General features: G+C 44.1%; 51 protein-coding genes, 1 pseudogene and 1 CRISPR repeat array (2 of these 53 only partly in view). Of the genes and pseudogenes, 24 read left to right on the top strand and 28 right to left on the bottom strand.

Annotated features, from left to right (window positions below; genetic code table 11):
* The 4 genes in view from BN102_RS07955 to BN102_RS10755 are tightly spaced (at most 12 nt apart) and all read left to right on the top strand, a layout consistent with a single transcriptional unit that may run on beyond the window.
* Positions 1 to 73: the 3' portion of a hypothetical protein gene (locus BN102_RS07955; protein ID WP_019208595.1), read on the top strand. The gene continues 362 nt to the left of window position 1, outside the view; 73 of the gene's 435 nt are visible here — the last part of the coding sequence; its start codon lies beyond the left edge, outside the window; the stop codon is at positions 71 to 73.
* A 3-nt stretch (positions 74 to 76) separates the two neighbouring features.
* Complete coding sequence (locus BN102_RS07950) at positions 77 to 901, top strand: metal ABC transporter permease (protein ID WP_036787747.1); 825 nt, start codon at positions 77 to 79, stop codon at positions 899 to 901.
* A gap of 12 nt (positions 902 to 913) precedes the next feature.
* Positions 914 to 1,339 carry a tRNA (adenosine(37)-N6)-threonylcarbamoyltransferase complex ATPase subunit type 1 TsaE gene (gene tsaE, locus BN102_RS07945; RefSeq protein WP_019208593.1) on the top strand — a complete coding sequence of 142 codons (426 nt, stop codon included), beginning with the start codon at positions 914 to 916 and terminating at the stop codon, positions 1,337 to 1,339.
* Positions 1,339 to 1,557, top strand: coding sequence for an immunity 17 family protein (locus BN102_RS10755; protein WP_198006555.1), 219 nt, complete (start codon positions 1,339 to 1,341; stop codon positions 1,555 to 1,557). The genes tsaE and BN102_RS10755 overlap by 1 nt, the downstream gene beginning before the upstream one ends.
* A 74-nt stretch (positions 1,558 to 1,631) precedes the next feature.
* On the opposite strand, the gene BN102_RS07940 is transcribed toward BN102_RS10755, so the two are convergent.
* The 3 genes from BN102_RS07940 to dnaE form a co-directional block, all read right to left on the bottom strand.
* Positions 1,632 to 1,964, bottom strand: a complete 333-nt coding sequence (locus BN102_RS07940; RefSeq protein ID WP_019208591.1) for a hypothetical protein — start codon at positions 1,962 to 1,964, stop codon at positions 1,632 to 1,634.
* Between the two features lie 24 nt (positions 1,965 to 1,988).
* Positions 1,989 to 2,303, bottom strand: coding sequence for a thioredoxin (gene trxA, locus BN102_RS07935; RefSeq protein WP_019208590.1), 315 nt, complete (start codon positions 2,301 to 2,303; stop codon positions 1,989 to 1,991).
* 86 nt (positions 2,304 to 2,389) lie between these two features.
* Positions 2,390 to 6,187 carry a DNA polymerase III subunit alpha gene (gene dnaE, locus BN102_RS07930; protein WP_021311680.1) on the bottom strand — a complete coding sequence of 1,266 codons (3,798 nt, stop codon included), beginning with the start codon at positions 6,185 to 6,187 and terminating at the stop codon, positions 2,390 to 2,392.
* Between the two features lie 267 nt (positions 6,188 to 6,454).
* Between dnaE and BN102_RS07925 the strand changes: the two genes are divergently transcribed.
* From BN102_RS07925 to BN102_RS07915, 3 genes are read left to right on the top strand one after another with little or no spacing between them, the layout of a single operon-like run.
* Positions 6,455 to 7,141 carry a phosphatidylserine decarboxylase family protein gene (locus BN102_RS07925; protein WP_035456304.1) on the top strand — a complete coding sequence of 229 codons (687 nt, stop codon included), beginning with the start codon at positions 6,455 to 6,457 and terminating at the stop codon, positions 7,139 to 7,141.
* A 9-nt stretch (positions 7,142 to 7,150) separates the two neighbouring features.
* Positions 7,151 to 7,867: a CDP-alcohol phosphatidyltransferase family protein gene (locus tag BN102_RS07920; RefSeq protein ID WP_021311679.1), complete on the top strand. Its 717-nt coding sequence runs from the start codon at positions 7,151 to 7,153 to the stop codon at positions 7,865 to 7,867.
* Positions 7,868 to 7,879: 12 nt separating this feature from the next.
* Positions 7,880 to 8,107 carry a hypothetical protein gene (locus BN102_RS07915; RefSeq protein ID WP_021311681.1) on the top strand — a complete coding sequence of 76 codons (228 nt, stop codon included), beginning with the start codon at positions 7,880 to 7,882 and terminating at the stop codon, positions 8,105 to 8,107.
* A 2-nt stretch (positions 8,108 to 8,109) separates the two neighbouring features.
* Here the strand turns inward: BN102_RS07915 and BN102_RS07910 are convergent, their stop codons facing one another.
* On the bottom strand, positions 8,110 to 8,544 hold the full coding sequence (locus tag BN102_RS07910) for a nucleoside deaminase (RefSeq protein WP_019208585.1): 435 nt from the start codon (positions 8,542 to 8,544) through the stop codon (positions 8,110 to 8,112).
* 88 nt (positions 8,545 to 8,632) lie between these two features.
* On the opposite strand from BN102_RS07910, the gene BN102_RS07905 reads away from it, so the two are divergent.
* The 3 genes from BN102_RS07905 to BN102_RS07895 are packed head-to-tail and all read left to right on the top strand — an operon-like array spanning position 8,633 to position 11,109.
* On the top strand, positions 8,633 to 8,998 hold the full coding sequence (locus BN102_RS07905; RefSeq protein WP_019208584.1) for a YraN family protein: 366 nt from the start codon (positions 8,633 to 8,635) through the stop codon (positions 8,996 to 8,998).
* On the top strand, positions 8,999 to 9,757 hold the full coding sequence (locus tag BN102_RS07900; protein ID WP_019208583.1) for a biotin--[acetyl-CoA-carboxylase] ligase: 759 nt from the start codon (positions 8,999 to 9,001) through the stop codon (positions 9,755 to 9,757).
* 56 nt (positions 9,758 to 9,813) lie between these two features.
* The gene (locus tag BN102_RS07895; RefSeq protein WP_036787744.1) at positions 9,814 to 11,109 is read left to right on the top strand and encodes an MATE family efflux transporter; all 1,296 of its coding nucleotides are present in this window, start codon (positions 9,814 to 9,816) and stop codon (positions 11,107 to 11,109) included.
* Between the two features lie 70 nt (positions 11,110 to 11,179).
* Here the strand turns inward: BN102_RS07895 and dinB are convergent, their stop codons facing one another.
* Positions 11,180 to 12,277, bottom strand: a complete 1,098-nt coding sequence (gene dinB / locus BN102_RS07890; protein WP_019208581.1) for a DNA polymerase IV — start codon at positions 12,275 to 12,277, stop codon at positions 11,180 to 11,182.
* Positions 12,278 to 12,377: 100 nt separating this feature from the next.
* Here dinB and BN102_RS07885 point away from each other — a divergent pair, with 100 nt between their 5' ends.
* The 8 genes from BN102_RS07885 to BN102_RS10575 all read left to right on the top strand — a co-directional run bounded on the left by BN102_RS07885 (position 12,378) and on the right by BN102_RS10575 (position 23,453).
* The gene (locus BN102_RS07885) at positions 12,378 to 13,169 is read left to right on the top strand and encodes a tRNA threonylcarbamoyladenosine dehydratase (protein ID WP_019208580.1); all 792 of its coding nucleotides are present in this window, start codon (positions 12,378 to 12,380) and stop codon (positions 13,167 to 13,169) included.
* Positions 13,170 to 13,175: 6 nt separating this feature from the next.
* Positions 13,176 to 14,462 carry a histidine-type phosphatase gene (locus BN102_RS07880; RefSeq protein WP_019208579.1) on the top strand — a complete coding sequence of 429 codons (1,287 nt, stop codon included), beginning with the start codon at positions 13,176 to 13,178 and terminating at the stop codon, positions 14,460 to 14,462.
* Positions 14,463 to 14,613: 151 nt separating this feature from the next.
* Positions 14,614 to 16,239: an L-glutamate gamma-semialdehyde dehydrogenase gene (gene pruA, locus BN102_RS07875; protein WP_036787629.1), complete on the top strand. Its 1,626-nt coding sequence runs from the start codon at positions 14,614 to 14,616 to the stop codon at positions 16,237 to 16,239.
* Positions 16,240 to 16,250: 11 nt separating this feature from the next.
* Positions 16,251 to 17,123: a M90 metallopeptidase family protein gene (locus BN102_RS07870; protein ID WP_021311716.1), complete on the top strand. Its 873-nt coding sequence runs from the start codon at positions 16,251 to 16,253 to the stop codon at positions 17,121 to 17,123.
* A gap of 84 nt (positions 17,124 to 17,207) precedes the next feature.
* Entirely contained in the window at positions 17,208 to 19,607 is a 2,400-nt protein-coding gene (gene hypD / locus BN102_RS07865) for a trans-4-hydroxy-L-proline dehydratase (protein ID WP_021311729.1), read from the top strand.
* Between the two features lie 8 nt (positions 19,608 to 19,615).
* A complete protein-coding gene (locus BN102_RS07860) occupies positions 19,616 to 20,524 on the top strand; it encodes a glycyl-radical enzyme activating protein (RefSeq protein ID WP_036787741.1) in 909 nt (302 codons plus the stop codon).
* Between the two features lie 696 nt (positions 20,525 to 21,220).
* A complete protein-coding gene (locus tag BN102_RS07850; RefSeq protein ID WP_019208572.1) occupies positions 21,221 to 21,775 on the top strand; it encodes a helix-turn-helix domain-containing protein in 555 nt (184 codons plus the stop codon).
* A 4-nt stretch (positions 21,776 to 21,779) separates the two neighbouring features.
* The gene (locus tag BN102_RS10575) at positions 21,780 to 23,453 is read left to right on the top strand and encodes an AMP-binding protein (RefSeq protein ID WP_051007720.1); all 1,674 of its coding nucleotides are present in this window, start codon (positions 21,780 to 21,782) and stop codon (positions 23,451 to 23,453) included.
* A 57-nt stretch (positions 23,454 to 23,510) separates the two neighbouring features.
* Positions 23,511 to 26,972: direct repeats of the CRISPR family, unit length 29 nt; unit sequence ATTTCAATTCTACTAAGTACGATTAAAAG.
* Between the two features lie 209 nt (positions 26,973 to 27,181).
* Here the strand turns inward: BN102_RS10575 and cas2 are convergent.
* The 17 genes from cas2 to BN102_RS07755 form a co-directional block, all read right to left on the bottom strand.
* A complete protein-coding gene (gene cas2 / locus BN102_RS07835; protein ID WP_019208571.1) occupies positions 27,182 to 27,445 on the bottom strand; it encodes a CRISPR-associated endonuclease Cas2 in 264 nt (87 codons plus the stop codon).
* Complete coding sequence (gene cas1b, locus BN102_RS07830; RefSeq protein ID WP_019208570.1) at positions 27,445 to 28,461, bottom strand: type I-B CRISPR-associated endonuclease Cas1b; 1,017 nt, start codon at positions 28,459 to 28,461, stop codon at positions 27,445 to 27,447. Before cas1b ends, cas2 begins: the two co-directional genes overlap by 1 nt.
* On the bottom strand, positions 28,458 to 29,405 hold the full coding sequence (locus BN102_RS07825) for a DUF6602 domain-containing protein (protein WP_019208569.1): 948 nt from the start codon (positions 29,403 to 29,405) through the stop codon (positions 28,458 to 28,460). The genes cas1b and BN102_RS07825 overlap by 4 nt, the downstream gene beginning before the upstream one ends.
* The gene (gene csm5 / locus BN102_RS07820; RefSeq protein WP_019208568.1) at positions 29,402 to 31,039 is read right to left on the bottom strand and encodes a type III-A CRISPR-associated RAMP protein Csm5; all 1,638 of its coding nucleotides are present in this window, start codon (positions 31,037 to 31,039) and stop codon (positions 29,402 to 29,404) included. Before csm5 ends, BN102_RS07825 begins: the two co-directional genes overlap by 4 nt.
* Complete coding sequence (csm4, locus tag BN102_RS07815) at positions 31,020 to 32,033, bottom strand: type III-A CRISPR-associated RAMP protein Csm4 (protein WP_019208567.1); 1,014 nt, start codon at positions 32,031 to 32,033, stop codon at positions 31,020 to 31,022. Before csm4 ends, csm5 begins: the two co-directional genes overlap by 20 nt.
* Complete coding sequence (csm3, locus tag BN102_RS07810; RefSeq protein ID WP_019208566.1) at positions 32,030 to 32,731, bottom strand: type III-A CRISPR-associated RAMP protein Csm3; 702 nt, start codon at positions 32,729 to 32,731, stop codon at positions 32,030 to 32,032. The genes csm4 and csm3 overlap by 4 nt, the downstream gene beginning before the upstream one ends.
* Positions 32,728 to 33,153: a type III-A CRISPR-associated protein Csm2 gene (gene csm2 / locus BN102_RS07805; protein WP_019208565.1), complete on the bottom strand. Its 426-nt coding sequence runs from the start codon at positions 33,151 to 33,153 to the stop codon at positions 32,728 to 32,730. Before csm2 ends, csm3 begins: the two co-directional genes overlap by 4 nt.
* The gene (cas10, locus tag BN102_RS07800; protein ID WP_019208564.1) at positions 33,134 to 34,729 is read right to left on the bottom strand and encodes a type III-A CRISPR-associated protein Cas10/Csm1; all 1,596 of its coding nucleotides are present in this window, start codon (positions 34,727 to 34,729) and stop codon (positions 33,134 to 33,136) included. The genes csm2 and cas10 overlap by 20 nt, the downstream gene beginning before the upstream one ends.
* Before the next feature lie 46 nt (positions 34,730 to 34,775).
* Positions 34,776 to 35,306 (bottom strand): CRISPR-associated protein Cas4, encoded by a 531-nt coding sequence (gene cas4, locus BN102_RS07795; protein WP_019208563.1) that lies wholly within the window; start codon positions 35,304 to 35,306, stop codon positions 34,776 to 34,778.
* Positions 35,306 to 38,086, bottom strand: a complete 2,781-nt coding sequence (locus tag BN102_RS07790) for a CRISPR-associated helicase/endonuclease Cas3 (protein WP_019208562.1) — start codon at positions 38,084 to 38,086, stop codon at positions 35,306 to 35,308. Before BN102_RS07790 ends, cas4 begins: the two co-directional genes overlap by 1 nt.
* Entirely contained in the window at positions 38,070 to 38,843 is a 774-nt protein-coding gene (gene cas5b / locus BN102_RS07785; RefSeq protein WP_019208561.1) for a type I-B CRISPR-associated protein Cas5b, read from the bottom strand. Before cas5b ends, BN102_RS07790 begins: the two co-directional genes overlap by 17 nt.
* A gap of 35 nt (positions 38,844 to 38,878) precedes the next feature.
* A complete protein-coding gene (locus BN102_RS07780; protein ID WP_019208560.1) occupies positions 38,879 to 39,793 on the bottom strand; it encodes a type I CRISPR-associated protein Cas7 in 915 nt (304 codons plus the stop codon).
* Between the two features lie 11 nt (positions 39,794 to 39,804).
* Complete coding sequence (locus BN102_RS07775) at positions 39,805 to 41,742, bottom strand: hypothetical protein (RefSeq protein ID WP_019208559.1); 1,938 nt, start codon at positions 41,740 to 41,742, stop codon at positions 39,805 to 39,807.
* Positions 41,743 to 41,757: 15 nt separating this feature from the next.
* Complete coding sequence (locus tag BN102_RS07770; protein ID WP_019208558.1) at positions 41,758 to 42,408, bottom strand: plasmid pRiA4b ORF-3 family protein; 651 nt, start codon at positions 42,406 to 42,408, stop codon at positions 41,758 to 41,760.
* Positions 42,409 to 42,424: 16 nt separating this feature from the next.
* Positions 42,425 to 43,219, bottom strand: coding sequence for a CRISPR-associated endoribonuclease Cas6 (gene cas6, locus BN102_RS07765; protein ID WP_019208557.1), 795 nt, complete (start codon positions 43,217 to 43,219; stop codon positions 42,425 to 42,427).
* 264 nt (positions 43,220 to 43,483) lie between these two features.
* Positions 43,484 to 45,670, bottom strand: a complete 2,187-nt coding sequence (locus BN102_RS07760) for a GH92 family glycosyl hydrolase (RefSeq protein WP_019208556.1) — start codon at positions 45,668 to 45,670, stop codon at positions 43,484 to 43,486.
* A gap of 10 nt (positions 45,671 to 45,680) precedes the next feature.
* Positions 45,681 to 46,472 (bottom strand): Cof-type HAD-IIB family hydrolase, encoded by a 792-nt coding sequence (locus BN102_RS07755; RefSeq protein ID WP_019208555.1) that lies wholly within the window; start codon positions 46,470 to 46,472, stop codon positions 45,681 to 45,683.
* Between the two features lie 60 nt (positions 46,473 to 46,532).
* On the opposite strand from BN102_RS07755, the gene BN102_RS07750 reads away from it, so the two are divergent.
* Complete coding sequence (locus BN102_RS07750; RefSeq protein ID WP_019208554.1) at positions 46,533 to 47,498, top strand: Rossmann-fold NAD(P)-binding domain-containing protein; 966 nt, start codon at positions 46,533 to 46,535, stop codon at positions 47,496 to 47,498.
* Positions 47,499 to 47,731: 233 nt separating this feature from the next.
* Complete coding sequence (gene trxA / locus BN102_RS07745) at positions 47,732 to 48,202, top strand: thioredoxin (RefSeq protein ID WP_019208553.1); 471 nt, start codon at positions 47,732 to 47,734, stop codon at positions 48,200 to 48,202.
* Positions 48,203 to 48,320: 118 nt separating this feature from the next.
* On the opposite strand, the gene BN102_RS07740 is transcribed toward trxA (BN102_RS07745), so the two are convergent.
* Positions 48,321 to 49,223, bottom strand: a complete 903-nt coding sequence (locus BN102_RS07740) for a homoserine O-succinyltransferase (protein ID WP_019208552.1) — start codon at positions 49,221 to 49,223, stop codon at positions 48,321 to 48,323.
* A 354-nt stretch (positions 49,224 to 49,577) separates the two neighbouring features.
* Between BN102_RS07740 and BN102_RS07735 the strand changes: the two genes are divergently transcribed.
* Genes BN102_RS07735 through BN102_RS07720 form a run of 4 tightly spaced genes read left to right on the top strand, consistent with a single transcriptional unit; the run spans position 49,578 to position 51,860 of the window.
* The gene (locus tag BN102_RS07735; protein WP_021311722.1) at positions 49,578 to 50,504 is read left to right on the top strand and encodes a CsgG/HfaB family protein; all 927 of its coding nucleotides are present in this window, start codon (positions 49,578 to 49,580) and stop codon (positions 50,502 to 50,504) included.
* Entirely contained in the window at positions 50,501 to 50,836 is a 336-nt protein-coding gene (locus BN102_RS07730) for a hypothetical protein (RefSeq protein WP_019208550.1), read from the top strand. The genes BN102_RS07735 and BN102_RS07730 overlap by 4 nt, the downstream gene beginning before the upstream one ends.
* A complete protein-coding gene (locus tag BN102_RS07725) occupies positions 50,836 to 51,180 on the top strand; it encodes a DUF4810 domain-containing protein (protein WP_019208549.1) in 345 nt (114 codons plus the stop codon). Before BN102_RS07730 ends, BN102_RS07725 begins: the two co-directional genes overlap by 1 nt.
* On the top strand, positions 51,177 to 51,860 hold the full coding sequence (locus BN102_RS07720; RefSeq protein ID WP_019208548.1) for a GNA1162 family protein: 684 nt from the start codon (positions 51,177 to 51,179) through the stop codon (positions 51,858 to 51,860). The genes BN102_RS07725 and BN102_RS07720 overlap by 4 nt, the downstream gene beginning before the upstream one ends.
* Before the next feature lie 23 nt (positions 51,861 to 51,883).
* On the opposite strand, the gene BN102_RS07715 is transcribed toward BN102_RS07720, so the two are convergent.
* The 5 genes and pseudogenes from BN102_RS07715 to BN102_RS07700 form a co-directional block, all read right to left on the bottom strand.
* On the bottom strand, positions 51,884 to 52,516 hold the full coding sequence (locus BN102_RS07715) for a thiamine diphosphokinase (protein ID WP_021311715.1): 633 nt from the start codon (positions 52,514 to 52,516) through the stop codon (positions 51,884 to 51,886).
* The gene (pnuC, locus tag BN102_RS07710) at positions 52,513 to 53,115 is read right to left on the bottom strand and encodes a nicotinamide riboside transporter PnuC (RefSeq protein ID WP_019208546.1); all 603 of its coding nucleotides are present in this window, start codon (positions 53,113 to 53,115) and stop codon (positions 52,513 to 52,515) included. The genes BN102_RS07715 and pnuC overlap by 4 nt, the downstream gene beginning before the upstream one ends.
* 11 nt (positions 53,116 to 53,126) lie before the next feature.
* Positions 53,127 to 55,388 carry a TonB-dependent receptor gene (locus tag BN102_RS07705; protein WP_019208545.1) on the bottom strand — a complete coding sequence of 754 codons (2,262 nt, stop codon included), beginning with the start codon at positions 55,386 to 55,388 and terminating at the stop codon, positions 53,127 to 53,129.
* Positions 55,389 to 55,617: 229 nt separating this feature from the next.
* A pseudogene (locus BN102_RS11300) lies at positions 55,618 to 55,825 on the bottom strand (ISAon1 family transposase N-terminal region protein); the annotation flags it as partial.
* 259 nt (positions 55,826 to 56,084) lie between these two features.
* Positions 56,085 to 57,671, bottom strand: partial view of an acyl-CoA dehydrogenase family protein gene (locus BN102_RS07700; RefSeq protein WP_019208544.1) — the 3' portion only. It continues 120 nt past the right edge of the window; the window shows 1,587 of its 1,707 coding nt (coding positions 121-1,707); its start codon lies beyond the right edge, outside the window; it ends in the stop codon at positions 56,085 to 56,087.

Here is a 57,671-nt window from a genome sequence, read left to right as displayed (position 1 = left end):
CAGGGGTATCCATGTGCCTGACCAGCTGAAAGACGAATTTTATCTGCTGATAAACGACCAAACGAGACGCTGAATGATGGATATGTTCGAATTGCTTCGCTATACGTTTTTCCAACATGCTCTGATCGGCTGTCTGTTGACCAGCATCTCATGTGGGATCATTGGCACTTATATCGTGACGAGGCGCCTGGTCTTCATCAGCGGGGGTATCACCCACGCCTCTTTTGGCGGTATTGGTATTGGACTTTACGCCGGCATCCCGCCGATCTTGGGGGCTGCCGTATTCGCTGTTTTTTCAGCCTTTGGCGTAACGTGGCTGAGCAAACGGCAAGATATGCGGGAAGATTCGGCCATCGCCGTGCTCTGGGCATTCGGGATGGCCGTTGGCATCATCTTTAGTTACTTGACGCCGGGTTTCACCCCCGACCTGTCGACCTATTTATTCGGCAATATCCTGACCATCACGTCTGCGGATATTCTCATTCTGGCCGTTCTTTCTTGTGGATTGATACTTTTCTTCGCCTTGTTCCTCCACCCTATCCTTACGATTGCGTTCGACCGTCAGTTCGCGCGCACTCAACATTTGCCCGTGATCCTGTTCGAATATCTGCTGATGCTGTTTATCGCCCTGACCATCGTGGCCTGCTTGCGGATGGTGGGCATCGTGTTAGCCATCTCGCTGCTGACAGTTCCGCAGATTACCTCCAACCTCTTCACGCATCGATTCAGGCAACTCATCGGCATATCAGTCGTTATCGGATTCTTTAGCTGCACGGGTGGCCTGCTCATCGCTTACTACCTGCAGGTGCCCTCGGGGGCGACCATTATCTTTTTTTCGATTTTAATCTATGCGTTTTGCAGAACGGGGAAAAGCATTTATATTTGTGCGAAATCGAAGTAAACAATATACATCATGAAAATCGACATACCATCTTTGGATATGGTCCGCGAGAGCGCGCGACAATTCGTCGCCGCCATGGGAGAGCGTACGGTCTTTGCTTTCTACGGAAAAATGGGAGCAGGCAAGACGACTTTCATCAAAGCCATTTGCGAAGAGTTAGGCGTGGCCGACGTCATCAATTCGCCGACCTTCGCTATCGTGAACGAATATTGCTCGGAGACTACGGCCGAACTGATCTATCACTTCGATTTCTACCGTATCAAAAAATTGGAAGAGGTGTACGACATGGGGTATGAGGATTATTTATACAGCGGAGCCCGCTGTTTTATCGAATGGCCAGAATTGATAGACGATCTCCTGCCAGGAGATGCAGTCCGTGTGGAAATTACGGAAGAGCCTGACGGCAGTCGATCGGTTCAGATGGGAGATCCGAGCTGATGGGAATGCATTATGTCCTCCAAGGTCTTTTTGTAGTGGTAGGGGCAATCGCCGTCCTCGCAGCTGTTTTTAACTGGGAATGGTTTTTCTCTGCGCATAACTCGCAATATGTCGTTCGGCATGCAGGGCGGCAACGAGCACGCCTACTCTACGGACTCTTAGGGTTTGTCTTTATCGCCGTAGGCGTCGTCTTTTTCATCGCCGTACGAAAGATGTAAATGTTCACGGGAAATAGAAAGAGAGATTCCTTCGCTCACCAAGCAAATCGGCTCTCTCTCCTCCCAATTTAGACTTATTCTTCGCTCTTCTCTGCGTACTCGGCTTCGCCCTGTACCACGAAGAAAACATCGTCGGCCTCATAAGGTCCCATACCGTCTTTCTCGGCTGCTGCAAGGATATACGCTACGATAGCATCCTGATCAATAGCAATGTAACCGTCTTTATCCGGTTTCTGATCCAAAATGCCGCTATTAGCATAGTAATCGGTGATCACGTCCACTATATAGTACAAATCTTCTTCTGAGAATTTATTTTTTAAATCCTGAGGAAGGTAGTCCTTAATGTATTCGATGGTTTTTACATCGTCTTCCGCATCCTCTAGCAAAAAATCGTTGTCCTGTGCCATGTTCAGAAACAGTTAAATCGTACGTTAAAGCAATGCTTTGAATTTCTCTTCGAAAGTTGCCTTAGGGGCTGCACCGACCATCTTGTCGACTACATTTCCGTTTTTGACGAATAAAACGGTAGGAATGTTACGAATACTGAATTTGAGTGTCAGGTTATCGTTTTCGTCCACGTTGCACTTGCCTACGGTAATCCGGTTGGCATATTGTTCGGCCAGGGCTTCGATGTCCGGTCCGATTTTTTTACAGGGGCCACACCAGGGAGCCCAGAAGTCAATCACTACAGGTTTGTCACCTTTCAAGATTTCCTCAAAATTGTTATCGTTAATCTCTAATGCCATCACTCTTTATATTTAATGTTATACGATTCTCTTTGGTTTTTACAAAAATAGTGCCATTCATCTTTACTGCAAAATTATTTTCTCGCTTATGAGATTTCTTCTTCCACCTCTGCTACTTCTGCATGTATCTCTTCGTTCTTCGTAAGCCGTTTCATCTTTTCTGCTTTCGTCAGGCTGTCGTTAATCTGATAGTCGATGTTGGGGCGACCGTCTAAGAAATCTATCAGCTCCTTCCGTACCGATATTCTGGCTTTCTTCGAAACCATCGTCACCTGTGCGATACGGTCGTTGTCGAAGATGGAAAAACAAAGTTCCGTAGGTCCCGGATTCTGTTCGGTCTGTTCCGAAAACTCTGCAATAAAATCTTTATCGATGACCGATAAGGGTAACTGAACCGTCAGTTTTTGAATGAGATTATCCTTCACGTCAGGCAAGAGTTCGATCGTGTTTATGACGATCTCGTACAGATCCTTCTGCCACTTTCTTGGCTGGCAACGTCCGCGCATGAAGAGGAACATTCCTTTGGCAAAATAGTTTTTCTTGTCGATCCAGTCGCGATCGAAGAATACGAACTCGTACGAACCGCTGTAATCTTCTACCTTTGCTCTTCCCATCGGATTGCCTTTTCGGGTCGTCATTTCCTTAACGTCCGTAACGATTCCGCCCACTGTGATATCTTTGTCGTAAAAAGGCGTCAAATCGTTCAATTCGTTCAAACGAACGTTACAAACGTTGTCGAGGATGATCGAGAACTCGTCCAGCGGATGAGCCGAGAGATAAATGCCGACCAGTTCCCGTTCCTTATTTAGTCGCTCCAGATCCGACCAGACCGGAGCTTGAGGAATTTCCGGCGTAGCGATATCTACCCCTCCTATATCTCCGAACAACGAGTTCTGGGAGGCGGATTTATCCATTTGGTATTTCGTTCCATAACGGACTAAAACATCGCTGAAAGGTTCTCCCTTCGTGTTTTTTTCAAAAAAAACTTCCCGGCAAATCTCGCCGAAGCTGTCGAAAGCACCTGCTAAAGCCAAGCTCTCGATCGTCTTCTTATTGCAAGCGGAAAGATTTACCCGTTGAATGAAATCGAAGATATCCTTGTACGCGCCGTTTTTCTTCCGTTCCGTGATGATGGATGCTACCGCCGCCTCGCCTACGCCTTTAATCGCACCGAGTCCGAAACGGATTTCTCCTTTTTGATTTACGCTGAACTTCAGCCGACTCTCGTTCACATCCGGACCTAATGTCGGGATACCCAGTGATTTGCATTCGTCCATTAGTTTCGTGATTTCCTTGATGTCGTTCTTTCTGCGGCTCATGATCGCAGCCATAAATTCGGCGGGATAATGTGCCTTTAGATAAGCCGTCTGATAGGCTACCCACGAATAGCAGGTGGCATGACTCTTGTTGAATGCGTAAGAAGCGAATTTCTTCCAATCTTCCCAGATCTTGTTGAGAGCCTCGTACGGATGTCCGTTCTTCTTGCCACCTTCGTAGAAGAGTTTCTCCAACTCGTTCATCTGGTCGATTTTTTTCTTGCCCATGGCCTTGCGCAGCGTATCGCTCTGTCCTCGCGTAAAATTGGCCAACTGACGGCTTAGCAACATGACCTGTTCCTGATACACCGTGATGCCGTACGTATCTTTCAGATAATGCTCCATACAGGGAATATCGTACTTTATCAGGGAAGGATTTCGCTTACGGGCGATAAAATCAGGGATATAATCCATCGGTCCCGGTCGATATAGGGCGTTCATGGCGATCAGATCTTCGAAGACCGTGGGGTGCAACTCGCGCAGGTACTTCTGCATGCCGGGCGATTCGAACTGGAAGGTGCCGATCGTCCTGCCTTCCTGATAAAGTTTATAAGTTAACGGATCATCGATCGGGACGGTATCGACATCTATCTCCACTCCTCTCGTATCACGAATATTTTGTACGGCTTCTTTCAACTCCGAGAGCGTTTTCAATCCCAAGAAGTCCATTTTGATTAATCCGGTAGACTCTATCACGTGTCCGTCGTATTGCGTACAGTTTGTCTTTTGTCCGGGGAAATCTGGGTCGTCCGCCGTAGATAGTGGCACCCAATCGCTAATCGGGTCCCGGCAAATAATGAAGCCGCAAGCATGGATACCTGTCCCGCGAATAGTGCCCTCCAACATCTTGGCATATTCGATGGTATTCCTCAACCTTTCATTCTGTGACACTTCGGCCTCCTGCAGAGCGGGTACGCACTTGATCGCATTCGTCAGATTCATTTTCAACCCGTCCGGCAGCCTGTCGGGAATTTCCTTACACAGGCGGTTCGATTCTTCCAACGGCAATTTCTCCACTCGGGCGACATCTCTGATCGAATTCTTGGTTGCCATGCTACTATAGGTAATGATGTGTGCGCAGTTCTCATGGCCGTATTTATCGGCCACCCAGTTGAGCACTTTCCCGCGGCCTTCGTCATCGAAATCGGTATCGATATCCGGCAAAGAGATACGGTCGGGATTCAAGAATCGTTCGAACAGAAGGTCGTACTTGGTTGGCTCTATTCGGGTTATTCCCAAACAATAGGCCACCACCGAGCCTGCGGCGGAGCCCCGTCCGGGTCCTACCATTACTCCCAGTTCGGTGCGGGCTGCATTGATAAAATCCTGCACGATGAGGAAGTATCCCGGAAACCCCATCGTCTTCATGATGTGCAGTTCAAATTTAATTCGGTCTATTATATCCTGCGGCACGGGATCACCGTAAAACTTTTTCGCTCCGTCATAAGCCAGCTTCGCCAGATATTCCGCTTCGAATTTAATGCGGTAGAGCTTGTCATATCCTCCCAAGTGAGCAATTTTCTTCGTGCCCTCTTCCGGATCCATTTGGTTTTCTCCGTTTTCATCGCTCGTAAACTCGTCATAGAGTTGCCGATCGGTGTACTTTTTACGGATATCTTCCTCTGTTCCAAACTCTTCGGGAATGGGGAAAAAAGGCATGATGGGATCCATATCGATATCATACGTTTCTACCTTATCCAGCACCTCTAAGGTGTTAGCGAGAGCTTCGGGCATATCGTTGAAAATCTCGTACATCTCCTCCCTCGTCTTGAACCATTCCTGCTTGCTGTAAAGCAGGCGGTTCGGATCATCCAAATCCTTTCCGGTTGACAGGCACAACAGATGGTCGTGAGCCTCCGCATTTTCCTGATCGACGAAATGACAATCGTTGGTACATACTAATTTGATCCCGTATTCTTTCGCCAGTTTAATCAATTCCTTATTCACTCTCTGTTGCAAGGGAAAAGTCTCTCGATTAGCCCGTATATGAGGGTCTTTCACCTCGTGACGCTGAAGTTCCAGATAATAATCTTCGCCGAACAAACGGCGGTGCCACGCTATCGCTTCGCGGGCGCCTTCCATGTCGCCATTTAAAATCTTCGAGGGAACTTCTCCCGCAATACAGGCCGAACAAACGATCAAGCCTTCGTGGAACATTTCCAGATCATGCCGATCCGTACGCGGGCGATAATAATACCCATCCACCCATGAACGAGACACCAGTTTGATAAGATTCTTATAACCTTGTGGGTTCTTCGCCAATACGATCAAATGATAACCGCTGTTATCGCCGTTTTCCTTGAGCTTGTCTTCCTTGCGATGCCGGGCGACGTACATTTCACAACCGAAGATGGGTTTGAAAGGCGCTTTTCCTTCTTTCTTCAGTTGGGCATTTACTTTATTACAATAGTCGAAGAATTCTTTAATCCCGAACATGTCGCCATGATCGGTGACGGCCATGCCTCTCATTCCGTTTGCCACAGCTTTATTTACCAAACGCGATATAGATGCCTGCCCATCGAGTATAGAGTACTGGGTGTGGACATGTAAATGAACAAAATCTTGCATAATTTCCGTTAAGATAACTATCCAAAGGTAAGTCTCTTTGCGTTAACCTGCAAAAAGTTGCCGAAGAAGTTATGAACAATCTGCATGGACAACGGAAAAATCATTCGGATGCTTATTTACCTCCTTTTTTATTTGCACATTGACTAAAATAACTTTATTTTTGTCCGGTAAAATAAGTCGAAAACAGACTGCATGCAGGGTTGTATCGAACGTTTTTACTTGCACAATGGATTGCTTTATTTTTTTGGACGACTTTTGATCATCCCGATGAATCGCATAAATAGATTAAAAAAAATAAGATTGCACAGAGAGGGTACCGGAGCGCTCGTTATCAGCGCCATCTTTCTTGTGATCCTGAATTCGTTGGTATTTCATCTGTTCGCTACTAAAATACCTTTTTATATATTGGCTGTAGGCAGCGTAATTGTCTACGGGTTGATGATTAACTTTTTCCAGTGTCCCGTCCGGCTTTTTGAGGAGGACACGGAAAAGACGGTCGTAGCCCCTGCCGATGGTAGGGTAGTGGTTATTCAGGAAGTAGAAGAGACGGAATACCTTCACGAGCGCAGGATCATGATTTCCATTTTCATGAGCCTGTTCAACGTCCATGCGAACTGGTATCCGGTGGACGGCATCGTCAGAAAAGTCGACCATCAAGACGGTCGATTCCGTAAGGCGTACCTCCCCAAAGCCAGTACGGAGAACGAACGCTCCGCCATTCTGATAGAGACTCCCGAAGGCGTGACCATTTTGGCGCGCCAAATTGCCGGTGCTGTCGCCCGGCGGATCGTCACCTATGCCAACGAAGGAGAAAACTGTTTCATCGACGAACACATGGGATTTATCAAATTCGGTTCCCGTGTCGATGTATATTTGCCGTTAAATACCGAGGTATGCGTTAAAATCGGGCAAACCACGATGGGCAACCAGACCGTGATCGCTCGACTAAAATAGACGATCGCCATGGCTAACTTCCTAGTTCGAAACATCCCTAACGCCGTTACCTGTTGCAATCTGTTCGCCGGTTGTATCGCAGCGGTAATGGCTTTTCAAAGGAATTACGAAGGAGCGCTCGGGTTCATCTTTGTTGGAGCTACTTTCGACTTCTTCGACGGCATGTTGGCACGGATGCTTCGTGTCTCCGATCCGATGGGCAAGCAATTGGATTCTTTGGCCGACGATATTACCTTCGGGTTCGCTCCCGCCGCGATGGTCTTTTCGCTCTTCCAAGAGGTACATTATCCGGATTTCATGTCGTCGTGGACCGATTTCTTTCCGTATACGGCATTCCTGATCGCCGTATGTTCCGCGTTACGCTTAGGCAAGTTCAACATCGATCCCCGGCAATCGGATACGTTTATCGGTCTGCCGACGCCTGCTAATGCCTTATTCTGGGGGTCTTTGGCAGTGGGCGCACATCCTTTTCTGACTTCTCCGACATTCAATGCCGTCTATCTTTTTATGATGGTAGTGCTCATGTCGTCGTTGCTGGTGGCGGAAGTTCCTATGTTCTCGCTGAAATTTCATCATGTAGGATGGCGAGATAATCAAATCCGCTTTTTATTTCTTTCCGTTTGTATCCCTTTGCTTATTTGGGGGGGGCTTAGCGGTTTATCCGCCATCGTCGTGTGGTATATCCTGCTCTCTTTCTTCAGCAGGAAGAAAACGCAAAAGCTCTGAAACCATACAGCTATGCAGATTCTACTCTTTTTCTTCTTGTTAGTTTTGATGTCGATCCTCATCGGATTGTATCTCATCGGAAAAGTGATCCGTGGCGTAACGGGGTTGTTTAAATCATCGAAAAAGCAGTCATTTCATGCGGATGACAATAAAGAAAATCCCTCTGACTACGCTCATCGCGGTGGAAAAATCTTCGGCGACGAAGAAGGGGAATACGTCGACTTCGAGGACACCGAATAGATCTATCGCCGTTTTCGAAAGAAATCGGTCATCAGTTGAGCGCAATCATCCGCCATCACGCCGCTCCGCACTTCTGTCTTGGGATGCAATGCGTAGGGAGCGAAACGCCTGTACCCGCGTTTTTTCTCGTCGGCTCCGAAAACCAGTCGCGCCATTTGCGCCCATCCTATCGCTCCCGCGCACATTACACAGGGCTCTACCGTCACGTAAATCGTACACTCGTTCAGATACTTTCCGTTCAAAGTATTTGCCGCCGCCGTAATGGCCTGCATCTCGGCATGGGCCGTCACATCGTTCAGCGTTTCTGTCAGGTTGCGTCCTCTTCCTACCACCTGATTCCTGCAAACCACCACCGCTCCTACCGGTACTTCTCCCGCTTCTGCGGCCAGCCGGGCTTCCTGCAAAGCCTGTTTCATAAAAAATGCATCGTCTGCCATAAGCGTTTCTTCTATTTTGCACAAATTTAATTTTCGTTCTTTATATGTGCAACAAATTGCGTACATTTGCTTTCAGAAAAAAAGAGCGATGGCCGAACACAATATCTTAGGAAAAACAGGCGAGGAGGCTGCCGTTCGCTATCTGCTGAGCAAGAACTACCTTATCCGTCATCGTAACTGGCATAGCGGTAAAAGAGACTTGGATATCATCGCAGAAAAAGCGGGCGAGCTTGTCATAGTGGAAGTAAAGACCCGTACCGACGACCTTTTCGGGAATCCCGAAGAGGCGGTGGACGAGAAAAAGATTCGCCATATCATCGAATCGACGGATGCGTATATTCAAATGTACGAGATTGACAAGCCCGTACGTTTTGATGTCATCTCGGTAACGGGGGAAAAACCTCCGTTTCGCATCGAACATATACCCGAAGCATTCTATCCACCCCTTTGGTAGATGGATAAAATAAAAGACATGAATAAGCTCTCGTTCCCGCTCATACATTTTCAAGAGATCGGTTCTACAAACAGTTATCTCAGTGCGCTTTGCGAAGAACAAGAGGTGGCCAACTTCACAGTCATCCTTGCCCAATTCCAGTCGAACGGACGCGGGCAGCGGGGTAACGCGTGGGAATCTGCTCCCCAAAAGAATCTCACTTTCAGTTACTTGTTGCATCCTGACTTTATAGACGCTCCGCATCAGTTCCTGCTTTCCGAAATGGCATCGCTTGCCGTAAAAGATACGCTGAATCTTTACACCGACGACATCACGATTAAATGGCCGAACGACATCTACTGGAGAGAGATGAAAATCGGTGGCATGCTGATCGAAAACAGACTGACAGGCATGCGCATCGATCGAAGCATCCATGGCATAGGAATCAATATCAACCAGGAAGAATTTCGGAGCACTGCTCCCAATCCTGTTTCGCTGAAACAGATTACCGGTAAGGAGTACGTCCTCATGCATCTGCTCGAACAATTTATGGAAAAGTTAAGGGATTCCTACGAGCGACTCCGAAGAGGAGAAACAGCGCTCGTCGACCGACGTTACCGGGATTCACTCTTCCGCAAGGACGGCCTGCATGCGTACGAAGACGCTTCGGGAATTTTCAAGGCAAGGATCGCGGATGTGGAATCCGACGGACGGCTTGTCTTGGTAGACGAGCGAGGCAGCGAAAGAAAGTATATGTTTAAAGAAGTGGCGTATCGATGATAGTCCTTCCTTGCCGGAAAAGGTGCGCCTGCCTGTTCAACGATGAAATAGAAAGTATGGATAAAACGAATCGCCGGATTCTTCAGATAGCGCTTCCCTCTATCGTCTCCAATATTACCATACCGCTGCTCGGTTTGGTGGATATCACGATTGTCGGACACATGGGGGCTGCCTCCTACATCGGCGCCATTGCTGTAGGAGGGATGCTTTTCAATATCCTTTACTGGATATTCGGATTTCTCCGCATGGGGACCAGCGGGATGGTAGCCCAGGCCTTCGGCAGAAAGGATCGGAAAGAACTCATCTGCCTGTTGCTGCGTTCCGTCACGGTGGGTTTATCCATTGCCCTGTTTCTCGTGTTGATGCAGATTCCTGTCGGCAAGGCAGCTTTCGCTTTCATCGATATGCCTCCCGAAGTCCGACCCGATGCCCAATTATACTTTCGCATCGGCATCTGGGGAGCGCCTGCGGTATTGGGTTTGTACAGTTTCAACGGCTGGTTCGTCGGCATGCAAAACACCCGTATCTCCCTGTTTATCGCCATCACGCAAAACATTGTCAATATTGCCGCTAGCCTTTTCTTGGTTTACGTATGGCAAATGAAAATGGAAGGCGTGGCTGCGGGGACTGTCGTGGCGCAGTATGTCGGGTTCCTAACGGCCTATATGTGCTGGCGAAGGAAATATCGTTGTTTGCGCCGGACCATCTCTTACAACGGGCTCTTCGAACGTCGGGAAATGATTAAATTCTTCCGGGTGAATCGAGACATTTTCTTTCGCACCGTCTGTTTGGTGATCATTACGGTATACTTCACCGCTGCCGGTGCTGTCCAGGGAGAAACAATCTTAGCGGTCAACACGCTGTTAATGCAACTCTTCCTGCTCTTTTCCTATATCATGGACGGTTTTGCCTATGCCGGCGAAGCACTGACAGGACGGTTTATCGGAGCGAAAGATCAAGAGGCGTTGGCCCTCACCGTCAAGCGGCTGTTTTTATGGGGAGTCGGACTTTCCGCCCTCTTCACCCTCGTGTATGCGACAGTCGGCATGCCCTTTCTGCATGTACTTACTGACGAGGATAGTATCGTTTGGGCAGCAAAGAGGTATTATTTTTGGATCCTAACCATCCCTTTTGCCGGATTTCTCGCCTTTCTTTTCGACGGCATCTTTATCGGCGCCATTGCCACCAGGATGATGCTCCGTGCGATGTTCATCGCTTCCGTCAGCTTTTTTATACTCTACTTCAGTTTGAGGGGACTTTGGGGAAATCACGCTTTGTGGTTTTCCTTTGTCGTTTATTTGCTGCTTAGAGGAATTTTACAAGGATGGTTAGGCCGGAGAATTATTGCCTGAACAGACCCCTCGTCGTGACTTGAAAGCGAATGGAGGCGCAGTTCAGTCGCGCGGCGGGGAGAGGACTTTTTCAGAATGCCCTGTCCTTGAAGTGGAAGGAAAGCTGTTCCCATTGATCGTGTCTCTCTGCATCGGTCTCTTCTTTGGGGTTGGAGACCGTCAGGCCGATCAACCGGATAGGGTGTTGCGCGTAGTCGACCTCTTTCAGCAGCTGTTTAGCCAGCGGGAGGATTTGTTCCAGCGTTTGCAGCTCCTTCTCCTGCGTGATGCTGCGGGTAATCTGTTCGAAATCGTGGAACTTGATTTTCAACGTCAGTGTGTTGCCTTTGAAACAATGTCGTTTCAGTCGTTCGACCAGTTCCGTCGTCGTATGGTACAGTTCGATGATAACGGACGAGGCGGCGGCGATATCTTTCTCCAGGGTATGTTCCGTACCGATGGACTTGCGGATGCGGACTCTTTCGACGGGTCGCTCGTCCACCCCTCTTGCGAAGTCGAAATAGATCTGCCCCATCTTGCCGAACTGCCGTATCAGCAGCTCGAGCGGGCATCGTTGCAGGTCTTTCCCCGTGTGGATGCCGAGCAGGTGCATCTTTTGCGCCGTTTTGGGACCGACGCCCCAGAACTGTTCGATGCGCAGTTTGCCGATGAATTCTAAGGCTTGTAGGGGGTGTATGGTGCACAATCCGTCGGGTTTGCGGAACTCCGAGGCAATCTTGGCGAGGAATTTATTGTACGATATGCCGGCGGAAGCGTGCAGGTGCAGTTCTTCCCAGATGGCTTGCTTGATCTGACGCGCGATGTCGACGGCCAGTTCGATGTACTTTTTGTTGTCCGTCACGTCTAAGAACGCTTCGTCGATGGAGAGCGGCTCGATGAGGTCGGTATAGCGGAGGAAAATCTCGTGAATTTGCTGGGAGATTTCCTTGTACACCTCTATTCGGCCGTGTACGAAGATCAGCTGCGGGCATAGCCTTTTCGCCCGCAGGGACGACATGGCCGAGCGGACGCCGAACTTCCGCGCTTCGTAACTGGCCGTCGCCACCACGCCTCGCACCTCTTCGTTTCCTACGGCGATGGGTTTCCCTCGCAGCTCGGGACGGTCGCGCTGTTCGATGGAAGCGTAGAACGCATCCATGTCGATGTGTATGATTTTTCGTAACTTCATATTCTCTTCCCGTGCAAAATTATAAAAAAGCTTCCGTGCCGGCAATATTCTCCGAAAAACCATTACTTTTGTATGGATTTCTATTGACGACGATGAGCTTATGGAAATTGAAAAAGACAGATTGCGCAGAACGGAACTCCTGGTCGGAGAACGGGTGATGGAGCGCGCCGCTGCGGCCAAAGTCATCCTCTTTGGAGTGGGCGGGGTGGGTAGCTGGTGTGCGGAGAGCCTCGTCCGTTCCGGCATCGGCCGGCTGACAATGGTGGATTTCGATCGCATCGACGTTACGAACCTTAACCGGCAGGTGATGGCTACCTCCCGAACGATAGGGCAGGTGAAGGTGGATGCGTTGAAAGAACGCCTGTGGGAGATCGATCCGAACGTAGCCGTCACGGCCGTGCGGCAGACCTACACGGCGGATACGGCGGCTCTTTTCCGATTGGACGATTATGATTATATCATCGATGCGATCGACAGTTTGCAGGACAAGGCCTTGCTTATCCGAGAGGCGACCGCAACTGTAGCGACGTTTTTCTCATCAATGGGAGCGGGGCGAAAGATTGATCCGAAGCGCGTCCGCGTCGCCGAGTTCTGGAAGGTACAGGGATGTCCGTTGGGCGCATCGTTACGACGGAAATTCCGGCGCGATAAGTTTTTCCCGAAAAAGAAATTCTTTTGTGTGTACAGCGATGAACTGTTGTCGAACAGCGGGGAGAACCGAGGCGATGAACTCGATGCTTCGCCTCGCTCGGCCGCCCGCATCAATGGGACGCTAGCGCACATTACGGCGATCTTCGGCTTTACGCTGGCGGGTTTGGTGATGGAGGATCTCTATCGAAAAGAACATGCGTCGCGAAGTATGGAAAACGAAGTGAATAATAACTCTAATTAGTTTATCATGAAAAAGATTTGTGTATTTCTTTGGTGTCTGACGGCGGCGCTTGTTCTGCAGGCCCAGACCGCCTACGAAGCCATTCGCGCCGATCGGCATTTATCAGCTAATAATTATTGCGCTTATCCTGCGCCCATTGCGGCGCTCACCCCCGCGCCAGCCGGCTACGAGCCTTTTTATATCAGTTCGTACAATCGACACGGTTCGCGTTACCTCATCGATCCGAACGATTACCTTTTTCCCAGACGGACGTTGACGACGGCCGATTCCTTAGGGCTGTTGACTGAGCGAGGCAGAGAGGTGAAGGATATCGTGATCAAAATGAGTGAGATGGCGGAGAAACGGCTGGGCGAGCTCACTCCCTTGGGTGCCCGTCAACACCGCGGAATCGCCGAACGGATGGTACGCAACTTCCCGCAGGTGTTCGAGGGAGATGCTTCGGTCGACGCCCGTTCCACCATCGTAATTCGTTGCATCCTTTCCATGGCGAACGAATGCCTCCAGCTGCGTACTCTGAATCCTAATCTTCAAATCACGATGGATGGCAGCGTACACGATATGTTCTACCTCAACCATGACGGCAAGCGTTTCAGCACGCTGTACAAGGAAAAAGAAGGTCGCAAGGCAGGCGAGGAATTCGCCAAGACTCATCTGCATCCCGAACGGCTGATGAAAGTCTTGTTCAAGAGCGACGATTACGTCGCGCATCATGTCAACACCAAGCGCCTGATGCAAACCCTGTTCGATATAGCGGCCAATATGCAGAGCCACGATACGGATATGGAACTGTATTCGCTCTTTACCGATCGGGAATGCTACGACCTCTGGCAGTGCAGCAACGTATATTGGTATCTGGCTGACGGCAATTCGCCGTTGACGGACGGCTGGATGCCTTATCGCCAGGCGGAGCTCTTGCGCGACGTGCTCGACAAGGCCGACGCTTTTCTGCAGACGGGTCGACACGGGGCGATGCTGCGTTTCGGACACGAGTCGTGCCTCTTGCCTTTCGTTTGTCTGTTAGAGTTGGACGATTACGGTAAGGCCTATTCCGATATGGAAACATTGGCCGACCATTGGCATTCGTACGAGATCTTCCCCATGGCCTCCAACGTACAGTTCGTATTCTACCGAAAAGCGAACGATAGCGATGTGCTGGTGAAAGTTTTGCTCAATGAACGCGAGGTGCAGCTTCCCGTCGATACCGATCGTGCTCCGTACTATCCTTGGGCGGAGGTCGCGAAGTATTATCGCCATAAGTTGACTCGTTACGATCGCAGCGAATGGAGTAAATGACCTGTCGGTCTTATCGTTTTCGACTCGCGGTTTGCTTTCGAATGCATCGTGAATTAACAAAAATTATAGATGTGCCGTTACTATATCGGATAAAAAATGATAATTTTGGAAATGATAAGCGAAAATAAAATCATCCCCAAAATAAACGAATATGAAAAATTCAGTAATTACTTTTCCTCTCCCGGCGAACGAACCGGTGAAAACTTATCTCGTAGGTTCTCCGGAACGAGCAGCATTGGAAGAAGAACTCGAACGCCAGCGTAACATGGTGGTCGATATTCCTATTGTCATCGGCGGTAAAGAAATCCGTACGGGCGAGATAGGTCAGGTGGTTTGTCCGCACGATCACCAACACGTGTTGGCTACCTATCATAAAGTGACAGAAAAGGAAGTGAAAATGGCGATCGAATCGGCGATGGAAGCGCGTAAACAGTGGATGAATACCGATTGGACTACCCGTGCGGCCATCGTACTGAAGATGGCCGAGCTCCTGGCTACCAAATATCGCTATATCCTGAATGCGGCGACGATGTTAGGGCAAAGCAAGAATATCTATCAGGCCGAGATCGATTCCGCTTGCGAGACTATCGACTTTTTCCGTTACAACGTGCACTATGCCTCAAAGATTTACTCCATGCAGCCGAAAAACGGCAGCGGAAATCTGAATCATACGGAATACCGTCCGCTCGAGGGGTTCGTGCTCGCTGTCACTCCGTTTAATTTTACCTCTATAGCTTCGAATCTGTGTATGACTCCCGTGCTGATGGGCGACGTGATGGTTTGGAAACCGTCGACCACCGCCTTGCTGAGCAATTATCATCTCATGCAGCTTTACAAAGAGGCAGGCCTCCCCGAGGGTGTTATCAATTTCCTGCCGGGTAGCGGGGCATTGATCGGTCGAGTCTGCATGCAGTCCAAACACTTTGCCGGCATTCATTTTACCGGCTCGACGGCTACGTTCAAATCGTTGTGGAAAGAAGCTTGCTCGAATCTGGATCGGTATATCTCCTATCCTCGTCTGGTAGGCGAGACGGGAGGCAAGGACTTTATCTTCGTGCATCCGACGGCCGATGAGAAAGCGGTGGCTACGGCTGCATTCTGCGGCGCTTTCGAATATCAAGGACAGAAATGCTCCGCCGCTTCCCGGATGTATATCCCCAAGAGCTTGTGGCCGGCTGTATTGAAAAATATGAAAGCCATGGCCGCCGAAGTGAAGATGGGCGATGTGCGGGATCCTTTCAACTATATCAATGCCGTGATCGACGAGACCTCGTTCGATAAGATTGCCTCATACATCAATTATGCGAAGGAATCGAAAGATGCGAAAATCGTGCTGGGAGGCCGCTGTGATAAAACGGTCGGTTACTTTGTAGAACCGACGATCATCGAAACGTCGGATCCGCATTTCAAGTCGATGGAAGAGGAAATCTTCGGGCCCGTCATCACGGTTTATCCGTACGACGACGACAAGATGGAGGAAACGGTAACGCTTTGCGACGAAACATCTCCCTACGGTCTGACCGGCTCCGTATTCGCCCAAGACCGCTTGGCGGCAGAGCGGATCGCCGACAGTCTGTGCTATGCAGCGGGAAACTTCTACATCAACGATAAGCCAACCGGCGCCGTGGTCGGCATGCAACCGTTCGGCGGCGCCCGCGCTTCCGGTACGAACGATAAGGCCGGTGGTGAGTTTAATCTCATCCGGTGGACCGTCCCGAGAGTGATTAAAGAAACGCTGGTATCTCCGACGGATTATCGGTATTCCTATCTGAAATAAAACGCCGGATCATGAAGTACACATACTCTGTTCTATTCGCCGTTCTAACGTTCGCTTCGTGCCAGAAAGTGCAACAAGAAGCGGCATCTGAAAAGCCGACTGAGGAAGTGCAAGAGGAAATGCTCCTCGTGCCCGAATGCGTCGTGTCCGCTCCTCCGGATTCGCTGAAATTAGATCCCTTCTACAAAAAGTATGTGGACGTCAACGGGATCGCCTTGGTTTCATCGTGGAGAGTTCCTGATTCTTGTTTCGTGGCGGCTCACAGAACCCTCTACGCGATGACCGGTTTGCTGGCTCCCGAGATCATGGATGCCATGCGGAAAGTACATGCGCGTGTTGCTATCATGGCGCGTTACGAAGGTACCACCGATCTGCCGGAACACCATTATCTGGTCAACGATACGGCACTGAACTGGGACTTGCGTGCAAGAGGGCTGGGAGGGACTATCGAAGAACCGTTGACCAGCTGTGCGGAAGAGAATATTTTGGCTTATCAGATCGACAAATACCATGCGGAGGATATCCTCGTCCATGAGTTCGCCCATTCCATCCATCTGATCGGTATTCTGCAGGTTCATCCGGAGATCAACGATCGCCTTCAGGAACTGTTGGATAACGCCAGAACGAAAGGGTTGTGGAAGAATACGTATGCCGAGACCGACAAGGAAGAGTACTTCGCCGAAGGCGTGCAGGACTGGTTTAACGTGAATGCAGAAATGCCTTATTCCGACGGCAAACACAATTGGGTGAACACGCGAGAGGAATTGAAAAATTATGATCCAGATCTCTATAACCTACTCGCAACGTATTTCCCCGCGACGAATCTGCAGATAAGCAAACATCCCAAGATCGATCGCTATCATCGTCCAGTCGGGAAGCAATAACTGCTTACGAGAAGTGAAAGATGTTCCGTTTGCTACCCAAGTTCTGGCTGGGCGGCGGTAATGCTAAAAAACAACCATTTGAATATGAACTTTTCGATAAAATATCCGGAAAATGACGGAGGGATGAATGGACGTATCAAACGCTTGCGCCGGCAGAGCATGGATACTCCCGCTACCTTGTCGATCGAACGGGCGCTTATTGAGACCAATTTCTACAAAAAAAATTATGGTACGCTGCCCATTGCCGTGTTGCGTGCGAAAAACTTCTATGAGATTTGTAAGAAGAAAACGATCTATATCGGCCAGGACGAACTGATCGTGGGAGAACGGGGACCGAAGCCGAAGGCCGTACCGACATTCCCGGAATTGACCTGCCATTCCGTCGAGGATCTCGAAATACTGAACGCTCGCGAACTCCAAAGTTACCGTATCAGCAAGGAAGATATCGAGACGTACGAAAAGGTGGTCATCCCCTATTGGAAAGGCAAGACCCAGCGCGAACGTATCTTCAATCATGTTTCCAAGGCCTGGGAAGAGGCTTATCGCGCGGGTGTGTTCACGGAGTTTATGGAACAACGTGCCGCAGGTCATACGGCGATGGACGGCAAGATGTATCGTATCGGATTATTGGAACTGAAGGAACGCATCGCCGAGAGAATTGCTAGTTTGGATTATATCTGCGATCCGCAGGCTACCGATAAAGAACAGGAGCTGGAGGCTATGTCCATCTCGTGCGATGCGGCTATACTGTTCGCCGAGCGGCATGCGAAGCTGGCCGAGGAGATGGTTGCAAAGGAGGTCGATTCGGAGCGGAAGGCGGAACTGCTGAGGATTGCCGATGTCTGTCGTCGGGTGCCGGCTCATGCTCCGCGTGATTTGTGGGAAGCCATTCAAATGTATTGGTTCGTCCATTTGGGGACGGTGACCGAATTGAACGGCTGGGACAGCATGAACCCCGGTCATATCGATCAACATCTCTATCCGTTCTACCGAAAAGGAATCGAAGATGGGACATTGACCCGCGACAAGGCGAAGGAGTTGATTTCCTGCCTCTGGATCAAGTTCAACAACCAGCCAGCCCCTCCGAAAGTGGGGGTTACCGCACTCGAGTCCGGGACTTACAATGATTTTACCAATATTAATATCGGCGGTATCGACCGCTACGGTAACAGTGCCGTCAACGAAGTGTCCTATCTTATCCTTGAGGTGCAGGAGGAATTGCACGAGCTTCAGCCGGGCCTGAGTATCCATATCGCTCCCTGCACGCCGAACGATTTTCTTATCGCCGGGATAAAGGTTATCCGCGAAGGGAACGGTTATCCTTCGATCTTCAATCCGGAGGCCTATGTGAAGGAATTGACGCGTCAGGGCAAGTCGTTGGAAGACGCTCGCGAGGGCGGTTGTTCGGGATGTATCGAGGTGGGCGCCTTCGGCAAGGAAGCCTACCTGTTAACGGGTTATTTGAATACTCCCAAAATCTTGGAGATCACGTTGAACAACGGCACGGATCCGGAAACCGGCAAGCGACTCGGCTTGGAGACGGGAGATCCGCGCAACTTCAAAACGTACGAAGAACTCTACGAGGCCTGGTGCAAACAAATGAACTATTTCGTGAACTTGAAACTCTCGGTCAATAACTACATCGAGCGGATGTTCTCTCTGTACGCTCCCGCGCCCTTCCTCAGCCTGTTCATCGACGACTGCATTGAAAACGGGATGGATTATTACAGCGGCGGGGCGCGTTACAATACGACCTACATTCAATGTACTGGATTGGGAACGATTACCGACTGTCTGGCAACGTTGAAAAAACATGTCTTCGAAGAGCATAAGTACACGATGAACAAGATCCTGAAGGCTTGTGCCGACAACTTTGAAGGCGAAGAGAAGATGCGGCAGTATATCCGTAACCGTACACCTTTCTTTGGAAACGATGACGAGTACGCCGATACGATCGCCGTGAAGGTGTACGACGATTTGGTCGCGACCATCGAAGGCAGGCCGAACACGCGCGGAGGGAAGACGTATCTGAACATGTTGAGTACGACTTGTCACAACTATTTTGGTTCGGTCTGCGGTGCTACCCCCAACGGACGTCTCGCTCACTTTGCGATTAGTGACGGCACATCGCCTTCGCATGGCTCCGACTCTCGCGGACCTACTGCTGTCGTCAAGTCGCTGGGAAAATTGGATCAGTCGAAAAGCGGGGGGACGCTGCTGAATATCCGTTTTACTCCCGCCCTCTTGAAGAGAGAGGAAGACTTGATGAAATTGGCCAGCTTGATCCGTACCTATTTCAAATTCGGCGGGCACCATATTCAGTTCAATATCGTCGATACGGAAACGCTGCGTGACGCGCAAAAACATCCGGATGAGTATAAGGATCTGTTGGTGCGTGTAGCTGGATACTCCGATTACTTTAACGATATGACGGCGCAACTTCAGAACGAGATCATTGCTCGTACGCAGAACGAAGAATGGTAAGCCGCGCTATGGCCTTAATCTTTGATATTAAGCGATATGCAATCCATGACGGTCCTGGCATCAGGACCACCATTTTCATCAAAGGTTGTCCGTTGAGATGTATCTGGTGTCATAATCCGGAAAGTTGGAGCAGTGAGGCACAGAAGCTTTATAGGCAGTCGAAATGCATCGGCTGTGGCACTTGCATGCAGGTTTGTCCAATGCACGCCCTTCGACTGACGCCGGAAGGTATCCGGCCGGTGGAAGGAAAATGTCTCAGTTGCGGCCTGTGTACGGAGGAATGTCCGACCAAGGCCTTGGAGATGTGCGGCAGAGAATGGGCGATGGATGAATTGATGATGGAGATCGAAAAGGAACGCGATGTGATGGAGGATAGCCATGGAGGAGTTACCCTGTGCGGAGGGGAACCCTTGTTTTATCCCGATTATGCCCTCGAACTCCTCCAGGAACTCGGCCGGCGAGGGTTCCACCGGACGGTGGATACCACCCTATTCGTCGATCCCGGGGACCTGAGGAAGGTGACGGCCGAGTGCGAATTGTTCCTCGTCGACCTGAAAGTGATGGACTCCGCCAAACATCGGTTTTTTACCGGCGTATCGAACGAACGGATCCTGCGAAACATCCGAATGTTGGCGGAGATAGGTAGGGATTTCCTGATCCGCATACCGCTTATTCACGGAGTGAACTCCGACGAGAGGAATATCGAGGATACGGCCGCCTTCCTCGAAGAATTGCCCTGGAAACGGAGGACACTGAACTTGTTGCCCTATCACGAAGTGGGACAGGATAAGCATCGCCGTATGTGGATGACTTATAACCCCAGACATGATGCCATGTCGACTCCCTCGGAGGCTGAACAGGAGCGTTGCGTACGACAATTCGCCGCCCACGGGCTGACGGCTGTCATCGGCGGTTGACGAATCCCGTTAAAAACTGTATTTTATTTTCATCCATGTCTTCGAATTGCTGGCATACATCCGAAACATTCCTCCGTCGGCGTGAAAAAAGTCGTAGTTAGCGGTCAGCGTGATCTGGTCGTTCAGCGCGTTTTATCAATAGAGACAGCACGGTACAGAACAGCTCGTCCTTGTCTTTGAGATATTTATAGAAGTTTCCCAAGGCCACACTCGGGTGTTTAGTGATGGTGTTCATTAACATTTTTTACGCCGTTTCGGATGAATTCTTCACGGGTCACGGCGATGATCATATGTTTCAATTCTTTTTTCTTTGTATCCTTTCTATTGTTTGTTTAGCGTCACGTCGGATTCAAAATGAGCGCTGTTCTGTTTTTGTTCATAAAAAACGCATTGCCTTTTCTGAACAATACGCTCTTTCGCTGATAGCCGATCGATGGAGGCGTTATGTAATGATTGGTCTTTCTCATATTCGTGACGCAGTTTGATTTTCCTTGAATAAAAGTAGATATTCCACAACGACGGAGCAATACTTATAAATAAGTATTTTGCTGCCCAATGCATCGATTTGTTGTCGTACCGCTTGACGACCGGGCGAACGGAAAGGAAAAGATGCATACGGAATGCGAATATTTGATTGTTTGGATTCCTTCATACTCGATTTTGTACTATCTTTGTTAGCGATTAATATGTTGAAAAATGAATAAGCAAATTAAACAGATAGCCGAGCGTCTGAAAGGGTTGCGCGAAGTATTTGACCTTACGCCGGAGGAAGTCGCCGCAGCCTGTGAACTCCCTCTCAACAAATATGTGGAGATGGAGAGTGGGGATAAAGATATTTCGGTAAGCGCTTTGCAAATGATCGGCCGTAAATACGGTATTTCTTTAGATGTGCTGATGTTTGGGGAAGAACCGTACATGAGATCTTATTATGTCACACGCAAGGGAGCTGGAAAATCCGTAGAACGCACGAAAGCGTATAAATATCAAGCCTTGGCCGCAGGATTTCGCAATAGGAAAATGGATCCATTTATCGTGACTATAGAGCCTAAACCCGAAGGTACGGAAATCTATTTCAATAAACATGAGGGACAGGAGTTTAATTTCGTTCTCGAAGGAGAGATGCTGATCAATGTCAACGGAAAAGAATTATTTCTGAAAGACGGTGATAGCATCTATTTCGATTCCAAACAACCTCATGGTATGTTAGCTTTGGGAGGGAAGCCTCTGAAATTTCTAGCGGTGATTATATAGAATTATGGTAGAACGTTTTCTCGAACAAACCTCTTTCGCATCGCAGGAAGATTTCATCGAGCATATGAAGATAAAAGTACCCGAGGGCTTTAATTTCGGGTATGACATCGTCGACCGATGGGCGGATGAAGCCCCCGACCGAAATGCGTTGCTCTGGACCGACGATCGGGGTGAACATATCCAATTTACGTTTGCCGACATGAAGAAGTACTCGGATCAGGCGGCCTCGTACCTGCAAAGTCTTGGTGTCGGGTTTGGCGATAAGGTTATGCTCATCTTAAAGCGTCGATATGAATTCTGGTTTTCTATGATTGCTCTGCACAAATTGGGAGCAGTTGCCATCCCGGCGACCTTTCTGTTGACGAAAGAAGATATGGTTTATCGATGTAATGCTGCCGGTGTCAAAGTCATCCTCGTTGTAGGCGAAGAGCCTGTCGTCACGCAGGTGAAAGATGCTTTGCCGGAATCTCCCACGGTGATGCATATCGTAAGTATCGGACCCTTGCAGCCGGAAGGTTTTGACAATTTTCAACGAGGCCTCGAACGTGCACTTCCTTTTGTTCGCCCGTCCCGTCGGACGACGAATGACGATGTGATGTTGATGTATTTTACTTCAGGAACAAGCGGTGAACCAAAGATGGTAGCGCACGACTTTACTTATCCGTTGGGACATATCGTGACGGCTTGTTTTTGGCACAATCTCCGCCCGGACAGTCTGCACCTGACCATCGCGGATACAGGCTGGGGAAAGGCCGTTTGGGGGAAGCTGTACGGACAAATGATTGTGGGTTGTAACATCTTTGTATACGATCACCGAAAGTTTACGCCGCATGATATCTTGACGAAGATTCATGAGTATCGGGTTACTTCGCTCTGTGCGCCTCCCACCGTTTATCGTTTCCTAATCAAAGAAGACCTGAGCAAGTACGATCTCTCTTCGTTGTCGTACTGTACTACGGCCGGCGAAGCATTGAACGATCCAGTATACGACACGTTTCGTCGGTTGACAGGAATCAGATTGATGGAAGGCTTTGGCCAGACGGAAACCACATTGACGCTGGCTAATTTCTCTTGGATGGAGCCAAAACCAGGCAGCATGGGGAAGCCGAATCCACTTTATCGAATTGATTTGTTGATGCCTGACGGTCGTTCGGCCGAAGATGGCGAGAAAGGGGAAATCGTTATTCGCACCGATAGAGGGAAACCGCTTGGGCTGTTCAAAGCGTATTATCGGGATGAAAAACGAACCCAAGAAGTCTGGCATGATGGAATCTATTACACCGGTGATATCGCGTGGCGCGACGAAGACGGGTATTATTGGTTTGTCGGCCGGGCTGACGATGTAATCAAGAGTTCCGGTTACCGCATTGGTCCGTTTGAGGTGGAGAGTGCGCTGATGAGTCATCCCGCAGTGACAGAGTGCGCTGTTACGGGTATTCCCGACGAGGTGCGCGGAATGGTTGTCAAGGCTACCGTCGTTCTCTCCGAACAATATAAAGGTCAAGAAGGGCCGGAGCTGATCAAAGCGTTACAGAATCATGTGAAGAAGGTGACGGCACCCTATAAATATCCCCGGGTGATGGAATTTGTGGATGAATTGCCTAAAACCATCAGCGGGAAGATCCGCCGGATAGCGATTCGCGATAAAGATAGAAGAAAGTGTCAGAACAAGTCTTGACTATTACAACGATTAAAAGTCTGGACAACGCCATTCGCATCTTTGAAAGGTTTCTTGATTTCAATTCTACTAAGTACGATTAAAAGAAAGTAAGGACGTGAAGATTAACTGCCTTATGCGGGCATTTCAATTCTACTAAGTACGATTAAAAGGGAAACCATCGAGGTTGGCGACTTTATAGAAGTGGCATTTCAATTCTACTAAGTACGATTAAAAGGACTTTTAACGAAATCTCATTGCTTAATTGCTGCATTATTTCAATTCTACTAAGTACGATTAAAAGTTGTTACCATCCCTTGTCTTGTATAATGACAGTATAATTTCAATTCTACTAAGTACGATTAAAAGACAAAACAAGCGCACTTCTTTAAACTTATTATCGAATTTCAATTCTACTAAGTACGATTAAAAGACTCGGCAAAATAAGTATGCGGGTTGCGACCCGAATTTCAATTCTACTAAGTACGATTAAAAGGCGTGCAGCGTAACGAGATGAATGGAGAATGTGCAATTTCAATTCTACTAAGTACGATTAAAAGTATAAGCGTCGAGATAGGAAAAAGAAAATAAGAAAAATTTCAATTCTACTAAGTACGATTAAAAGCTTTGTTACCAGCTTTATGACACGTGTCTTCAACATTTCAATTCTACTAAGTACGATTAAAAGCCGGCATCAACTCATACAGTCTTATCGGTAACCTGATTTCAATTCTACTAAGTACGATTAAAAGAAAGCTTGCAACGATTCGACAGTTAAAGCTTACGACATTTCAATTCTACTAAGTACGATTAAAAGAGAAAGCCATTTGCAAGCCCTGTCTTAACATAAAATATTTCAATTCTACTAAGTACGATTAAAAGAAAGCTTGCAACGATTCGACAGTTAAAGCTTACGACATTTCAATTCTACTAAGTACGATTAAAAGTAACGGTGGATATGAAGTGGGAGGGCAGGAAGGAAATTTCAATTCTACTAAGTACGATTAAAAGATAACAGTCGTAAAAGAAGTCGAGAAGAAACTATCGAATTTCAATTCTACTAAGTACGATTAAAAGACCTGTGTCTGTCATAATTTTTATAATTTAATTGATTTCAATTCTACTAAGTACGATTAAAAGGTGAAGATGATACGCAAGCTGCCAATCTCCCCTACATTTCAATTCTACTAAGTACGATTAAAAGATGGCGTACGACAATATAAACTTCCAGCGAAGAAGCATTTCAATTCTACTAAGTACGATTAAAAGACCATACAGCCTGCCTACCGTGCCGTCGTTGCGGTATTTCAATTCTACTAAGTACGATTAAAAGACCAGATGCCCGGAGAATGGTGTCAGTTTTGCAAGGATTTCAATTCTACTAAGTACGATTAAAAGGCAATAGCGATACAGACCCCCAGCCTGCATACTCAAATTTCAATTCTACTAAGTACGATTAAAAGAGAGGTGCTCATACACAAATGGAAAAAAGAGAACAAATTTCAATTCTACTAAGTACGATTAAAAGTTTGGCAGCGCCAGCATATCGGCCATATTTATGCCTAATTTCAATTCTACTAAGTACGATTAAAAGCGTAAGAAAGAACTTCAAACTCAATCAGCATGAAATATTTCAATTCTACTAAGTACGATTAAAAGAGACGGTACCGTATTCACACCGACTTAAGTTAATGGTATTTCAATTCTACTAAGTACGATTAAAAGTTAATGTACCTTGCCATATCTGTATAACATTTTAATATTTCAATTCTACTAAGTACGATTAAAAGGTCCTCTATAGCGTCTAGATCTAAATTTGCTAGCAAATTTCAATTCTACTAAGTACGATTAAAAGGAAGTCGAAATTATTCACTTCAAAAACTACACGAATTTCAATTCTACTAAGTACGATTAAAAGGCTTACAAACGAATTCAAAGGATGGTGTGGTGTTTTAATTTCAATTCTACTAAGTACGATTAAAAGACCATACTTGCGTACAAAGAACCACGCTTTGCGCAATTTCAATTCTACTAAGTACGATTAAAAGCATGGCTGGACACTCGAACGGCTGGCATCTAAAAATTTCAATTCTACTAAGTACGATTAAAAGAGCATGGCTGGACACTCGAACGGCTGGCATCTAAAAATTTCAATTCTACTAAGTACGATTAAAAGTTTGCAATCTTCGTTTCCGATACATCAATCAAACTATATTTCAATTCTACTAAGTACGATTAAAAGTTCTTTTGTCGGCTTGTTAAAGTTTCCTATTGCCTGATTTCAATTCTACTAAGTACGATTAAAAGTATCGGTGCGGAGTACCATCTCGATGTTGCTGTTGCTCATTTCAATTCTACTAAGTACGATTAAAAGGAAGTACAAAGGAATAAAATAAGTTTGTCAATGGTATTTCAATTCTACTAAGTACGATTAAAAGAGACTTCGGCCGCCGGCTCGTTGTCCGCCAACTCAATTTCAATTCTACTAAGTACGATTAAAAGGCTGTCCAGTTTAGTAATCGAGTTTGTTGGTGGACAATTTCAATTCTACTAAGTACGATTAAAAGGTCATTGATGATGTAAACAACGAATATATATTTGCATTTCAATTCTACTAAGTACGATTAAAAGTCCGTCCAACGACAATAAAAAAGCTGTTGCAACTCGAATTTCAATTCTACTAAGTACGATTAAAAGTTAGTATACAATTTCTTGCTATCCTTATATTCAGAATTTCAATTCTACTAAGTACGATTAAAAGTTCTTTTTCCAGCTCCGTAAGAATCGTAATTACAGAATTTCAATTCTACTAAGTACGATTAAAAGAATTTTATGCGGTATCATTGACAACGACCTGTACCTATTTCAATTCTACTAAGTACGATTAAAAGTGCGTCAGATACACCATTAACAGCAAAACCTAACTGAATTTCAATTCTACTAAGTACGATTAAAAGTTTCTTGAGTTATTGATTTGAGCTATCTCGGCATTAAATTTCAATTCTACTAAGTACGATTAAAAGGTATCGGCTCCTGCCCCGCTGCTTTCATCTCCTTGTATTTCAATTCTACTAAGTACGATTAAAAGGCAATCCGGCAACTCCGGTGGTCACTGCAGTAGCAGATTTCAATTCTACTAAGTACGATTAAAAGATTACACGTTCTTGGGCATGAAGAAAGCGGACGGAAATTTCAATTCTACTAAGTACGATTAAAAGAGTGCTTCGTTTCTAAAGGCAAAGCAATACCTTTCGTATTTCAATTCTACTAAGTACGATTAAAAGACAAGATGTTCAACTTTTATAATAATCAATAACGAATTTCAATTCTACTAAGTACGATTAAAAGATCGCTTAATACGCTAAACGATATTGCCGAAGAATATTTCAATTCTACTAAGTACGATTAAAAGACGATCGAAAAGCAGCCTATACTTCTCCGGATAAATATTTCAATTCTACTAAGTACGATTAAAAGTTACTCCTTTGTTATCTAATCTGGCAGCAACATCATTTCAATTCTACTAAGTACGATTAAAAGCCGTTAAATACAATAAAAATAATGCTGATAATCAGCTAATAAATAAAAGATGTCATCAACTTTTTTATTCAAAATGTTGTCGATGGTCAAAAGTATAAAAAAAATTGAGTATCGACAACATTTTTATCGTCTGATTTTCAATATGTCAAAGAACTTACGATGTTTTCACGTGTGATTATTATTGATATAGAATGACAACCGACAACGTGTTATAAAAAGATATCAGTAGTACATCGTTCTTTACCGATAATCTGTTTTTCTAAAAATTTTTCTGTCCTACTTGAAAAAACAATCAGAGAGTCTTCATCGCTGTTCATTATTTTCTCAGCCTTCAAAGTTAACTCTTTTAATTTAACTTCTGTAATTTCGCCTTCAAAAACCGAATTTTGTATCCAATTCAGATATTTCCGACAGAGCTTGAGCATTTTCCCAACCCGTTTCTCGCCGCAGTCATAGACCAGAATCACATACATTACCAGTACATTTTAAACGGTTTATAGTCTTCCATCCCAAGCAGATGTTTTGCCAACTTATAGCATTCGAGCTTGATAAGGTGTTTGTAACTTACGTTGCGATTAAGCGACCGATGCTTAATCGTCTCATTAAAACGTTCCTCCATCGCTTTTACAAAAATCTTCTTCCCCGAAGGATTCAACAGACAACTGTTCAATCGCTTGTCGAAATGACGTTCCTGTATCTCTTTCTTATTAAGAAGTTTGAAAATAACCCTGTCGACAAGAATCGGTTTAAAGATTTCGGAGATATCCAATGCCAGAGAATAGCGCCGCTCGCCGGGTGTGTGCAGATAGCTGACCGTAGGATTGAGTTGCGTTTGATGAATGGCACGTAGGCACTGTGAATAGCACATCATATTTCCGAATGAGATCAAGGCATTCACTTCGTTCCGGGGTGGTTGTTTAGTACGACCTCCCATCTCAAAATCGTTGAGTATAAGATCAAACGCATCGTAATAAACCTGACGGATGTTTCCCTCGATGCCCATCAGCTCGTCGGGGGCAGATGCTTGCTCAATACCATCGGCATAGATTTTTATCTGTTCTAATAAAACTTCCATATCTTTTCCCCGCCGGTTGTAATACTGCAGGTTTTTCTGCATGTTATAGGCCGCTCCGTGAATAAACTGCCGGGCGATTGCCATGCGCCGTTTTTTATCCTGAAAGGCTTTGGTCTGTGCCAAAATCATCCGCCCCGAGAGTAATGTATCCCGCGGCATAAACGATCCGGTATAATTCTCGTAATAATCGAAGAAGTGCAAAGCAATATCATTTTGTCCGAGAAAATTATACAAAGCGCTATTGGCATCGAGCGAACCGAACACATAAAACTGGTCGACCGTTTCGACCGGAATATACCTCGGTTGTCCTTCGCGTTCGATACCGTTTCCGTCATCCTCCATCGGCACGAATTTCAAGGTGTTATCCTTGCGGGACAAACGACCGGGATTAAAAAGATAATAAGTCCTTTTCATACTTTATTCTTCTCATTAAATCCGTCAACATAAGCCTGATGTGGAAATAGCATAGGATTATTAATCAACATCAATAGTTGATTGAGTTGGAAAATAAGTGAAAGAATGGGGGTGTCTTTTACCTCATACCCTTCTAAAGAATGTTTATTTAGCTCCTCAAAACACTTCAAATCAGCATCTAATCTCTTTTTTTTATCTATCTCTTTTTCTATTTCTATTTCTTCTTTTTTCTCCTTTTGATACAGAGCAAAATCTTTAAAAACAGCTTGAGGCTGATTGAAATAGTAATATGCTTTATATAAATTGTCTATTCTTTTTGAAAAGGAAACTCTTAATGTTGAAGTTTTTTCTTGATTATCATTCTTTTTCGTCTGCCTCCTCGATTCTGGAAAGATTGCAATATCAAAGCCAAACATAGGCTCGCCATCTTTATCTGCACATTTCTTATGAGCACATAATATTTTAATAGGTGTAGTTTCTTTCTGAGTTGCAGGAGCTGAAATAGCTATATTCATCGCCATACGAGCAATGGCATTTGAACTTGTCTTTAATTTTTTTATACTATCAACCCAGCTGGTAAGATTTTCTTTATTCTTTTTCCCGGATATATTTTTACTTTTACATTGTACGACTATGGCAACCGCTTCGATTGGTATAAAATGAATATTTCCATAGTTGAAAATATAAGGTGTGTATTGTTCATCAAAAACAGCTATATCCACTTCTTTAGAAACCTCTCCTTGTGAATCAATCAGAAAAACTCCTTGTTTGATAGCGAACTTCATCGGTATGATTTGCCTGAATAAATTCAACCAAATTTTTTCACTGTTATGACCGGCTGTCAAATAATGGTTATCAACTTTCAAATTCAGTTGATTCACTATTGATTTCTCCAAATACTTATAGTTGTCTTTTATATTTTGAACCACTTCTTCTTTATTCATACCTCAATAATTTTAATGTCTTTAATCTCACCTTCTTTAATAGCTGTAATCTGAAGTGAACAGGTTGCTCCGATTTGGGGGATTACACCACTTTCCTTTTTCAGTTTTGATAAACCATTGGCATTAAGATATTGCTTTTCCCCATCTATCGATACTTGCACCTTAGGTATCGGATTTAGCTCTAATAATACACCTTGAATTATGCTATCCTTTTCCAAGTTAGCTCGTTTAAAATCAGGCAAGTCATATTCTTGCTGATAAGCATCTTTATTTATATCTGTAATTTTTACCCAGCCTAACGGATAATCTTGTGAATCAATTGATGTAGCATAATAACTAAATGGAAAATGTTCTGCTCTGGGATGACTGGCATGCAGTACCTTGACGATGTTTGTAAAAATACCGTAATTTTCTGTCCTAATTACCAATAATACAGTATTCATAAAGATTGATTTACCAAAACCGATACATGTAATCGCACTATTCAAATTATTTTCCTTAAGTTGATTGTACAAGTTTTCAAGCATATTATGATAAATGTCCAAATTCTCTTTGGAATAAGATGTTTTAGATTTTTCGCTTTCCTTAAAAGCATTCAACCTGCAAATTTCGAACTCCAAAAAATCGCGACTGAGACTATTTATCGCCTCAAATACTTTGTCGAGCTGTTTTCTCTCTTTTATACATTTTGCAAAATACGTACAACCTCTGTTTTCTCTCCAATCGAGGCTCAAATTAGAAACGGAAATTTCTATTACTGTTTCTTTTCCTTTATCGATAAATTCCTGTAAAGAAGTCGTAAATTCCTTCTTAAGGTCTTCATCCTTTCTGTATTTCTTTTGAAGAGAGGAAATCCGCAAATCTGAATTTTCAAATACTCTGGAATCTAAGATCTTAAAATATGTGGAAGCATTATACTCTCCTTCTAATTTACCAAAAACTACATTCGCAACTTCCTTTTCAAACTCATGCAATAATTTCAGCAGTTCAGCTTTCCTTTCCGTTTCTTCTTTTTTCAGCTCTTTGGTAATCTCATCCTTCTTTTTTGCATTATTTTTGTTACCCTTTGTTTTCCTGTTAATCCTCTCAGCCCAATTTTCAATGCCTTTTTTATTTGTATCAAGAAAACTTGCTAATTTTTCCTTCCCCTCTTCCGTGTCCGTAAGCCACTGATACATAATCGCTGTGCGAATAGCTCCTTTTATGGAAGAACCCGGGATATAAGCCTTATTCTCAGTCTTTATCGTACTATGAAGTTGCACCCATTCAGCTTCCGACTTTAGCTGACAGTTTCTTGCATTTTCTTCTTTTAGATACGATTTTATAGACGCTCCTTTCTCTTTCAGAAAGTCGGCAATAAAACGATTTTTCTTTTTTGCATTGGTTTCTGTTCCTCCACTATGATTGCCACTATATTCCAGGACTTTACTTTCAAAATCGTCTAACCAGTTATTTTGATCGATATCAACCATCAGTTTATCCGTATCTAATAGGTAAAGCCTGTTGCCTTCTATATGATAATCGGTTAATGGAGATAATATTTCGCCATTCCGAATAGCAACCGGGGTTAATGTTTCTATCTTAAGCCGATGTTTTTGAACACCTCCAATGTATTTATTTATCAGTTCTTTCATCTCCGTAAAATTGTGGTATGTTAATGCAAATCGGCTGACCATATCTAAGATGAGCGGTACTAAGAGCAACCGTTCTTCCAAATTCCTGACCCGTGTTATGAATAATAGCGCCTTCCGAAATCATTCTTACTCTTTTTAACTGTTCAATCTCTTTGGATTTTCGTCCGCCTCTTGTTATTAATTTATAGAATAAGCAATTATCAAACTCATTTTTATCAGGTATTAGCAATCCTAAATTGGTCGTAAAACCGGTTGATAAATGTGGAATAGGAAATTCAGGGCCATCCCAGTTGACTCTTTCTACAAATCCACATCCCGAACTTCGTTCTCCGCCTAAACCATTAAAAGCTATCATATCTACAGCATATTTAAATGCAGACTTCATGTTTTCAGGCACGCTGTCATTGATTTCATATAAAAAGTAAAAATGAATGCTTATGCCATTGTTGATTTTGGGTATTTGAATTACAGCTATAGAAAAAGGGCCTTTGGCATTATCATCTGGTTTGTGTTTTACAAGGTTAGGCACAATTTCTTTTGTATAAAGATTTTCAATACGCTCAAGCCCGTTCTTCTTTGGCAGTAATGCTCGTTTTGTTTCTATACAACTACCATTAAACCAATTTTCAGGACTTACGTCCCACAATGCTGTTGGTATGAATTGTATTTTTTTCACTGCCTTAATCATTGAATACTCTTTAATGAAGTTTGTTGCAGTTACCGGCTTGGGTAATAAATATTCGTAGTTATCACCATCCTTAATACAATAGAATCCCGAAGAAATTTTTATGGCTCCGCTTTTGAAGTATGCTAGAAATTCATCTACAAATGCTTTATCCTTTGCTTGTGCTAAATTGTTTACCAAAGCAGAAAACAAGACATCAGAATGTAAAAATTCATCTGTATCCGCGAGGGCTGTATTCGCATCAATCGATGCTTTGCCAAAATGGAATCGACTATTGGGGGTTAATTCTAATAAAACTGCTTTTATCATAATTCGTCGTTTACAGTTTGAATAAATTCTTTGAAGCTCCCGGAATATTCTCGATCATTTTTGTCCAACTTTAATGCTAATAACTTATAATAAGTCACTTTTTCGATATGAAATTTCACTTTACCATTTCCTCTTGAACCGCCACCACCTAAATGATCTAATTCTAAAAGTTTGATCGCTAAGGCCAATTCTTTAAAATAAGGTTCAATCATCGTTTCATCGTAAACATCTAAAGTCATATTCAAAGAGAATACACTGCCGGCTACAGATCTCTCAAGTGGTCGAGGATTGGCTTCTCCGCTAAGTCGTTGAATAGAATTTTCCATTTTCACCTCCAATCCTGTATTATTTACAATAAAACAGTCTTGAATTTTCAGCAAGGCTTCAGCCCCTGAATCTTGTTCTCTATTTTCAGGAGTACCGAAGAGCTTCGCTATGTATTTGATATCACCTCCCTCTTTCTCTAATTCAATATCATTGGCGACATTTTCACTTCCTGCGGCACGAGCCAACATATTTCGCAATTTTCCTTTCAGTGAACTACCCGGAATATAAGGTTCTCCTGTTTTTGTTTTTATTACAGCGTTATCCACACTGCCCACCTCTAAAGAAGTTTGAGCACCTCCGATGTGAAGACCTGAAAGAGTTTTAATTGTTCCGGTTATTTTTATTTTTCCTTTTAAAGTCATTGTATTCATTTTTTACTATAATATTTGTGGTAACTAATTATTGACTCCATAAAAAGCTGAAATCTTTCATTTCTCGCGCTATTACCATTTTTGTGGATAATCAATTCCTTGATAAACTGCGCAAAATTCTGAGCCGTAGGGTTGTTTTGCCTTGCAGCCATATAAATCAGTTGAATTCGTATTTCAGAATCTGATCCTTTCTGAACAACGTCAAATAATTTTCTTAGTTGAGAACCGGTGATACTATTGGCAAGTCTTCTTTGCACCAAATTTTCCACACGAGAAATTAAAAACTCACTTTTGTTAGCACTCAGAATGTTATTAAATGCTTCTTCCTGTGAACCTTTCTCCATAGCCTCTTTCTCGTTTTCATTTTCACAGAAAAAAGACCAAATGGGAGGCTGCTCCAGTTTAATTATTGTTTTCGCCATAGTTTAATTCCTTTTTAGTTGAAAATTCGATTATTCTTGCTGCAACAGGAAAGACGGCCGGATTAATACCTTCTTTGTTCATCAATGCAGATTGCAAAGCTTCTTGGTAGGGTTTAAACAACGCATCCTCCATTTTTCGAAAGTTATTATCGTTCGTTTTTTTCCCCAAGTAATATTTAAGTTTCCAGACTCGAGGAACGTCTACGCAATCTTTAAGAAGTATTCGTTGTTGTAAGGCATGAAATCCTCTAACACTATTTCTGATTTTATCCAAAATAGACCGCTCTATCCGATCATTTTTCAAATAAGGTGATACTAAATTTACTACTTCTAAAATCTGATCGAATTCCTTCCAAGAAAAGACCTCATTAAATATTGAGATACTGTTCTTCTTGTGTTCTGATTTTGAAAAACTTTCATTGAAGTTGTTTTTTTTCTTAGCATCGGACAAAGCTTCTTCCGCCAATTCGGCGAATGAAATCACGGGGTGCTTAGGATCGACAATAACAATACCTGCAGACAGACTATATTCCCCTCCAAAATTTTCTTGAAAAGCATCGTTAATAGCTTTCGCAAATGGTAAAACCTTGTCCCAAGCCCCAACAATAAAGCAATCATCTCCTCCTACAAATATCGGGTAAACATTGCTTTTAAACTCATCCTGCTCCCACCATATCTTGAACAACGTTTTATCGAAAAAGCCTTGAAATTGTTTCGACAGTTTCTGTGCTTGATCTAATGATGAAATTCTATCACTAAACACTGAACCCAAATTATCCACATCCATTTTTAGAATAGCCAATTTATTTGTGCCTGTTCTATGAGCAGCAAAATCACCAAAGGCATCAAAATCTATAAGGTCTTCATCCTTCCTAATCTGGTAATCTTCCCCATAATTTTTCTTTCGATACTCTTTATACTCATCAAGTTTATTATAATTCTTCCAAAATGGCAATTTATTGGCAAGCCTGTTTTCAAAATCCAACTCTCCTTCCGAGAATAAGTTCCCAAGAAGAGCCGTTTCTATTACTTTTGATTTGACCATTCTGTCCGCAATGTTTTTATACAAATCATTGTGCTCCTTTCCTCCTCTATAGGCAGCAAATCTTTCCTTATTCTGCTCGTACTCTTTTTCTTCGTGAAGATAAGGTTCGAAAACAGCATCATTACCTTTATACAGCCGAAGTTTCTCCTTGTTGGATTTTTGTAAAAGAGCCATCCAACTGTCACCAAATTTTTTCTCATCAAGATTTGCTAATGTCAGTACCACACTGATGTCATCGTGCAATAACTCATTATTCAATTGCTGCTGAAGTTTATTAACTTCTTCGTCCGGTTCATCTCCTGTAATCTGAATAAAGAAGTTACCTCCTCCTGAAAAAATAAGCTCTACAGACATTCCAACATCTTTCAGTTTTTTATAGCAATAGTTAAAACACAACTCTGAAATTACAGAAACATAATAAGACTTGGCTTTCAATGTTTTTGCGGCACCGTCACTCTGTGCATTAAATATAAACTCCTGTATTCCGGAGATGTCGCCTTTTAATAAATATTTCTTTTGTTCTTTTTCCATTGAGATTTCCGATTATTTTTATAATAAGTTACACAAATATACGACTTTACTCTTCTCTTGAGTAGCAAAAATCGAAATAGCTGCAACTCTTGCAAATTTTTGCATTGATCGTCGACGGGCAAGATTCGTTTTCAATAAGTGATCGGATTTCAGAAATCGATTTCTGTAACCCCTGACGATCTTCGTCCGAAAATAGGACTTCGTCCGTTTTACGCAGTTTGGGATATTCCAAAATCCCCGTCGCTCCATCGACTCCATTAAGCTCCAGAAGCCAGAGGTAGAATTTTACTTGCCGAACATGGGCCTCTTCCACCTTATCACTCCGCTTGATTTCGTGAATAACCTTATTCCGCGCATCGAAATAATCAATTTGTCCGATTAACGTAATGCCTTCATACTCGGCAGAAATGAGCATCTCTTCGTAGCGTTCGGCACGCTGCGGATAAGAGGTTGCGTGCAGCAACTTCCCGTCGTACACCGTGTCGGAAGTGTGTTCCATATTGATACCGTTGGCGTGTAGCCAACATTCACGCGGACAAACGACATAAAGATTAATAAGCGTAGCGTTGACGTTCATTAGAGGAATTGAGTTTCATTACTATTAAACATTCTATCATTCATTCCAAAGTGAATATCGTAGAAATCCTGCCAGTGTTCAATGAACTTATATCCATATTCACTTTTTGCTTCATCAGAAAAAAGTACAATTCGTTTCTCTATCTTATCCGTAGCAAAAAGAGAGAATACAAATTTCGACATTATTCCTTGTAATATCTTCTCTTTAAATTTTTGTTCGGAAAAATCAATTCTATTTTCAATTGTATTAATATATAAATCAAAAACTTCTCTGCCGCTAATTTCTTTATTTAGATTAGGGAAAATATTGTGTTTTGCTAAAAAGTCCAATTCATTATCGGAAAATATTGGGTCGAAAGAATTATCGGTAGTACCATTTACAGTAATGGGTATATTTAGAGGGATAAAACAAGTCAGATTTCGTTGTTCAATTAACAAAAAATCATTATTAACTTTCTCAAACATTAATGTCTTAATCTTCTGCTCATATTCACTAAACCCGATAGCCATTTGAGTATGATTCCAATTATTTTTTTCATCCAATACTAAATCGTATAACAAGTCAAAATCTTTAGTTTGCAAAATATGCTGATAATCCTCCTTGCGAAGTTTTGTTCTTGTTATTTCCAATCGCTTATCCTCTCCGTAAATAAGCCTCTCTTTATTATAATTGAATAAGAATAGTTTACAATCTTTTTTGTTCACATTCCGATTTATACGCCCGGCTAATTGCTCATCACTATCCACTAAAGAAGTATCTTTAAATCCCAGGTCCATATCAATATCTACACCGGCTTCTACAACTTGCGTGGTTATAAGAAGGATTTTCTTCTTTCTGTTTTTTTTGTTCTTAAGGAAGTTGATAACCTCTTTGCGTCTGTGTTCTAAAATGGTTCCGGAAAGTAAAAATATTTCATCAAAAAAGGTGTCTTTTTCTTTTACTATTTGGTAAAACTCGGAAGCGGTTTTCTTAAAGATAAATTCAATTATAGTATAGACACTTCCTTGAGGTTTTGCGTCTCCAAAATCTTTGGAACTATAAAGTCTCGATTCTGAAAATAATAGGTCTGAAATCTCAGATAGAGTAATATGTTCATTTTCAAGCAAATCAAAATTAAAACTCACTCTATTGCAAAAATTAGGATTTTGAAAGTAGTCTGCTTTTGCATTAGGCAATAAATAAACGAAATTATTTGGTTGATTTTTAATCACTTTTAATTTATCCAGTTTTGGCAATGTCGCCGACATTAGAATAAACTTAATATTATATGTTGCTGCATATTTATTTATAAAATAGATTACCTTATCCCAATGCTTAGGGTTATAAGATTGCAATTCATCTATTACTACAATAGAGTTTGCAAACCTGTGTAAGATGTAGTTCTCTTCTTTTCTATTCGTTTTCAATAGATTAAAAAACTTGATATGAGTAAGTAAACAAAAAGGGAAATTGACAAATAGATTGTCTAAATAATTTGTCCGGTTTTTCCCGTATTCATCATCTTCACTTTGTTTTGTTTTGATTCCTGCTTTCGAATGCAGTTGCACGACTTCATCCTCTGCCAATCTAAATGTTTCGATAATTGATTTATACGTTTGAGTAATTAGTGTGGTAAAGGGGAAAACGTAGAAGACTTTATTGAGTTTTCCTTTGTATTTTTTTAGGAGCTCAATTGTTGCCAACAGTGACAAATTAGTCTTCCCTCCTCCGGTTGGAGCTTCTATATAAAAAAGGTTATTCTGGTAATTTTTCCGGATATTATTTATTACTTCCACTCCCATTTTCCGACGTAGCAAATTCAGATTCTCTCCACTTTCTTCTATTGGATTATTTAATTGTATTTCAAATGAATCACGATATATATATCTATTGTAATTTCTTTTATTTTCCGCTTGGTTAATCCATTCACTATCCGATACGAAAGTATATATTTCATCAATTCTTTGAATGGTGAGCGTTCCCAAATCTTTCATTGATAATTGACTCAAATATTCATTGGTTGCCAGATAGTCGGAAGCTGTGAGTAAGGAATAATTAAGTCGTAAAATAGAATAAAGAGCAAAAGAGTGAATGTACTTATTAAAAGCTGGATGTCCGAATATACCTTTAGTATTTGATAGTGATTTTGTGATATTCGGATTTATAACAAATTGATAGTTATTGATATATTTTTCTAGGAAAGATGCTTTATTGTCGAAGTTTATATCGTCGGAAAGTTTGTCATTAAACTGCTTGGAGTGGTGTTTTAAAATCGGATAAGAAAATAGAAGTACAGATATTATCCCAACTCCTTTTTTCCCTTTGGGGAAAAGTTCTTCTACTTCATTGAGAAATTTGGAAATAAATATGAAAGTACTCAATAAGGAATGATTTTTTCCAATCGGGCTATTAGGTATTTCTTTGCCTTTGAAAAATGGGTTGTTCATCTTTTTCGATGCGGCCTGGAAGTTTTCATTTATCTTCCCAAAATCATGAAAGACAATTGTCTGTACAAAAAGTTTCTTTATAAAATTGCCGGATACATTATCATCTATATTGTTTTCAGAGAGGTATTCACTTATCAATGCATCAATAACATTGTCGAGTCGATGCGTTTCAACCAATAGCTTGAAATACGATACCACTGATTGAATATGTTCGCTTAAAATTTCCGGCTTGGAATATTTTATATTCCAAGCCGGTGGTGTATGTGCATAGTACTTTTCTGCGTCAATAAGATATTCATTAACGTTCCTTGTTTCGTCAACAATATCAGCAACAGTCTTATATAAGTTGCACATAGTAATCTTCGTCGTTTAAATAATATAGATTCTTAAGATTATTTGCATTCTTTATTAAATAAGTCGAAAATACAAATTCACCTAAATCATATTGCATTAATTCCAGATCAAAATCTTTTGGAAGCCGCTCAAAGTACATGAAAGGCAAGTCATCTTTTGTTTTGTCTGAAAAAATATCCGGTTCGAGAATGTCTAAGTTTTCTTTAATTACATAGCTTTTCAAAAAGATAGTTTTTATTTTAATGCTTCCACAAATTTCTGTCTTTTCTTTAAAACTGTATTCTTTACAACTTGATTTTTCCCACCAAGCCGAAAACTCATTCTTTCCAAAATAGGGAATAAATTCACTTTGAGCATTCGATAAGTAATCCAATAGTTTTTTATGGTACTCATTCGTTAAATTCAATAGCATAAATATCCTGTATTTTGGATTGATAAGGGTCATTTCTTCTGTAAGAAAATTGGCACCTTTATTCGCATATCCTATAGTATTGGAGTATTTGATATTGGTTTTCGGATAATTCCCTTTTTCGTTGTCCAAAGGTTGTACTCCTAATTTTAAATTTCTGAAAACCTCGTAATAATGCGGGAGTTTGCCTTTTTGTGTATAACCATCTAATCCTATAATTGCTCCAAAAATTCCCAAAATAGCGGGTTTGTGGATAATATTATAAGAAAGATTGACCGTGTTATTTGTGTCGGGTTTCCGAAAAAAACCGAAATCAGCTTTCAGGTCTATTGAAATAAGTTTTTTCATATTTAATAAAACGTTAAATGGTTATTAAATATTTGTCATAAGTCAATAAACACACTATTTTTCGGTTCGTTGATTACTTTGGTTATTTCTTTGTCATAATACAACTCTATTTTTTCTATCTCGGAAACGATATGTTTTTCTGACAAAAGATTTTTTATTTTTTGTAAATCTATTTCTCTTTGCTCGTTTATGTCAATTAATTTCACCAAAGAAGGAAGTACTAACTTTGAATTGGCTTTTAGCTGAATCCAAAGTAATAGTTCGTTTTCTGTACCCGATTTAGCTGCCGAATCATAATAGGTTGCCCCTTTACGCAATCCCTCTTTTAGTTTTACAATATCATCATCTGTCAGTCCTGTACCGTTTACTCTTGCTACATCATCTTCGATATTCTTTGGGTTTACGGAAAAATGATGAACATAATGACCCTCTTCAAGCCTTGATTGAGTTCCGAGCGTTGTCATAGTGCTGTCGGCGCTTCCTTCATTAGAGTTTCGAAATGGAGACATAATTTGTTCCGAATAAATTACATTTTCGCCAAAGCGGTTTATTCCGGGAGTAATTTGACAAGTACCATGTATGGAAATGTTGGTTTTACCTGCATAAGTTCCACCAAACAGGCGTACGTCAAGACAAGTCAGAATGTTTCTTAAAACCTCTAACCTTAACTTTGTTTTATCTGTTGCTTGAAACTTGCCGAAATTGAATTCATAAGTTTCATCCAACGAACGAGGAGACATCGTTTCTGTCAACGACTTAAAGTAAAACACTCTTTCTTTTAGTGCTTTCTTCCAATAGTTTCTTATTGAATACTTTAATGCTTTATCTGTAGCATAAACAGTTCCGTTGGGTAATTTGCGCGGTTGCCCAGAGAAATCAGCATTGTAGTTGGAATTTACAGATTTGATAATGGCGCAGCCATAAACGCGATTTGAAAATTGATTAGCCATATTACTATTTTTTATTGTTTAGAATTATTACTGAATAATTGATTTTTTGCGAACACACCCGAAAGCAGTTCCGGCAAAAGATGTTTGATGTTACTTTGTGTATCATAGCTTAACACAAAAGCAGCAACCCGTTCAAATTTTTTTGAGAAATTCTCGTGTTTGTAGCGAGCAAAGTCATTGGCAATTGCCTGTTTTAATTCTGTACATTTTGCTTTTTGCAGATAGGGTTCAAGTAATTGATAACTATTATCGTCAGATTTACTTTTTCCCAGAATGTAATAAATTATTTGCCCTGCAGCAAAAGCAAATTCGGCATCAGAAGCATCCCTGACTTTTGCAGTTTCGTTTGTCAAATCATCTACAAACTTTTGATAAGATTCTAATTTACTTGCCATATTTATTTTGTTTTTGGAATTAAAAAAATTATATGCACTATACCAAATATTTAGTTTTTCTTTAATACCATATCCATCCCCTTGTTTTATATCGTCTTTTATGCTATTAAATACCATTTCGTCAAACATATTACCATCTACAGTTTGTCGTTGAGATTTATAAACAAAGTCATAAACCGATTTTCGGAATTTGGAATAAGAGATAAAGGTTAAGTCTTTTTTTTCATAATTGTCTTTATTTAAATCACTGAAATAATCTAATCTTAAATATTTGTTTTGTAGTAATTGTTTGAATATTGTTTGCTCAAATTCAAATACATTGTGAATTTTGGAATAATATTTTAGTTCCTTTTTGTCTTTTTCTTTTATTTCAAACAGGTTTTGTATTTGCAGTTCCAATGTATATTCAAACTTACTTACAAAATCGAAATCTTTAAAAACTATGCCATTTTTGGTGTTAAGCCAATAGAGCAGATAATAATTATCCAAGTCTTTTTGATACACATTTAACAGTTTCTCAATGATTTCCTTATAACCTAACTTAAATCCACTTTCTTGAAAAAGATTTATCATTTTATCTTGCAGTTCCTCCTTATAAACAAACATTGGCAGTGGATTAGGTAATGTTTTGTTAGGCAATAGATTTTGAAAATCATTCAACAATTTTGCATCAACATTTGAAATCCGACCGCTGATATCAAAACTTGCTGTTTGGTGCATTAAAAACGGCATATCGCTATTAAAGCCATTCATAAAGTTGCTTGTACCGAAAATTAATCCTTTATCATTCGGCTTAGTATTGTATTTATCGGTATTAAATAATTTGTCATTTAAGTATTTTTCATGAGACTTTTTATATTCTTCTTTAGGAACATTCAGATAAAATATGATATAATCGGAATCATCTAATTCCTTATAAGCAATCAAGTTTTTCTCTACTTCGGATATTTGATTTTTTAAAGCCTCTTTTTCAATGCTATCTTTTGTGGCTTTTAATTTCTCTTTTAGCGAAACTACTTTTTCTGTCAGCTCTTCTCTTTTCGTCGAATTTTCAGTCTCTATTTTTGTAACTAACGCCGAAAACAAATCCTGAGTAAAAAACAATTTAAAGATTTCATATCGGTAAGCGTCATCGGTATTTTCAAAAAGAGCAAATGCTTTTTCAAAATAACCGTCAAAGCGTTTATAAATCTGCACTCTATTTCTTCTTTCATTTTCCTTATACTTTTCACCTCCCTTTAAATGTTCTCTTTTAAAAGCAACACAAAAGGGCGAACAGGAATGAATGGCTTTCGTAGGTAAATCAAAACATTTGTTTGTGTCAATACACCACGCATTTTGATGCAAAAATTTACATTGATTTAAAAAATCGCCTGGAGATGCTTTGAGTTTCTTGGAATAAATCTCGCATTTATAATTTTCCGTATCTATTTTTACGGTATTATCAATCGAAACCATGTCCAATTTTATGTGCAAACCTTCTTTAGGCGCAGAGCCTAAATTTTTGAACTGCTCATCAACGTTTTCTGTAAAATTTATTATCTCTCGTATCATGTTTTATGTTTAATTCTAAAAATCAGACAATATAAATCCACTATTCCTTTGTTTCTCAACACTCGTCCATATCTCCCTTAAGACCTCATTTGTTTCTTCGAGATCGAAGAAGTTTAGGTCCCATTTTTCACCCCGCTTCATACCGAGCCATTCGCGGTATTCGTTATGTTCAGGATGTTTGGGATTGTTTACGGCTTCAACCATATTGTAAAAGCTGCCAATGCCCCCACAATCCTCTTCCAAGTGGGATCCTTTCCCCGCAAGACAAACCGGAAGAAGAACCGCATCGTCGGTGATATCCGCCAGCTCGACGATATGCCGCCAATCATCACTAAAGTCGTAGATATATATGATCTTTTGCTTAACCTCCTTAAAATAGTCGCTTAGTCGGATTTCGTCGGCACGGTAAAGTTCGCCATAAGGGAATGTGTTCCGTTCTGAAAAACGTTCATCCGGCTCATATTTTTCGTCAAAGCTGAGTGTTATTCTCGGATTGCTGCTCCATCCTTTGGGTGTGAATTCGAACAGATGCGAATCGGCCCATCCGAAAAGAATTTGAATAACTAAATTAAAGTCGTCGAATGTCATCGATTCGTTTACCTTCACTTTTCTCCATATCGGAGGTTTCGCACTGCCGTCGATTTTGATTTTAAATGCGAATGCCATGAGATTAAAATTTATTTTATTGATCTGTTACTCTTTTTATCTCTGTCTCTTTCACACAGCCGAAACCTTGGGAGTTTTTACTGCCGATACCCGTTTCGTATGCTATTTTCATTAATTCTAACGGGGCGGTTAGACTGAAACGGTACATGTAACCGCGAATTTTGTTTTCCTGAGGTGTTCCCTGTTTGAAGCAGATGAGGACAGATTTGGGAGGCGTGAGTGTTTTCAGCTTGAATGGGAAATCTTTCAAAGGGAATTCATTGCCAGTAAATGCTTTGTATTTGCCTAACAGATTGATTTTTACTAATCGGCTGGCATCAGGATTATCTGGCGAGAGATACTTTTCTTTGCCCTCGTCGTTTTTTTGTACGATACAGGAAGGAGAAAGCGTTTCGAAAGTCATCGTATCCTGAAATGGAGGCGGCGGAAGCAATTCGATTCTTTGCACATAAAAGCGGATATTGGCTTCTCGAACGCCTAATTCAAATGCCTGTTCTTTGAACAAGCCTTGGATAAATTCTTGCGTGCTACGTTCGGGCAGAAAAGAGATCTGCCACGTTGCCGTGTCGGAGAGTATTCTTATAAAAGCATCTTCGATATGGTATCGAGGGATTTGTATTCTGGAAAAAGTAAAGAGTTTGAATTTCTTTCTTTCAGCTTTAAATCCGTTTTCGTGGAGCCATGTAGAGAATTCGGTTCCGGATTTTGCTAATATTTTATATATCAATGCCGACGAAGCGTACTGATAATTAAGCGGTAGGCGGTTACCGAAAGCTTTCTTGTCGATCTGTAATGTCAATTTGAATCTCATAGTATTATTCGGGGAATGAGGTGTATATTTTATGAAGGCTAAAGTTATAAAATATTATTAAGGATATAATGATAAAGGAATAAAAAATATAAATATAGGATGAAATTGTGGTTTTATCCGATTGTTTCCATCTAAGAAATAATGTAACATGGTAAACCTTTTTAAATTTGTATAGCGCACGAGCTTGCCAAGCTTTGTTAGATTCCTCACCGAATATTTTCATTCCGGCCAAGTCTTTTGTTTCATCTGCATTGGCTGATTGTTTTATTTTTCAGCATACATATTGAATACGAGTGTACCGCCGTTTATGATATCCTCGTGTGTGATATAGTTCTCCGCGTATGGTTTGCCGTTTAGCCTGACGCTTTCCACATACTTGTTTTCTTTTGAGAGATTTTTTGCAATTACGGTGAAGGTCTTCCCATCTTGTAAATGAAGAACGATTTTCGGAAGCTGGGGGGCTCCGAATATATACTTGCAGCTGACGGGATCGACGGGATAGAATCCCATGGCGGAGAACATGTACCAGGCCGACATTTGCCCGCAATCGTCGTTGCCGCAAAGTCCGTCGGGGTGGGGACTGTATTGGGTGTCAAAGATTCGGCGGATCAGTTCCTGCGTCTTTTTCGATTGACCGGCTAATGCATAGAGATACGCTATATGATGACACGGTTCGTTGCCGTGCGCATACTGACCGATGAGACCAGAGATGTCGACTACATCTGTTTTTAACTCGAGCAGAAACATAGAATCGATCTTTGCCGTGAATTTCTCCGGCCCACCAAATAGTTCAATCAAACCGGGTACGTCATGCTGTACGTGCCAGGTATATTGCCAAGCATTTCCTTCGGTATACCCTGTATTTTCACCTGCTCGCATTGGATCGAAAGGGACTGTCCAACTTCCGTCCGAGAGGCGGGGGCGCATGAAATTGGTTTCGTTGTCGAACAAATTTTTATAAAACTCGGCGCGTTTGGCGAAGTATTCGGCCTCTTTCGTTTTGCCTAAACGTTTGGCCATCTCGGATGCTGCGTAATCGTCGTACACATTTTCCAACGTAGATGAAACGGATTCGTTATCGATCAAATCGCAGGGGAAATAGCCGTACTTCATGTAGACTTCCCAATTCGACTTCAAGGGATGCGAGACGGTTTGGCCGTGTTTGATGATGGCAAATGCCTTTTCCGCATCGAATCCTTTAAATCCCTTGGCATAAGCTTCAGCCACTATCGGAACAGCATGATTGCCCACCATGCAATAATTGTCTTTCCCCCAAAGTTCCCAAATAGGAAGAAAGCCTTGTACTTCTCCGTGCTCTATCAAGGAATTGATAAAATCGTCTACCATCTCAGGTGTCAGGAGGGTGTAAAGGGAGTTGGCCGCACGGTATGTATCCCAACACGAGAATGTGGAATAAGACTTTCCCGTCGCAGATTTTACGACGGAGTCAGTGGAATTGCGATAGAAGCCATCTACGTCCGAGATTTCATTCGGTTGGATCAAGGCATGATACAGACTGGTGTAGTAGTTGATTTTTTCCTCTTTCGTTCCCGTTACGTCTACTCGGCTTAAATAACCGTTCCACGTGTCGTAGGCAGTTTGACGGACAGTATCGAAATCCCAGTCGGCAAGCTCGGTTTCCATATTCTTTTTCGCTCCGGCAATACTGATCGTTGAGAGGCCGATTTTCATCAGCAATGCTTCTTCCGCTTTCAGGTCGAATGAGGCGATGATGCGTTGTCCTTTTTCCTTTTCCGTAGCCCGAGGCAAAAGGAGATGATTGGTTACGGGGCGATCGAATTTCAGTACGAAGAAATAATCTTGTTCTACCCACACTGTATTTTTTACATGTCCGGTCAAGGTTTGTGCGTCTTCCCATTGTGTATGGCAGAGATCGACTTGCGAATGATAAATGTTTTCATTCCACGCCGGCCCGTGTTGCAAGTCGATCAGGACGGAGGCAGAGTCGGCCTGATGGAACGTATATCGATGCAAGGTTACGTGAGTTGTCGCAGTCAGTTCCGCTTTTACTTTCGGTTTGTCGAGTTCTACGGCGTAGTAGCCGGGAACGGCGTGTTCGTTCGATTTGGAGAAAGTGCTTCTGTAAGCATCCCAGCTTCTGATTCGGTTTCCTGTAATCGGCATGATGAGGATATCGCCCAAATCCATGCATCCCGTGCCGTTGAGATGAGTTTGAGTGAATCCCCAGACGACGGAATCCGCATTCATGTATTCGGAGCAATATCCCCAACCGATAGCACCTGTCACAGGGCTTGTTTGAACGAGGCCGAACGGTACGCAGGCTCCGGGGAACGTATGTCCGTTGGCTGCGCCTCCGATAAAGGTGTTCACGTACTGTGCGTAATCTTTCTTCGCCGCTTGCTCTGGGCGGCAACCTGTCAAACAGACGGTCGAGATGGAGAAAATAAGATAGCAGAATGTCTTTTTCATCGATGTAATGTTATATCAAGTTGAAATGTCGTAGTGCCTTGGCGACACCGTCTTCGTCGATTTCCGTCGTCACATAATCGGCTGCAGCTTTGACTTTATCGCCGGCATTTCCCATCGCCACGCCTATAGCTACATGTCTGAGCATAGGTATATCGTTGCCGCCATCGCCGAAAGCCATGCTCTCGGATAGATCGATATGGAAATAATCGAGTACTTTATCGATACCCGTCCGTTTACTGTTTCCCGAAGTAATGATGTCGGCAAAGAGGGGGTGCCAGCGCATTGGCGTACAATGTGTCAGAATCTGATTGAAAAGATTTAATCGGTTTTCTCTTTCTTCTTCTTCGGTAAAATATCCCATCATCTGAAAGAAATCTTTATGGCGAGCATCTTCTACAGGAGCAACTCGCGGCACAGGGAGGCGAATAAGGTTGGCAATTGCCTTGACACGTTCGTTGATACCTGTTACGAACATGTCCGTACCATCGGTAAAGACGAAGGGGATTTCGTCGGTAATGCCTGAGTCGATAAGGCGGCCGACATCTTCTCGGGGAATACTGCTTTCGTAGATCGGCTTGAAGTCTGCAGTGAAGCAAGAGCAGCCGTTTACGGTGATATAACCGTCGAAGACAGTATCTTCCAGATTGTCGATAAGGATCCAGGGACGTCCCGTCGCAATAAAGGTTTTAATGCCGTCGGCACGTAAAGCGGATATGGCTTCTTGAGCGGAATCGGGAATACGGTGCGTTCGGAAAGAGACCAATGTCCCGTCAATATCGAAGAAAATGGCTTTTGTTTTCATAATACAAATATGCGAATTTTTTCTAACTTTGCGTAGTTATTATCATTAAAAAGAATAATGATGCGGTACTTTACAAATGTAAAAGATATGGGTAACTTGAACGAAGCGTTGGAGGAAGCCTTTGAAATTAAGCGGGATCGTTACCTATATGAACGGTTGGGACGCCATAAGACGTGTTTGCTTATCTTCTTTAATAACAGTCTGCGTACTCGATTGAGTACGCAAAAAGCCGCCCGTAATTTAGGAATGGACGTGATCGTGCTCGATGTCAATCAGGGGGCGTGGAAGCTAGAGACCGAACGAGGAGTGGTGATGGACGGCGATAAGAGCGAACACCTGCTGGAAGCGATTCCGGTGATGGGGAATTATGCCGATATTATCGGCGTACGCTCGTTTGCGCGTTTAGAGAGTCGTGAAGATGATTATACGGAGAAGATTTTGAACCAGTTCATTCGGTACTCAGGTTGTCCGGTCTTCTCGATGGAAGCGGCTACCGGCCATCCGTTGCAGGCCTTTGCCGATTGGATAACCATTGAAGAGTGTAAGAAAAGGCGATGTCCGAAAGTGGTTCTTTCTTGGGCCCCACATCCGCGTGCTTTGCCGCAAGCAGTACCGAATTCGTTTGCCGACTGGATGAACGAAGCCGATGTGGAATTCGTCATCACCCATCCCGAAGGTTATGAGTTAGACCCGAAGTTCGTGCGCAAAGCGAAGGTGGAATATGATCAGAAAAAAGCCTTTGCGGGAGCCGATTTTATTTACGCCAAGAATTGGGCTTGTCCGGGTGTGACCGATCCGGCTGATTACGGGAAGATATTGAGTAGAGACAGGAGTTGGATGGTCGATATGGAGCACATGTCGTGGACGAACGACGCCTTCTTCATGCATTGTTTGCCTGTCCGACGCAATATGATCGTCACCGACGATGTCATCGAGGCTTCCACATCGTTGGTCATTCCAGAAGCTGCCAATCGTGAGATCTCTGCTTCGGTCGTATTGAAACGCTTGCTGAAAAGTTTGGAATAATCTACCCGTAAAGTCGATTAAATCGTTTCGAAACCTTTCGACGGAAGGCGTGAATACATGCTTTCTGTCACGAGTTCCTCGTGTGATACTTTCCATTGGAAATTGTTAAAGCATACGCCGTTTAGTTAATGTGTGTTGTAAATTATCTGTTTTCTGATGGAAACTTGTTTTATCAAAAAGAACCTGTTTATCTTTGTGACGTTTTCCGACGGAAAATATAAATAAAAAGAATTATGAAGATTAAATTAGTATTTACGTTTATGTTGGTTTTGACCATTTTGCCTACGGGGTGTTCGGAAGCCAAGCAGAAACGACAAAAGGAACAGAGAAAGGAGATTAAAACGATGAAAACGAAAGAATTGACGGCGGAGGAATTCAAGAATAAGATCATGGATTACGAAAAGAATCCGCAGAAATGGGAATTCAAGGGTAATTTACCTGCTATTATCGATTTCTATGCTACCTGGTGCGGCCCTTGCAAGGCTACCGCGCCGATATTGGATAGCTTGGCGGAAGAATACGACGGTCAGTTGGATATCTATAAGGTAGATGTTGACAAGGAGCAGGAATTGGCTGCCATGTTTGGCATTCGCTCTATCCCGTCCATACTTTTTATTCCGAAAGAGGGCACGCCTAAGATGCAGGTAGGCGCCATGAACAAAATGCAATTCGAGGAAGTAATCAAATCGGATTTGCTCAAATAAGAAACGGGCATAATACGCTCGGTATCGAGCGCCTGTTCCGATGGATACGAGAGGCGTACATGGCTGCTATGCCATACGTTGCGTCCTTGGTCGGTCTGCAACTCGATGGGGCGAGGAATCATTGATAGGCTATTTGTTGTGAAACGTAATAATTCAGCCAATTGGTAAACAGTAGGTTGGAATGCGCCCGCCAACGCACCAATGGTCTTTTCACCGGATCGTCGTCCACATAATAGTGCTGGGGGACTTCGGTAGGAAGTCCCCTGTTCAAGTCACGCTGGTATTCCATGTCCAGGCGAAGAGGTTCATATTCCGAATGACCGGTAATGAAGAATTCCCGACCTTTTCGAGCCGTTGCCATATAAACGCCTGACTCTTCGCTTTCGGCGAGGAGAGTCAACGCTTTCACTTTCAGTACGTCTTCTTTCCGAATTTCCGTATAACGGCTGTGCGGCACATAGAATACGTCGTCGAAACCGTGAAAGATGGGTACCCCTTCTACGTCCAGTCGATGCGGAAAAATACCGAACATCTTCTTATCCAATCGATATTTGGGGATATGATGAAAGTGATAAAGAGCGGCCTGCGACGCCCAGCAGATATACAGGGCGGAGGGGATCTGCTCATGCGCCCAGTCGAATACTTCGATCAGCTCCTGCCAATAGTCTACTTCTTCGAAAGGAATCAATTCCACAGGAGCTCCGGTAATGATCAGCCCGTCGAAATGTTGATTCTTTAGCTCGTCGAAAAACCGATAGAACCGATTCAAATGTACTAACGGAGTATTTTTGGAGGTGTGCGAACGCAATTTCATGAACGTTAGTTCTACCCACAGGGGGGAGTTGGAGAGCAAGCGGATGTAATCGGCTTCGGTGGAGATCTTTAACGGCATCAGGTTCAGCAGCGCCACACGTAATGGAGCAAAGTGGTGTCGAATCGTTTCCGATTGGCCGTAGACGCGGATATGTTCTTCCTGCAGCAACTCGATGGCAGGTAAGTTATCAGGAATAATCACAGACATTATCGTTCGATTTAATCGTATGCAAAGATAGTGCAAGCTGAGAGGAAAGTCAAATTTATCGAAACTTTTCCAAAACGGGATTTATTTTCTTCCCTGCTCACCCGGTCGGCGAAAGCGAACTTTAGCTCTCGCTAATTGAATCAGTAGCGTCTAACCTGGAGTTTTACTCTTGCAGTGTGATGAAAGATGAACCGTAGAGGGGATTTTTTGATTTCCGTATCGATTTTTTTCCGACCTTCTCATCGATTACGAAATATTTCTCTAACTTTGTTTGCGATAATGACAGCAAACCGATTTATATCGGTCGCTTGACTATTGAAGAATACAGTTATTTAAATTATTATAATTAGTTTTATGAACAGATTAGTTTTGTTGATAATCATGCTGATGCTCGCAGGCAGCGTTTCTGCGCAGCGTAAAACTGAGATCATCGAACCTCTGACACTGGGGCAGGACGAAGGCATGACACTCAAAAGGAAAGTAGCCATTGGGCGCTTTTCGAATGAGACGCAATATGCCAAGGGAATCTTTTACGACAAAGAGAACGACCCGATGGGCAAGCAGGCACTGGATATTCTCTCGTCCAAGTTGGCTGCTTCGGGGAAGTTCCTCTTGTTTGAAAGAGGCGATCTGGCCTCGCTTCTGGAAGAATGTCAGAAAGGTGAAAACGTTTCGTCGACTGTTGGAGCCGACTATATGATTATCGGTTCCATCACGGAGTACGGGCGTAAGAATACGGGAAAAAGCGGCGTATTCTCCTCTCAAAAAACTCAAACGGTAGAGGCGACCGTTTCCATTCGTCTGGTGGATGTAGCTACCGGTCTTATCATTTATTCCGACGAAGCCAAAGGCTCGGCGGAACTCACTACCAAGACTACGATGGGAGTCGGCGGCCGAGCCGGTTTCGATGCCACGCTCAGCGATAAGGCCATCTCCGAAGCCGTCGGTCAGTTGGTTGAGAATATCATCAACAAATGTACGGACACTCCTTGGAAAACATACTTCATTTCGTACGAACCGGATGCGGTTTTGATAGCCGGCGGGAATAGCCAAGGCATCCGGGAAGGAATGATGTTCTCCATCCTGACGAAGGGGAGGAAAGTGAAGAATCCCCAGACAGGCATCATGATAACTCTGCCGGGAAAGAGCGTGGGGCAAGTCAAGGTCGTTTCCACAGGCGGAGACACCCCCGAAACGGAATACTCGTTTGTAGAAGTGACTACCACCGAGCATATAAACGCAACGAATATGGGCAACTATATAATTGAAGAGACAAAATGAAAAAACGATTGATTCTATTCGCACTGCCTCTGCTGCTGTGTAGCTGTAAGGCGAACTTCCCCGTCGCCCAACAGAGCGGCAAGGAAGATATAGCCTATCTGCTGTTCGTCAGCCCGGATCGATATGCCGGCGAAAAGGTACAAGTGACGGTCGACGACGCGCAACCTTTTACTGCCCAGGTGGTGACACAGAAAAAAGCCAACCGTCGGGGAACGCAGTACGGCATTGCTACGGGCACTCGTACCGTGAAAGTAAGTTATGAAGGCGAGACGATCTACCGGAAAAAAATTTTTTTATCCACCCAAGAAGTTAAACAAATCGTACTGCCGTAATGAAAAAGCTATTCATAGCCGTCGCGCTTGCCTTTTCGTTCGGTTCATGTACCACCACGAACTCTTTGTACTCATGGTACGATTATGAGGGTATCACTTATCAGTACAGCAAAAGACAGACTGAAGAACTGAAAGATAAAGTCTTGGTGCAGTATCAGAAACTTATAAAGGGGCAGAAAGCTACTCGTGGCGTCGTCCCTCCGGGAATGTATGCGGAATATGGCTATTTGCTCTATAAAACTGGCAAGAAAGAGGAGGGAATAGAGTTCCTGAAGCAGGAAATGGAACTGTATCCGGAATCGGAGAAATATATATCACGTATCGTTAAACAACTCGAAAAATGAAAAGAAACATAGCTTTAGCACTCGTGCCGATTTTATTCGTGTCCTGTACGACGACTCAAACGGTGACTAAGACATTAGGAGAACAATATCCTGGCATGTATGAGGAAAGGCCTCTGACGATCGCCATCATGCCGCCGATCAACCAGACCAATCATGCCGAGGCGAAGGATTATTTCTATACAACCTTGTACCTCCCCCTGTGCGAGAAGGGTTACTATGTCTATTCTCCTTATCTGACCATGGAAATGTTCCAGCAAGAAAGCGCATACGATTCCGAAATGTTCATCGAGAGCGACCTGACTTCCTTTCGGGAAGTACTCGGTGCGGACGCTGCCATGTTTACCATTATCAAAGAGTGGGAACGCGACCATATCGGCGGTATGCTCACCGTTAACGTAGAATACATCCTGCGTTCGACCAAAACCGGACGGACGTTGTACACCAGAGCTGGGCAGATCAGTGTAGATACCAAGATAAGCAGCGGAAGTGGCGGCTTCGGCGCATTGGTTGATCTGATCGCCACCGCTATCAATACCGCTGCCACCGATAAGGTGATTGCCGGTAGAAAATGCAATACCTTCGTGCTCTCCGATTTGCCCGCGGGAAAGTACTCTTCGCTTTACGAGAATGATACCTCGAAGTCTGCCGGTGAGGAATTCATTACGGCAACGGTAAAATAACGGGATGTTTCCTCATCCATGCTTCAGAGGGGGCGATATGCCTTGTATACTAAATAATTTCCTTCGGCGCGGATGGTGAACGAAGCGTTTTGCGCTTCGTTCAATGTCCCTTTCCACCAAGCGGAGAGATCGCCGATCGGATAGACGAGCCCTTCGCTTTGCAGATGCTTTGCATCGAAGTTGAATACGGAGATCTGCTGTCCCCGTTCGGATTCGAAGGTTTGCGTATCGCGTGCGGGAACGAATACGCCGTGATCCGTGATCATTCGCACCTCGAAGCCTTGATTCAGATATTCCATCAGTAGGCTGATGTTTCCTAAGGTATGATCTTCCCGTTTTCCCGTAGCTCCTACGATGGCGACTTTCTGAAAACCGTGCCGACGGAGGAAACGCATGGCTTTCGACAGATCGTTGGTCTCCTGTTCGTCGACGATCACTAACTTTTCTGCGAACTTCCGTTTCGATGCGGCGGAAAGAGAATCGCCGTCGCCGACGATTGCTTCCGGTCGATGTCCGTGGGCGAAGTAGCTTTCTGCAGCACCGTCGCAGCAGACAACTGTCGGCGACTGTTCCAATAGGCTCAGCGGGTAAGGGTGCGACGGATAATCGCCGTCGGCCAAGACTACCGCTTCGGGGATGAATGTTGTCGTAATCATGGTTGCAACATTAACTTTTTCCATTTGAAATAGCCGAAGATAGCAATGATCGTATAAAATCCGTAGAGCACTGATGTAAAATATAATTCTTTATACAGGTAAAGCCCGCAACTCACCGCATCTACCGCCATCCACGAGAACCATTGTTCGAGATACTTCTTTGTCAGCATCCACAGGCCGACGATGCTCAACGCTGTGGTGAAGCTGTCCCAGCAGGGGACATTGCTGTCCGTATAAGTGATCAGCATCCAGGCAATGCCTCCCCATGTGAGGACGACGACGGCAAGTAGCGGCGCATAGCGATCGCCTCGTATACGAGTGATCGGCAGTTCCTCTTTCACGGAAGAGTTCGCCGTTTGCTTTCCCTTCGTCCAGACGAGCCATCCGTAAATCGCCGCTACCAGATAGTAGATATTGATGCCGAAGTCGGCATACAAGCCTGCTTTGTAATATACGACGATATAGACGGCAGGCATGACGATGCCTGCGATCCACAGATAGATGCTCGCCCTGTATTCCAGCCACAGGTAGAGGACGCCGGTCAGGGTTCCTGCGACCTCCAACGAATGCTGCTGTATATAATCGATCGCCTCGATCATCGCTCCTCCTTTCAGAAACCGAAAGCAAGGCGGGCGAGCACGTGGGTTCCCGCCATCGGGTAGAAGCGTGGGTCGTTCGTCAGCGTATAGCTGTTGGCCTTGTCGCCGCCTTTATAGAGGGCGGATGTCATGGAATACCCGTTGGTTTCGTACTGCTCGTCGAACAGATTGTATACGGTCAGACCGACGACGATCTGTTCGGTAAATTTAGTCTTGAAGCCGTATGACAAATGCAGATGGTTGACGAAATACGGATCTAACGAATCTGTTCTGTTGCCGAAGTTATCCAAGTATTGACGGCTTGCATACTGCGATTGCAGCGAAGCTTCGAAGCCTTTGTAATCGACGGCTAAAACACTGTTCCCGATGAACGAGGGGGAGAACGAAATAGGGGTATTCCCTGCTTCGATCGCCGTTTGAGAATACATCTCTTCCCTGGTGTCGGCGTTGTAATCGCTGATATAACCGGTATAATGCTCGATGCGGTTCTTGCTCCATGTACCGTTAATATCCCATCGCAACCAACGGGTCGGTTTCACTCCCAAGCTCAATTCTACACCCATGCGGTAACTGTTTTTCACATTTTCGGCCATGGGCTCGCCGATCTCGTTCAGTTTACCGTTCAATACCAGCTGGTCTTTGTAATTCATGTAGTAAAGGTTGACTTCCGCCGTGAACCGGTTGTCGCGATAGGCGTACCCTCCTTCGTAGTCGAACAGTTTCTCCGCTTTCGGAGAGCGAGTGAACAAGCCGTCGGTATAATTATTGCGCGTCGGTTCTTTCTGGGCGATTGAGAAAGAAGCGTAGGCGCTGTGGAAAGCGTCGATCTGACAGAAGAGTCCGGCTTTCGGGTTGAAGAAATGGAAATGCTCATTCACATCCAATTGTTGCATGCGTCCCGGCTTGGCTGTCCAGTCCCATTTATCGTTCTGCCCCCTAAGGGTGTAACGGATGTATCGGTATTGTAAATCCGCATACATGCTTAAGGCATCCGTCAGGTGGTAATTGAGTTTGCCGTAGACGTTTCCGTCGGTTTTGCCGCCGAAGTTCCGATAGTATTCGTGATCGGGATTCAGTATGCCTTGATAATTCATGATCCAGATTACTTGCCCGAAATGGTGGCCGGCGTAGCGATTCAGTCCGCCTCCCGCAGAAGCGGTCGTCTTGTCGCTGGTATAGTTGAATGAAAAGATCCCTCCGCCGAAATCGTTGCTCATCAGTTTCTTCCTCACTAAGTTGCTCTTTCCTATGGCTACGCCGTTCACCGTATAAGGCGGCAACGAATATTCCTTGAGGGTGCGGTCGTTCTTGTACTCCTGATAAAATCCGTAACCATTCGTATAGTGCAGGCCCGCGTTCAGGTTCCATTGGGCGGAAAGGCGCTGGTCGATCAGGAGCTGATAATGGGTCTGGCGATAGTTATCGGTCTGATCGTGATAAAAGCCGACCGTTTTGTCGGCAATTTTGATTTCGCCGTTAGGGTTGTACCTACGGTCGGTCTTCAGCTGTTCTTTGCTGATACCGTCCCAAGCATGGTACGTTTTCTCTTTCCCGCCGAAGGTGATGAATTTCACGACAGTATGGTGGCCGAAGTAACCCCCTTGCAAGAAATATGACTTCAGGTTGGCGGAGGCACGATCGCGATAGCCGTCGCTCTTGATGGCGGATAGGCGGGCGTCGAACGCCCAACGGTTGTGCAACAAGCCTGATCCTACTTTTACCGTTTCCTTATACGTATTATAAGAACCGTAGGAACCGGATAGCTCGGCGTACGGCATCGACGATAAGTTTTGGGTTTTCATATTGATGCTGGCCCCGAAGGCTCCGGCGCCGTTGGTCGATGTGCCTGCTCCCCGTTGGATCTGCATGTCTTGCAACGAAGAAGCAAAATCGGGCGTATTCACCCAGAAGATGGCATGGCTTTCCGCATCGTTCATCGGGATTCCGTTCGACGTGACGTTGATACGCGTAGCGTCGGTACCACGAACACGAATCGTGGTGTATCCGATCCCGGCACCTGCATCCGAAGTGGTCAAGACCGACGGGGTGTTCGTCAGCAGGAACGGAATGTCCTGTCCGAGGTTTACCTTGTCGATTTGATCCTGCTGCACGTTGGTGAAAGCGACAGGAGTTTTAGACGTAGCGCGCGTAGCGAGGATCTGCACCTCTTGCAGCGCTATCATTTTCATACTGTCTTGTACGGCGCTCTTTTGCGCCTGTACGGTTACGCCGGCCACCAGCAAGGCGGTCGCAGCGGCAAATGTTTTCTTCATACTGTAAAATTTAATTCTCTACGCCGGCATTACCCGGTTCAGGTATTAAGGGTATGTTCTCAGCCCGTCATGTTAAGGCACCCCATCTCTGGAAATTGCTGAGCGTTGCTCGGCAATCCGCTGCGAAAGTACGGTTTTATTTCGAAAAGCGCAAAAGATCAAGCAATAATTTTACCGAACAGGTTCGGATTTTAACTTCCTTGATATCGGCGAAATTTCACCGCATGGTAGTTCCGTTGGTTGTCACGGACAGAGGGAGGATAAAGCTCTTTCCGGTTCGGGTATCAGTCTAGCGACGACGGCGAAGAACAAGGATGACCTTGCGATCCCGGATGGGGAAGTCGGTCCCCCCTTACCGGAGAGGTAAATCCTTTTGACTCAAAATGGATATCAGTACTTAGTTCCTTATGGAGCTTCTCGTCCAGATGAATAGGAATGCCGGCTCGTCATCCTTATTGATCGGAATATACTCGAAACTTATCACCTTCTAATTCTCTGATACTTCCTGTGGAAAGAACAGGTTTATAAGTGCTTCCAATGTTTTGTTGTCCATGACAGCATGGATGAACATTTGAATTTAAAACTGTAATAGATATTCCCGTTGATTATCGATTGAGCCGAAAATAACTTATTCCTGCGCAGCCACTTTGTTTTTCAGTTTCTCTGGACTCCTCCTCTGCCTCAGGGCAGGGGAGATCAGCGGCGATAATCCGTTAGTTTTTCCTTGTCGAAATGTTGAATAAAGTCAGCATGTTTGGCCACTTCCGCTTCCGCATAGTTCACGTAGACGCGAGCCGAGCGGGCGAACAAGTTCGCATGACGGGTAGCATCCTGAAGGATCAGATGGGCCATGATGCAATCGGCCGCCATCTCGTATAAGCGGCGTGCCATAAAGTCGTGCAACTCTTGATCCTGCGCATCTTTGACCAGGTTGGTGCAAGCCTCGAATCGGTCGTCCATCGCTTTTACCTTATCCCTGTACGGCTTCAGTTCTGGAGACACTTCGAAGTTCTCGAAGTCGCGTAACGTGGTGATATAGGCGCCGTTGGTGACATAGCGAATGGCTGCTACCGTTTGCAACTGGGTAGTTCCCTCGTAAATACTGGTGATGCGGGCATCCCGGTAAATGCGCTGGCAGGCATACTCCAACATAAAACCGGATCCTCCGTGAATCTGAATACAGTCGTATGCATTCTGATTGGCGTATTCCGAGTTCATTCCTTTGGCCAGGGGCGTGAACGCGTCCGCCAGTTTGGCGAATTCCTTCTGTTCCTTACGTTCTTCGGGAGTGAGTTTGCGTTCGCGGGCGATGTCGTCCAGGGCTTTGTAGATATCGACGTAGCGCGAGGTCTGATATAAGAGCGAACGGCCCGCATCCAACTTCGCCTTCATCAGAGCGAGCATGTCGTATACGGCGGGGAATTCGATGATAGCCTTGCCGAATTGCTTGCGGTTTTTAGCGTAGGCGATGCCTTCGTTGTAAGCGGCTTGCGACAGTCCGACGGACTGGGCGGCGATACCGAGGCGGGCGCCGTTCATCAGCGCCATGACGTATTTGATCAGGCCGAGCTTGCGGTCACCGCAGAGCTCGCATTTGGCATTTTTGTAAACCAGTTCGCAGGTGGGCGAACCGTGGATACCCAATTTGTTTTCGATACGGCGAACGTCGACGCCACCGTCACGCTTATCGTAAATGAACATGGAAAGGCCGCGCCCGTCGCGAGTGCCCTCTTCGCTGCGAGCTAGCACCAAATGGATGTCGGCGTCTCCGTTGGTAATGAAACGTTTCACTCCGTTCAGTCTCCAGCAGTTGTTCGCTTCGTCGAAGGAGGCTTTGAGCATGACGCTTTGCAGGTCGGAGCCGGCATCCGGCTCGGTCAGATCCATCGACATCGTTTCGCCCTCGCACACGCGAGGAATGAAGCGTGAGCGCTGGTCGTCATTGCCGAACTCGTATAAGGTCTCGATGCAGTCTTGCAACGACCAGATATTGCTAAAACCGGCGTCGGCTGCGGCCACGATCTCGGCGCACATGGTATACGGCGTGATGGGGAAGTTCAGCCCACCGAAAGGGCGAGGCATGGTCATGCCGTTCAATCCGGCTTTCACCATGGCTTCCAAGTTCTGTTTCGTGCCGGAGGCGTAGGTTACGCGGCCGTCTTTCAGATGCGGTCCTTCCTGATCCACACTCTCTGCGTTGGCATCGACGATGTGGCCGGTAATCTCTCCGACAATCTCCAATACCTTATCGTACGAGTCCAATGCATCGGCCAAATCCTGCGG

This window comes from Phocaeicola abscessus CCUG 55929, assembly GCF_000312445.1.
Taxonomy (GTDB): domain Bacteria; phylum Bacteroidota; class Bacteroidia; order Bacteroidales; family Bacteroidaceae; genus Phocaeicola; species Phocaeicola abscessus.
The sequence above is the reverse complement of the archived record's forward strand: the minus strand, read 5'-3'. Positions and strand labels throughout refer to the sequence as shown.

What these genes read in the sequence shown, in the direction of transcription:
- BN102_RS07950 (WP_036787747.1), top strand. Translation starts at nt 77, where the DNA reads ATGGATATGTTCGAATTGCTTCGCTATACGTTTTTCCAACATGCTCTG.
- tsaE (WP_019208593.1), top strand. Translation starts at nt 914, where the DNA reads ATGAAAATCGACATACCATCTTTGGATATGGTCCGCGAGAGCGCGCGA.
- BN102_RS10755 (WP_198006555.1), top strand. Translation starts at nt 1,339, where the DNA reads ATGGGAATGCATTATGTCCTCCAAGGTCTTTTTGTAGTGGTAGGGGCA.
- BN102_RS07940 (WP_019208591.1), bottom strand. Translation starts at nt 1,964, where the DNA reads ATGGCACAGGACAACGATTTTTTGCTAGAGGATGCGGAAGACGATGTA.
- trxA (WP_019208590.1), bottom strand. Translation starts at nt 2,303, where the DNA reads ATGGCATTAGAGATTAACGATAACAATTTTGAGGAAATCTTGAAAGGT.
- dnaE (WP_021311680.1), bottom strand. Translation starts at nt 6,187, where the DNA reads ATGCAAGATTTTGTTCATTTACATGTCCACACCCAGTACTCTATACTC.
- BN102_RS07925 (WP_035456304.1), top strand. Translation starts at nt 6,455, where the DNA reads ATGAATCGCATAAATAGATTAAAAAAAATAAGATTGCACAGAGAGGGT.
- BN102_RS07920 (WP_021311679.1), top strand. Translation starts at nt 7,151, where the DNA reads ATGGCTAACTTCCTAGTTCGAAACATCCCTAACGCCGTTACCTGTTGC.
- BN102_RS07915 (WP_021311681.1), top strand. Translation starts at nt 7,880, where the DNA reads ATGCAGATTCTACTCTTTTTCTTCTTGTTAGTTTTGATGTCGATCCTC.
- BN102_RS07910 (WP_019208585.1), bottom strand. Translation starts at nt 8,544, where the DNA reads ATGGCAGACGATGCATTTTTTATGAAACAGGCTTTGCAGGAAGCCCGG.
- BN102_RS07905 (WP_019208584.1), top strand. Translation starts at nt 8,633, where the DNA reads ATGGCCGAACACAATATCTTAGGAAAAACAGGCGAGGAGGCTGCCGTT.
- BN102_RS07900 (WP_019208583.1), top strand. Translation starts at nt 8,999, where the DNA reads ATGGATAAAATAAAAGACATGAATAAGCTCTCGTTCCCGCTCATACAT.
- BN102_RS07895 (WP_036787744.1), top strand. Translation starts at nt 9,814, where the DNA reads ATGGATAAAACGAATCGCCGGATTCTTCAGATAGCGCTTCCCTCTATC.
- dinB (WP_019208581.1), bottom strand. Translation starts at nt 12,277, where the DNA reads ATGAAGTTACGAAAAATCATACACATCGACATGGATGCGTTCTACGCT.
- BN102_RS07885 (WP_019208580.1), top strand. Translation starts at nt 12,378, where the DNA reads ATGGAAATTGAAAAAGACAGATTGCGCAGAACGGAACTCCTGGTCGGA.
- BN102_RS07880 (WP_019208579.1), top strand. Translation starts at nt 13,176, where the DNA reads ATGAAAAAGATTTGTGTATTTCTTTGGTGTCTGACGGCGGCGCTTGTT.
- pruA (WP_036787629.1), top strand. Translation starts at nt 14,614, where the DNA reads ATGAAAAATTCAGTAATTACTTTTCCTCTCCCGGCGAACGAACCGGTG.
- BN102_RS07870 (WP_021311716.1), top strand. Translation starts at nt 16,251, where the DNA reads ATGAAGTACACATACTCTGTTCTATTCGCCGTTCTAACGTTCGCTTCG.
- hypD (WP_021311729.1), top strand. Translation starts at nt 17,208, where the DNA reads ATGAACTTTTCGATAAAATATCCGGAAAATGACGGAGGGATGAATGGA.
- BN102_RS07860 (WP_036787741.1), top strand. Translation starts at nt 19,616, where the DNA reads ATGGCCTTAATCTTTGATATTAAGCGATATGCAATCCATGACGGTCCT.
- BN102_RS07850 (WP_019208572.1), top strand. Translation starts at nt 21,221, where the DNA reads ATGAATAAGCAAATTAAACAGATAGCCGAGCGTCTGAAAGGGTTGCGC.
- BN102_RS10575 (WP_051007720.1), top strand. Translation starts at nt 21,780, where the DNA reads ATGGTAGAACGTTTTCTCGAACAAACCTCTTTCGCATCGCAGGAAGAT.
- cas2 (WP_019208571.1), bottom strand. Translation starts at nt 27,445, where the DNA reads ATGTATGTGATTCTGGTCTATGACTGCGGCGAGAAACGGGTTGGGAAA.
- cas1b (WP_019208570.1), bottom strand. Translation starts at nt 28,461, where the DNA reads ATGAAAAGGACTTATTATCTTTTTAATCCCGGTCGTTTGTCCCGCAAG.
- BN102_RS07825 (WP_019208569.1), bottom strand. Translation starts at nt 29,405, where the DNA reads ATGAATAAAGAAGAAGTGGTTCAAAATATAAAAGACAACTATAAGTAT.
- csm5 (WP_019208568.1), bottom strand. Translation starts at nt 31,039, where the DNA reads ATGAAAGAACTGATAAATAAATACATTGGAGGTGTTCAAAAACATCGG.
- csm4 (WP_019208567.1), bottom strand. Translation starts at nt 32,033, where the DNA reads ATGATAAAAGCAGTTTTATTAGAATTAACCCCCAATAGTCGATTCCAT.
- csm3 (WP_019208566.1), bottom strand. Translation starts at nt 32,731, where the DNA reads ATGAATACAATGACTTTAAAAGGAAAAATAAAAATAACCGGAACAATT.
- csm2 (WP_019208565.1), bottom strand. Translation starts at nt 33,153, where the DNA reads ATGGCGAAAACAATAATTAAACTGGAGCAGCCTCCCATTTGGTCTTTT.
- cas10 (WP_019208564.1), bottom strand. Translation starts at nt 34,729, where the DNA reads ATGGAAAAAGAACAAAAGAAATATTTATTAAAAGGCGACATCTCCGGA.
- cas4 (WP_019208563.1), bottom strand. Translation starts at nt 35,306, where the DNA reads ATGAACGTCAACGCTACGCTTATTAATCTTTATGTCGTTTGTCCGCGT.
- BN102_RS07790 (WP_019208562.1), bottom strand. Translation starts at nt 38,086, where the DNA reads ATGTGCAACTTATATAAGACTGTTGCTGATATTGTTGACGAAACAAGG.
- cas5b (WP_019208561.1), bottom strand. Translation starts at nt 38,843, where the DNA reads ATGAAAAAACTTATTTCAATAGACCTGAAAGCTGATTTCGGTTTTTTT.
- BN102_RS07780 (WP_019208560.1), bottom strand. Translation starts at nt 39,793, where the DNA reads ATGGCTAATCAATTTTCAAATCGCGTTTATGGCTGCGCCATTATCAAA.
- BN102_RS07775 (WP_019208559.1), bottom strand. Translation starts at nt 41,742, where the DNA reads ATGATACGAGAGATAATAAATTTTACAGAAAACGTTGATGAGCAGTTC.
- BN102_RS07770 (WP_019208558.1), bottom strand. Translation starts at nt 42,408, where the DNA reads ATGGCATTCGCATTTAAAATCAAAATCGACGGCAGTGCGAAACCTCCG.
- cas6 (WP_019208557.1), bottom strand. Translation starts at nt 43,219, where the DNA reads ATGAGATTCAAATTGACATTACAGATCGACAAGAAAGCTTTCGGTAAC.
- BN102_RS07760 (WP_019208556.1), bottom strand. Translation starts at nt 45,670, where the DNA reads ATGAAAAAGACATTCTGCTATCTTATTTTCTCCATCTCGACCGTCTGT.
- BN102_RS07755 (WP_019208555.1), bottom strand. Translation starts at nt 46,472, where the DNA reads ATGAAAACAAAAGCCATTTTCTTCGATATTGACGGGACATTGGTCTCT.
- BN102_RS07750 (WP_019208554.1), top strand. Translation starts at nt 46,533, where the DNA reads ATGCGGTACTTTACAAATGTAAAAGATATGGGTAACTTGAACGAAGCG.
- trxA (WP_019208553.1), top strand. Translation starts at nt 47,732, where the DNA reads ATGAAGATTAAATTAGTATTTACGTTTATGTTGGTTTTGACCATTTTG.
- BN102_RS07740 (WP_019208552.1), bottom strand. Translation starts at nt 49,223, where the DNA reads ATGTCTGTGATTATTCCTGATAACTTACCTGCCATCGAGTTGCTGCAG.
- BN102_RS07735 (WP_021311722.1), top strand. Translation starts at nt 49,578, where the DNA reads ATGAACAGATTAGTTTTGTTGATAATCATGCTGATGCTCGCAGGCAGC.
- BN102_RS07730 (WP_019208550.1), top strand. Translation starts at nt 50,501, where the DNA reads ATGAAAAAACGATTGATTCTATTCGCACTGCCTCTGCTGCTGTGTAGC.
- BN102_RS07725 (WP_019208549.1), top strand. Translation starts at nt 50,836, where the DNA reads ATGAAAAAGCTATTCATAGCCGTCGCGCTTGCCTTTTCGTTCGGTTCA.
- BN102_RS07720 (WP_019208548.1), top strand. Translation starts at nt 51,177, where the DNA reads ATGAAAAGAAACATAGCTTTAGCACTCGTGCCGATTTTATTCGTGTCC.
- BN102_RS07715 (WP_021311715.1), bottom strand. Translation starts at nt 52,516, where the DNA reads ATGATTACGACAACATTCATCCCCGAAGCGGTAGTCTTGGCCGACGGC.
- pnuC (WP_019208546.1), bottom strand. Translation starts at nt 53,115, where the DNA reads ATGATCGAGGCGATCGATTATATACAGCAGCATTCGTTGGAGGTCGCA.
- BN102_RS07705 (WP_019208545.1), bottom strand. Translation starts at nt 55,388, where the DNA reads ATGAAGAAAACATTTGCCGCTGCGACCGCCTTGCTGGTGGCCGGCGTA.